Origin of the sequence: Rhodopseudomonas infernalis (assembly GCF_022271405.1) — a bacterium.
Taxonomy (GTDB): domain Bacteria; phylum Pseudomonadota; class Alphaproteobacteria; order Rhizobiales; family Xanthobacteraceae; genus Rhodopseudomonas; species Rhodopseudomonas infernalis.
In genome coordinates this window covers 112,498-153,773 of sequence record NZ_JAJNAL010000011.1, presented here as the reverse complement: position 1 = coordinate 153,773, position 41,276 = coordinate 112,498, and the positions used below count along the sequence as shown (strand labels likewise).

Sequence of the window (41,276 nt, the reverse complement as noted above, 5' to 3'; positions counted from 1 at the left end):
CCCCCCCCCCCCCCCCCCCCCCCCCCCCCCGCCTCCACACGACGCAACGTCCGCGCTCTGTCGAAACGCCCCCTCACCCGGATTGCTGCGCAATCCGACCTCTCCCCGCAAGCGGGGAGAGGTGACTACACGCCCTTCCCTCAGTTGCAGGCAGTCACTGTGCTCGAGCTGATCGTCATCTCCACCCTCAACGGCGTTCTGTACGGGATGCTGCTGTTTTTGATGGCGAGCGGGCTCACCGTCATCTTCAGCATGCTCGGCGTGCTGAACTTCGCCCATGCCAGCTTCTATATGCTGGGCGCCTTTTTCGGATTTCAAATCAGCCGCTGGTTCGGCTACTGGCCGGCGCTGCTGATCGCTCCCCTGCTGGCCGGCGCGATCGGCGCCGCGGTCGAGCGCTACGGCCTGCGCCGGGTCCACAAGAACGGCCACGTCGCCGAGCTGCTGTTCACCTTCGGCCTCGCTTTTGCAATCGAAGAAGTGGTGTCGATCATCTGGGGCAAGGTCCCGGTCGACTACCGCGTCCCGACGCTGCTGGATTTCCCGGCCTTCACGATCTTCTCGACCAACTACCCAGCCTACAAGATGTTCATGCTGGCGGTGTCGGTGGTGATCTTCGTCGGGCTGCTGGTGGTGCTGAAGAAGACCCGCGTCGGCCTGATCGTGCAGGCGGCGCTGACCCACCCGCACATGGTTGCGCATCTCGGCCACAACGTCGAACGCATCTTCATGCTGGTGTTCGGCGTCGGAACGGCACTCGCCGCCGTCGCCGGCGTGATCGCCGGCCCGTCGCTGGTGACACAGTCGAACATGGCGGCGCTGCTCGGGCCGATCCTGTTCGTGGTCGTGGTGGTCGGCGGGCTCGGCTCGCTGCCCGGCGCGTTCATCGCCTCGCTGCTGATCGGCCTGGTGCAGACCTTCGCGGTCTCGGTCAACGGCTCGCTCGCCTCGGTGTTCGGACCGCTCGGTCCCGACCTGGCGCAATCCTGGCTCAGCGACATCTGGAACGTGACGGTCGCGCAGATCGCCCCGATCATTCCGTATCTGCTGCTGGTGCTGATCCTGATCTTCCGGCCGATGGGCCTGTTGGGAACTCGCGAAACATGACCGACCTCGCTGCTCGCGTGGCGCCGCCACGGCCGGCCGTGTCCGACCGGCTGAAATTCTACGGGACCTGGATCGCCACCGCGCTGATCCTGCTGCTGCTGCCGAAGGTGTTTTCCTCCGGGGGCTCGCTGACGACCTTCAGCCTGGTTGGCATCTCGATCATCTTCGCGCTGTCCTACAACATCCTGCTCGGCCAGACCGGCATGCTGTCGTTCGGCCACGCGGTGTATTACGGCCTCGGCGGTTTCCTCGCGATCCACACCATCAACTTCCTCGGCTTCAACAAGTGGGCGATTCCGCTGCCGTTGGTGCCGCTGATCGGCGGCATGGCCGGGCTGTTTTTCGCCGCGCTGATCGGCTGGGTGATGACGCAGCGCTCCGGCACCGCATTTGCGATGATCTCGCTCGGCCTCGCCGAGCTGGTCGCCTCCTCGGCGCTGATCCTGCGCACCTTCTTCGGCGGCGAGGCCGGCATCTCGGCCAACCGCGCCAAGCTGTTCAAGGTGTTCGGGCTGTCATTCGGCCCGCAGATCCAGATCTATTATCTGATCGCGGCCTGGACGCTGATCGCCATGATCGCGATGTACGCGCTGACCCGGACGCCGCTCGGCCGGATGTGCAACGCCGTGCGCGACAATCCGGAGCGCGTGCAGTTCGTCGGCTACGATCCGCACGTCGTGCGCTACCTCGCCTTCTGCTTCTCCGGTTTCTTTGCCGGCATCGCCGGCGCGCTGGCGGCGATCAATTTCGAGATCGCCAACTCGGCCTATCTCGGCGCGGTGCAGTCCGGCACCGTCCTGTTCGCCGCCTATATCGGCGGCATCGGCTTCTTCATCGGCCCGATCGTCGGGGCGATCTTCGTCACCGTGCTGTCGCTGGTGCTGAGCGACATGACCCAGGTCTGGCAGTTGTATTTCGGCCTGTTCTTCATCTGCGTCGTGGTGTTCGCGCCCGGCGGCATCACCGGCCTGCTGATGATGCACCGGCCGCTGATCCGCGCCGGCATGCTGAGCCGGATGCTGCCGAGCTATCTGCTCGCCGCGCTGCCGACGCTGGCGCTGTGCACCGGGCTGATGCTGATGATCGAGACCATCGTGCACTACACCGTCAACCCCCACGAGGATCCGAACCGGATCGCGTTCGGCGTCCCCTTCAACGCCGCCAGCCCGCTGACCTGGGCCGCCTCCGCCGCTCTGATCATCATCGGCTTCATCCTCGCGCGGATGGCCTGGAAACGCGTCGCCGAGAGCTGGGACACCACGCTGACCGCCGCCCGCGCCAAGGTTTACGCCGCATGACCCCCGCGATCCAACTCACCAACGTCGAGAAGAGCTTCGGCATCACCAAGGTGATCCAGAACGTGACGTTGTCGGTCGCGCAGGGCGAGCGCCACGCGCTGATCGGCCCGAACGGCGCCGGCAAGTCGACCACCTTCAACCTGATCTCGGGCTACATGAAGCCGACCTCCGGCAGCATCCTGCTGCGCGGCGAGGAGATCTCCGGGCTGCGGCCGTTCCAGATCAACCGCCGCGGCCTGTCACGCTCGTTCCAGGTCACCAACGTGTTCGCCAACATGACGGTGTGGGAAAATCTGCGCTGCGCCGTGCTGTGGGCGACCGGGCATCGCTACGCGTTCTGGAAGAACGTCGACAATCTGCCGGAGGTACGCGAGCGTACCGCGCAGATCCTCGAGGACATCCACCTGACCTCGCGCCGCGACATCCCGGCCGGCCTGCTGACTTACGCCGAGCAGCGCGCGCTGGAGATCGGCATCACCATCGCGGGCGGCGCCAACGTGATCCTGCTCGATGAGCCGACCGCCGGCATGAGCAATGCCGAGACGGAACGCGCGGTGGCGCTGATCCGCCGGCTCACCGAAGGCCGCACGCTGCTGATCGTCGAACACGACATGAGCGTGGTGTTCGGCCTCGCCGACCGCATCTCGGTGCTGGTCTACGGTCAGGTGATCGCCTCCGGCACACCGGACGAGATCCGCGGCAATCCCAAGGTCAAGGAAGCCTATCTCGGCGAGGAGGCAGCCTGATGCTCGAGATCAAGGATCTGCACGCCTATTACGGCAAGAGCCACATCCTGCAGGGCGTCGACATGCAGATCGGCTCCGGCGAAGTGGTCAGCCTGCTCGGCCGCAACGGCGTCGGCCGCTCCACCACCGTCAAGGCGGTGATGGGCGAAGTGGCGCCGCACGGCACCATCCTGTTCAAGGGCAAGAACATCGCCGGGCTGCCGAGCTACAAGATCGCGCATCTCGGTCTCGGCTACGTGCCGGAGCACCGCGACATTTTCCCGGGCCTCACCGTCCGGCAGAACCTGATGCTCGGCGTCAAGAACCCGCGCAATCCCGGCAAGTGGCGGCTGGACGACATGCTCGACATGTTCTCCAACCTCAAGGCCCGCGCCGACACTCCGGCCGGCGTGCTGTCCGGCGGCGAGAAGCAGATGCTGACGATCTGCCGGACGCTGATGGGCGATCCCGAACTGGTGATGATCGACGAGCCGACCGAAGGCCTCGCGCCGTTGATCGTGCAGCAGGTCGGCGACCTGATCGCCGAGATCGCCCGGCGCGGCGTCGCCATCCTGCTGGTCGAGCAGAAGCTGTCGATCGCGATGCGGATCTCGCACCGGCTCTACGTCATGGGCCACGGCAAGATCGTGTTCGAAGGCACCCCGGACGATCTCAAAGGCAACGCCGCCGTCCGCAAGGAATGGCTTGAGGTGTGAGCCGCCGGCCGCCGCCGATCCCATCCGCTGCTGCAACTTCACGCCTGCGCGGATTCGCGCTTGACTTGGAGCGCGCTCTAACCTGTAGCAACAGGGCGTCGTGACGGACAGGGCAGCCCATGAAGATCGGAGACCTCGCCAGGCGAACCGGGCTGACGGCGCACACGCTGCGCTACTACGAGCGGATCGGGCTGTTGCCCCGCGCCCCGCGCGATGCGTCGGGCCAGCGTGACTACGACGTGTCGATCCTGGTCTGGATCGAATTTCTCGGTCGCCTCAAGACCACCGGGATGCCGATACGGGACATGCTGCGCTATGCGAAGCTGCGCGCGCGTGGTGCCGCGACAGAGGACGCCCGTCGCGTCCTGTTGCAGCAGCACCGCAACAAGGTGCAGGCGCATGTCGCCGAACTGCTGGCCTGCCTGACCGTCCTCGACACCAAGATCGCCGGCTATGCCGCCGGCGCCAGCAAGGTGGAGACGGACAATGACGCAACACCAATCCGACCAGCACGAAAGGTTCGAGCGCGGCCTGCGCGCGCTCTCGGCGATTGACGGCGACGCCGGCCACAAGGTGATCGATTCGCTGGCCGATATCGCGCCGGATTTCGCCCGCTATGTGATCGAGTTTCCGTTCGGCGATATCTACAACCGCCCCGGCCTCGACCTGCGCGCGCGCGAGATCGCGACCATCGCGGCCCTGACCGCGATGGGCAACGCCGCGCCGCAGCTCAAGGTCCATATCGAGGCCGGGCTCAATGTCGGGCTGAGCCGCGACGAGGTCACCGAGATCATCATGCAGATGGCGGTCTATGCCGGCTTCCCGGCGGCGCTGAACGGCCTGTTCGCCGCCAAAGAGACGTTCGCCGCCCGCACAGCGGCGGATCAGGAGCACGCGGCATGAGCAACCTTACTCGCGTCCTGACTATCGGCGGATTGGCACTGGCCGCGGCCGTCATCACCGGCTCAATCAAAGCAATCGCTGCCGAGCAGGCAGCGGTATCGACGCCCGTCAAACAATGGGACGGCTTCAACGCGCCGGTCGGCATGGCCTACGATGCCGCCGGCAACCTTTACGTCGCCGAATGGAGCGCCGGGCGGGTTTCCCGCATCGATCGCGATGGCCATCGCGCGACCTTCGCCGAGGGCCTCTCCGGCCCATCCGGACTCGCCATCGGCCGTGACGGCTCGATCTACGTCGCGTCGTATTCACGCGATGAAATCTATCGCTTCACGCCAGAGGGCGAACGCCGTGTCCACGTGACCGGTCTGGCGACACCGGCCGGCATCGGTTTCGATCGGGCCGGACGGCTGCTGATCGCCAACCGCCGCACCAACCACATTCTGACCGTGACCGACGACGGCAAGCTCCGGCCGGTCATCGACGGCCTCCGCACGCCGGTCGCTGCAGTCCAGACGGGCGATGGCGGCTATGTCGTCGCCAACATCGCCGGCGGCGTGACCATCGTTCGACCGGACGGCAGCCGGATCGAAGCCGGCGAGGCGTTCGCGGCGCCCGGCCCCGGAATCGCGCAGACCGGCGACGGCCGCGTCTTCGTCGTCGATTATGGCGGCACCACCATTCAGGAGATCCTTGCAACCGGAACACCCCGCGTCATCGCGGACGGATTGCGAAGTCCGGTTGGTTTGGTGCTCGCGCCCGATGGCGCGACCCTGTTGACGGCGACCTGGGGAGACGGAGCGATCTACCGCGTGGCGATTCCGAGACCGCAGGCCTCGGTCGAATAGCGACCATTCCGGGAGTTGCGGCGGGCGATTGGACGAGCGACGCGGCGCGTGGGGTGATCTCCGCGCAGCGTCGCCATCCTGCTGGTCGACCAGACACGAACGATCGCGATGCGCGCTTCCGCATCGGCTGCATCCGGACTACGATCGCCGGACGAGCCCGCGTCGCCCCCGAATCATGAGCCTTGATGCTGCCTGCGCTGAACCGAACGAGAACCTGGCTCGCTGATTTTGCCGCCAACGACGACCCGCTCGCCGCCACAGGCAACCTGGTGGCGCTGGTGCTGGCCGGCAATGCGCCGTTCTATCCGCTGTATGTCGCCTTCGTCGCAGGCGCCGGCGGGATGCCCTGGCTGCTGCTGACGCTGTTGTCGTTTCCGTTTTTCCTCGCGGTCCCCGCGCTCTCCCGCATTCAATCGCGACTCGGGCGCGTTGCGCTGGCGCTGATGACGACCGGGAACACGGTGTTCTGCACCTGGGTGATCGGGGAGCCGTCCGGGATCGAACTGTTCCTGCTGCCCTGCGCGATGCTGGCGAGCGTGCTGTTTCGGCCGAGCGAACGGCTGCTGATGCTGCCGCTGGCCGGCTTGCCGGTCGTCGCCTACCTGTTCCTGCACGGCAGCTACAGCCCGCCGCCGCACGTCTATCAGGACGTCGAGTACGCCGGACTGCTGTCGATGAACGCGTTCAGCGCGGCGATGATCTCGATCTTCATCGGAATGGTGTTCGCCCGCTTGTACGCCGAGCCCGCAAGGCCGTGAGCCAGCGCGCCACGGCGCGATCGGCCTTATCGCCGCCAATGCCGGCGTGCTATCCGGACCGGGACATTGGCGGGATTCGCTTCGGATGACCGCATGCCGCCGGGGACGATGATGGTCAATGCCGAACGACAGGTCGACCAGACGGCTGATCGCAGCAAATGGATCGACACGGCCGCATTCCTGATCGTGCTGGCGGTGGCGATCGCCATCGCCGCTGCGATGTGGATCTCCTATGAACGTGCGCCGGACCAGCTGTGGCGAGGCTTCTATCACGATCGCAATTCGCACTACAGCTTTGGCCTCGACCTCGCGCTGGCGGCGCGCAATCTCGATCCGGCCTGGTTTTTCGGCGAACTCGAGAAGGCCAAGGTGTGGCCGCCGTTCCACGGGCTGGTGCTCAGCGCGGTGCTGCTGGTCGGTGGCATCGATTACCGCCTCGCCATCGTCCCGAGCCTGATCGGCTGGGTGATGACGCTGGCCTTCGTCTGGCTGATCGCGCGCCGGATGGTGACGAACCGCATCGAAGGCCTGTTCGCCGCAGCGATCGCAACCGTGCTCACCGCCTCCAGCCCGGCGTTTCGGCTGATCAGCGCCGACGTGATGTTGGAGGGGCTCGGCGCGGGACTATCCGCCGCCGCGCTGTGGACTTATCTGCGCGCATCGGAGGAACCCGGCCGAGCCTCGCATTGGCGGCTGCTCGCCGTGCTGCTGACCGTGTTGTTCTTCCATAAGGGCAATTACTGGGGGCTGCTGCTGATCCCGATCGGGATCGCGTTCGCGTCGGAGCGATCCCACGGCACGATGCAACTCGCGCGGGAGATCGGGCGCATCAAGATCGGACCACTGGTCGGCGCCGTCCTCCGCCAACCGCTGCTGATCCTTGCGGCGCTGATCGCCGCGCTGATCGCCGCGATCTACGCGCGCGGGCCGACCGCGCTGGAGCTGTTCGGAAAATCGGTCTCGCTGTATCCGCCGGAGAACTTGACCACCCTCGCCTACGCGCTGGTGTTTCTGTGGTGGTCACTGTTCTGGTGGCGCAACAAGGCTGCGATCGATGCGGCGCTCGGGGTGCCGGGCCGGGCTTTGCTGTACTGGCACCTGACGCCGATTGCGATCTCGTTCCTGTTGCCGCACCGGCTGTCGCGCTTTCTGTGGTTCGTCGGCCCGGCGAACAGTCCGCAGGGCAACACCGGTGTCTGGGAGGGCGCGCAATTTTACTGGCGCGTGTTCAACGAGAGCTATCACGTAACACCCTGGATGGCTGTGCCGGTGGCGGCGCTGGCGCTGATCGGCGCGCTCGGGCTTCCGCGCCTTGCGCCCGGCGCCCGCGTGGTTTTCCTGTTCGCCGCGATCGCCTGGCTCGGCGTGGTGATCCACCCGCAGCACCAGGGCCGTTTCATGTCGACCTGGGTATTTGCCGTGTGGATCTGCTCCGGCGTCGGCTGCGCCATGCTGCTGCACCGGCTGCGCCGAACGCTGTCGCTCTGGGTTCGCGGCCTCGTTGCAGCGGCCGCAGTGGCGTCGCTGCTTGCCGTCGTGATCGGCCGGCCCCTGCCCGCTGTGGCCTACACGGCGGCGATCCGCGCCACGGAGGGACCGACTGATCTCGACCTGATCCGGCCCTATCTGCCGGAACTCGACGGCAGCCGCGAAGTCGCCGTGTTCACGACCTTCGGCACCAGCAAGCTGTTCGCCTGGGTGACCCGCGAGCACTGCCGCTGCAATCGTGTCGTCGACGATCCATTTATCGATCGGCAGCCGTCGCGCGAGGACGTCCGGGAATTGATGCGTGATCGAATTGCACGATCGACGGCCGACGTCGTCGTCATCATCGATGCGCCGGACAGCCGCTATTCCTTACCGCTCCTGGGTTGGGACTATGCGCGCATGGCCGGCATCGTCGATGCCATGGCCGACCAGACCCGCTACAAACGAACGGCGACCTACGACCTCCCCGACCAACAGGGCCGCGCGACGATCTGGCGAAGGTCTTGATACCTCGGACGCGCTTGCTGCATTGCAATACATGACCTGATGGTGCGGCAAGACGTCGCCGCGCCGCGCGCGCAAACGCGCGTGCGAGCCGGCGCGCGGCATCGCTTGCGTCCAGGATCTTTCCCCAGCACAAAAATAGTCGAATATCGTCATTCGATCGGCTGCTATAAGGTTTGCAAGGCGGATCAACCGCCGGACAAGGCGCGCAAAGCGCTGTGAGCAACACCGACCGCATGACGGCGGTTGCTCGGGGAGGAGCAGGCTTGGAACACGCGTTAGAAGTGCGCAATGTGTCCCTTCGTTTCGGCGGCGTCCGCGCGCTGAGCGAGGTCAGCTTCGCCGTGAATGACGGCGAGCTGTTTTCCATCATCGGCCCGAACGGCGCCGGCAAGACCTCGATCGTCAACTGCATCTCGGGCCGCTACCGGCCGACCGAAGGCCAGCTGTTCTATCATGGCCGCGATATCACCGCGCTGAAGCCCAACGCGCGCGCCCCGCTCGGCATCGGCCGCACCTTCCAGAACCTCGCGCTCTTCCACCATATGAGTGTGCTCGACAACATCATGGTGGGCCGCCACCATCTGCTGAAGAACAACTTCTTCACCGGCGCTCTCTACTGGCTCGGCGCAAGGCGCGAAGAGCTCGAGCATCGCCACAAGGTCGAGGAAATCATCGACTTTCTCGACCTGCAGCCGGTGCGCAAAGCCACCGCCGGCACCCTCTCCTATGGCCTGCGCAAGCGCGTCGAGCTGGCGCGCGCGATGGCGCTGGAGCCGAAGCTGATCCTGCTCGACGAGCCGATGGCCGGCATGAACTTCGAAGAGAAGGAGGACATGGCCCGCTACATCGTCGACCTCAACGAAGAGTTCGGCATGACGGTGGTGATGATCGAACACGACATGGGCGTGGTGATGGATATCTCCAACCGCGTCGTGGTGCTGGATTTCGGCCGCAAGATCGCCGAGGGCGAACCCGCCGAAGTGCTGGCCGATCCGCACGTCAAGCGCGCTTATCTCGGCGAAGAGGACGAGGTGCTGGTCGATCCGGACGACATGCCCAGCCATCCGAGCGCTGCGGAGCATGTCGCATGATGGACTATTTCGGCCGCGTCGCGGCAGCCGACACGTTTCCGAAACTGCTCCGCCTCAACGCCCGCGAATTTGCAGGCGCCATCGCGCTGCGCGAGAAGGACCTCGGGCTGTGGCGCGAATTCACCTGGGCTGATTACCAGGCGCGCGTGCATGATTTCGCGCTCGGCATGGTCGAGCTCGGGCTCGGCCGCGGCGACGTGATCGGCATCATCGGCGACAATCGGCCGGACTGGGTCTCGGCCGAGATCGCCACCCATGCGATCGGCGCGATGAGCCTCGGTCTGTATCGCGACGTGCTCGACGAGGAAGCCGAGTATCTGCTCAGCTACGGCGAGGCCAGGCTGGTGTTCGCCGAGGACGAGGAGCAAGTCGACAAGCTGCTGATGCTCGCCGAGCGCGTGCCGAATCTCAAGCACATCGTCTATTCCGATCCGCGCGGCATGCGCAAATACGACGACCCGCGGCTACTGCCGGCCGATACGTTGGCCGCGATGGGCCGCGCCCGCGCCGCGCGCGAGCCGAGCCTGTACGATCGCCTCGTCGACGCCACCGGCGGTGAGGACGTCGCGATCCTGTGCACCACCTCGGGCACCACCGCGCATCCCAAGCTGGCGATGCTGGCGGCCGGGCGCGTGCTGAAACATTGCGCCACCTATTTGACGTTCGACCCCAAGGGGCCGGACGACGAATACGTCTCGGTGCTGCCGCTGCCGTGGATCATGGAGCAGGTCTACGCGCTCGGCAAAGGGCTGCTCTGCCGGATGAAGGTCAACTTCGTCGAAGAGCCCGACACGATGATGAACGACTTCCGCGAGATCGCGCCGACCTTCGTGCTGTTCGCGCCGCGGGTCTGGGAAGGCATCGCGGCGGATGTGCGGGCGCGGGTGATGGACGCGTCGCCGTTGAAGCAGCGGCTATACGACACCGGCATGAAAGCGGGGCTCGCGGCGCTCGAACACGGCCGGCATTCGGCCTTCGCCTACGCCGTGCTGTTCCGCGCGCTGCGCGACCGGCTCGGCTTTACGCGGCTGCGTTCAGCCGCGACCGGCGGCGCGGCGCTCGGGCCCGACACCTTCCGGTTCTTCCGTGCCATGGGCGTGCCGCTGCGTACGCTGTACGGCCAGACCGAACTGCTCGGCGCCTACACGCTGCACCAGCCGAACGCGGTCGATCCCGACACCACGGGCGTGCCGATGGGCGCTGAGATCGAGATCAAGGTCCTCAATCCCGACGTGCAGGGCATCGGCGAGATCGTGGTGCGCCATCCCAACATGTATCTGGGCTACTACAAGAACGAAGAAGCCTCCGCCGCCGACATGAAGGACGGCTGGATGCACTCCGGCGACGCCGGCTATTTTAACGCCAACGGCCAGCTCGTCGTCATCGACCGCATCAAGGACCTCGCCGAGACCTCGCACGGCGAAAAATTCTCGCCGCAGTACATCGAGAACAAGCTGAAATTCTCGCCCTACGTCGCCGAAGCCGTGGTGCTCGGCGCCGGGCGCGATCATCTCGCCGCGATGATCTGCATCCGCTACTCGATCATCTCGAAATGGGCGGAGAAGAAGCGGATCGCCTTCACCACCTATTCGGACCTCGCCTCGCGCTCCGAAGTCTACGAGCTGCTGCGCGGCGAAGTCGAAACCGTCAACGCGACGCTTCCGACCGCGCAGCGCATCAGCCGCTTCCTGCTGCTGTACAAGGAGCTCGATGCCGACGACGGCGAACTCACCCGCACCCGCAAGGTCCGCCGCAGCGTCATCAACGAGAAATACGCCGACATCATAGACGGCCTCTACGGCGGCCGAAGTGAGATCCCGGTCGACACCGTGATCCAGTTCCAGGACGGCACCACGCAACGCATCCGGACCTCGCTGAAGGTTGTGGATCTGGGCAGCGGCCACGCGCATGCGGAGGCCGCGGAATGATTTCGTCTCGTCTGCCCCCCGATCCTGCATGTACTCTCGGCTGCTCTGAAACGCTCCCTCACCCGGATCATCGCTTCGCGACGATCCGACCTCTCCCCGCGCGCGGGGAGAGGTGCGCAGTGCGCGCCGAGATGTCGAAGCAGACGAGCAGGCGGCAGCCTCACCTCTCCCCGCTTGCGGGGAGAGGTCGGATCGCGTCAGCGATCCGGGTGAGGGGGCGCCTCCGCGAGCACAGCGGCGAGGCTTTAAAGAACACCCTCGATATTCCCGAGCACGTCGTTGTTCCAGAACCGGACGACACGGTAATTATGCGAACGCAGCCATTCGTCGCGAACCAAGTCTTGCGCGTTACCGGCGTGCTGCCCGCCGTCTACCTCGACGATCAAACGGCGCTCGCGGCTCAAAAAGTCCACCGTGTAAGGACCAATCGGCTCCTGCCGAACGAACTTGAAGCCAAGCAGCGATCGGGATCGCAGCCGCTGCCACAGCTTATTTTCCGCATCGGTCGCGTTTCGCCGCAACCGACGCGCTCGCTCGGTCTGAAGATCTCTCGCCTGGCGCATGTTGAGACGCCCCCTCACCCGGCGCTTCGCGCCGACCTCTCCCCGCACGCGGGGAGAGGTTATCACGTCGTGGCCGCCGCATGAACTCGCACCTCCTGATCCAGCTTCTCGTCAACGGCCTCGTGGTCGGCACGCTGTACGGCGTCGTGGCGATGAGCTTCGTGCTGATCTACAAGGCGACGCAGGTCGTCAATTTCGCGCAGGGCGAGCTGCTGCTGATCGGCGCCTGGGTGTGCTGGACGCTGCTGACGAAATACCAGGTACCGTTCTATCTCGGCATGCCGATCACGCTGGTGTTCATGTTCCTGTTCGGCATCGCGATCCAGATCGTGGTGTTACGACCGATGATCGGTGAGCCGATCATCTCGGTGATCATGGTGACGATCGCGCTGTCGACCGTTTTCCAGGCGGCGCTGAAATGGATCTACGGCGTCAACCCGCAGCCGTTTCCACAGATCTTCTCCAGCCAGTCGGTGACGATCGCGGGCTTCCAGCTGCAGACCGTCTACGTGATGAGCCTCGTGGTCTCGATCGCCATGATGATCGGCATGGCGTGGTTCTTCAAAGTCTCGAAATACGGCCTTGCGATGCGGGCCACTGCGTTCAACCAGCAGGTCGCGCAATCGCTGGGCATCTCGGTGAAGAGCGTGTTCGCGATGGCCTGGGCGATCTCGGCCACCGTCTCCGCGGTCGCTGGCGTGGTGGTCGCCGTCGTCAACGGCGTGTCGTCGGGCCTGTCGGCCTACGGCATCAAGGTGTTTCCGGCTGCGATCCTCGGGGGGCTCGATTCGATCGGCGGCGCTGTGCTCGGCGGCATCATCATCGGACTCCTCGAAAACATCGCCCAGTATGTCGACAGCGAATATCTGCACTGGGGCAATCTCTACGAAATCGCGCCGTTCTACGTGCTGATCATCATCCTGATGATCAAGCCCTACGGCCTGTTCGGCACCAAGGACATCGAGCGTATCTGACCCATGGCCAACACCTCTTTGATCCCCGCCGGCGATTTCCGCAGCACCTACGCCGCCGACACCACGATCTTCCCGACCCGGACCAGCCGCAACATGGCGATCCTCGGGGCCGTGCTGATCGCATTCGCGCCGCTGGTGCTGTCGGGCTACTGGCTCAGCATCCTGATCCAGATCGGCATTTTCGGCATCGCGGCGCTGGGCCTCAACATCCTGGTCGGCTTCACTGGCCAGATCTCGATCGGCCACGCTGCGTTCTTCCTGCTTGGGGCCTACACCTCGGCCTATCTCAACAACAATTTGCCGATCCCGGTGTTCTTCACCATTCCGCTCGCGGGCATCGTCACCGCGCTGGTCGGGCTGGTGTTCGGCCTGCCGGCGGCGCGGCTGAAGGGCCTGTATCTGGTCATCGCCACGCTGGCGGCGCAGTATATCCTGCTCGACTTCTTCTCGCGCGCCGAATGGTTCTCCGGCGGCTCGGTGCCGGCCTCGGCCAATCCGTTCTCGCTGTTCGGCTGGGTGCTGCGCGGCGACAAGCAGTATTTCTACGTGGTGCTGGCCTATCTGCTGGTCAGCTACATTCTCGTCACCAATTTGATGCGCACGCGCGACGGCCGGGCGCTGGTGGCGGTGCGCGACCATTATCTCTCGGCCGAGATCATGGGCATCAACCTCACCAAATATCGCACGCTGTCGTTCGGCCTCGCCGCGTTCTTCGCTGGCATCGCCGGCGCGCTGTATGCGCATTATCAGCTCGTGGTTTCCAACGAGGGCTTCGGCATCGAGCGCTCGATCCTGTTCCTGGCGATGATCATCATCGGCGGCATCGGCTCGATCTCCGGCACCCTGATGGGCACCGCCTTCGTGGTGCTGCTGCCGGAAGCGATGGAATGGATCAGCATGGAATTGAAAGGCAGTGCGATCGACCGCGCGCTGCTGCTGAACAACAACCTCACCTTCCTGCGCGAGATCGCGATCGGCCTGATCATCATCGCCTTCCTGGTGTTCGAGCCGGACGGACTCGCGCATCGCTGGCGGCAGATCAAGGCCTATTGGAAACTCTATCCGTTCTCGCACTGAGCGAGACGACGGGAGACGCACGACGACACTTCGATTTCAATAAGAAAGACACTGGAGGAGAACACCGATGACGATGAAATCTCTTTTGAGCACCGCCGCGATGGCGCTGGCGATCGCCGCAACGTCGGCGACCGCGCAGGCGCAGATCGCGATCGGCCATCTCGCCGATTACTCCGGCGGCACGTCCGACGTCGGCACGCCCTACGGCCAAGCCGTCGCCGACACCTTCGCTTACGTCAACAAGAACGGCGGCGTCGGCGGCAAGCAGCTCAATGTCGACACCAACGACTACGGCTATCAGGTGCCGCGCGCGATCGCGCTGTACAAAAAGTGGTCGGGCGGCGACAAGGTCGCGGCGATCATGGGCTGGGGCACCGCCGACACCGAGGCGCTGACCGGCTTCCTCGCCAACGACAAGATCCCCGACCTGTCGGGCTCCTACGCGGCGGCACTGACCGATCCGGAAGGCACCAGCGGCAAGGCCAAGCCTGCGCCCTACAACTTCTTCTACGGCCCATCCTATTCGGACGCGCTGCGCGCCGAACTGATGTGGGCGGCGGAAGACTGGAAGGCCAAGGGCAAGTCCGGCGCGCCGAAATTCGTCCACATGGGCGCCAACCATCCCTACCCCAACGCGCCGAAGGCTGCCGGCGAAGCGATGGCCAAGGAACTCGGCTTCGAGGTGCTGCCGCCGCTGGTGTTCGCGCTGGCGCCGGGCGATTACAGCGCGCAGTGCCTGTCGCTGAAGAGCTCGGGCGCCAACTACGCGTATCTGGGCAACACCGCAGCCTCCAACATCTCGGTGATGAAGGCCTGCAAGGCAGCCGGCGTCGACGTGCAGTTCATGAGCAACGTCTGGGGCATGGACGAGAACGCCGCCAAGACCGCCGGCGACGCCGCTGACGGCGTGATCTTTCCGCTGCGCACCGCAGTGGCCTGGGGCGGCAGCGCGCCCGGCATGAAGATGGTCGAGGCGATCTCCAAGGTGTCCGATCCGTCCGGCACGGCCTATCGCCCGGTGCACTACGTCGCCGGCGTCTGCTCGGCGCTGTACATGAAGGAGGCGCTCGACTGGGCCGCCGCCAACGGCGGCGCCACCGGCGAGAACGTCCGCAAGGGCTTCTATCAGAAGAAGGACTGGGTGCCGGCCGGCATGGACGGCGTCTGCAACCCGTCGACCTGGACCGACAAGGACCACCGCGGCACGCTGAAGGTCGACCTGTACCGCGCCAAGGTGTCCGGCCCAACCGACGGCGACCTCAAGGACCTGATCGCCAAGGGCACCATCAAGCTCGAAAAGGTCAAGACCGTCGACCTGCCGCGCAAGCCGGAATTGCTGGGCTGGTGAGCTGACGGCGCGGCTGCCTGCAGCCGCGGCCGCTCCCGACTTGCAGCGCGGCGGCCGCTATGACCCACCGCGCTGCAACTCGATCAAACGTCATCCCCCGCGAAAGCGGGGGACCCAGTACGCCGCAGCGTCGCGTTGAATGATTGGCGCTCTGGAATACTGGGTCGCCCGCTTTCGCGGGCGATGACGGGAGAGGGTGGGGCACCGGCAGCGGCCGGCATCGACGCTGGTCCCCCCTTTCCATCCGTGCTGCCGACCATCGACTTCAGGCGCCGATCATCATCAGGACCCACACCATGACCGAAGCCGCCGAACTGCATCGCCCGCCGCCCGGCTCGTCGTCGGCCCCCGCCCCGCTGCTCAGCGTCCGCAACATCGAAGTCGTCTATGACGACGTCATTCTGGTGCTGCGCGGGCTCAGCCTCGAGGTGCCGCAGGGCGCGATCGTGGCGCTGCTCGGGGCCAATGGCGCCGGCAAATCGACGACGCTGAAGGCGATCTCCGGGCTGCTGAAAACCGAGGACGGCGAGGTCACGCGCGGCGAGATCGTGTTCGACGGCGACCGGATCGACGGCACCGATCCGGACAAGATCGTTCGCCGTGGCATCTTCCAGGTGATGGAGGGCCGCCGCATCGTCTCCGACATGACCTCGCTGGAGAACCTGCGGCTCGGCGCCTTCACCCGCAGCGACCGCAACGTCGCGGCCGACATCGAGATGGTCTACAACTACTTCCCGCGACTGAAGGAGCGCACCGGCCTCGCCGGCTATCTCTCGGGCGGCGAACAGCAGATGCTGGCGATCGGCCGCGCGCTGATGGCCCGGCCCAAGATGATCCTGATGGACGAGCCCTCGATGGGGCTTTCGCCCCTTCTGGTGAAAGAGGTGTTCTCGATCATCAAGCAGATCAATCGCGACCTCGGCGTCACCATCCTGCTGGTCGAGCAAAATGCTCGCGCTGCCCTTTCCGTCGCCAGCCACGGCTACATCATGGAGCAAGGCAAGGTCGTCCTCGACGGCACCGCCGACGAACTGCGCGACAACGAAGACGTCAAGGAGTTCTACCTCGGTGGCGCAGGCGATCAGCGCAAGAGCTTCAAGAACCTGAAGAGCTTCAAACGCCGCAAGCGCTGGTTGTGAGCATCGCACTCTGGAGCGCGATAATTAGAACGCTTCATCGATTGATTGAAGCGACGCCGTCGCCTCAAGTGCGGAACCGTCATCTTGAGTGCGCGCTTAGCGCCGCGCCAAAGCGCGGCCCAGCGGGCACCTCCGGGTGTCGGGGGCAATCAGAAGCAGGACTGCTCAAGCCAGAGGCTGCCGCATCGACCTAGACGGTTGAACCTTCGGCGGCGATCGGAGACTCATCATATAGGGCGCTGACCTATGATGCGGACGTCACCTCGTTTGATTTGAGAGCCCCGGCCCCACATCCACACCAGGGGCTTTCCGCCGCGTCTAGCCTTCAACCATAGTGAGCCCGTGCCCGACCTGGCTTTAGTGCCTGCATCACTCCGGCGCCTTCAGATTTCTGTTGGGCTGAAAGCCTCGATCCATCGCGAGGTCGGCAACACCGATGTTCAGAACCGGTAGGATTCGATTGATCATTCCAGCATTCCGAGACAATCATGGTCCGCACGATCGGCTCGCTCATCGGCATTCGCTCGCATGATCAGACAATTCAAACACAACTTGCGCGCGATGATCATTCGTCGCCTCGGACTTCACGAGGAAGTCGCCGAACTCCGAGACCGTGTCGAACGCCTCGAGATCACGCTTGCCGACCGGCTCGGCCCTGGTCTGGACGAGCGCATCGCCACCGCGTCGCGCGAACGAGTTCTGATGGCGGAAGGCGTCGAATTGCGCTTGTTCGCCCTCGAGCAGCTCGTGACGGCCCTGCCAAGCGCACGACCGCCGGGCGCCCGCGCCGCTGTTGCAGAACTCTCCAGCCCCGCTGTGTCGGTCATTCTTCCAACCTACAACCGAGCACAATTTATCGGTGAGGCGATCGGAAGTGTCCAAGCGCAAAGCTTTTCGGCGTGGGAGCTTGTCGTCATCGACGACGGCAGCCTGGACGAGACTGAAGCAGTCGTCGCTCCATTCCTGAACGATCCCCGGATCCGCTACATTCGCCAGAAGAACGCCGGCAGCTCCGCTGCTCGCAACCGGGGCCTCGAGGAGACATCGGCCGCGCTCGTCGCCTATATCGACTCCGACAATACCTGGTACCCCGATTTCCTGACGCTCGCTGTCGATCAACTGGTCGTTCATCCCGAGATCGATTTTGTCTATGGAGCCCTCGTTACCTACCTCCATAATCTTCAATCCACCTGCATCTTGTGGGAACCCTTCGACCGCGACCGGCTGACGAGGGGAAATTTCATCGACACGAATGTCATTGTCCATCGGCGCGAGCTCGTGGACCGCTACGGCGGCTGGGATCCGCGTCTGAGCCGATTGAACGATTGGGATTTTGCGCTTCGCTGCACGGCCGACAAACCGGCACGCCCGTTGAAAGCGCTTGCGGCGTTCTATCGGCAGGTCGACACCATAAGGATCAGCGAGACGATCAACGCCGACGGGGAACAACAGCTCATTCGCACCAAGCTATCGCACGTGAACAACTCGGGCTGAACCGCGGGCGCTTCCTAGATCAGGTCGATTTGTCGAAGCGGAAGCCGACCGCCACAGCCAGCGCCACGCTGTTCCTGCCAGCAAGGCAGCGCAACGATCAGGCAAAGATTCATGCCCCTCCCGCACGTGTGTAAGCCCGCGGCAGCAGCGGATCCATCCCACTGCGAGCGACGCTGGCACAAACGTTAAGCCGAACTCCAGTCGATAGCATGAAGAGCCGCCCGACTTCGGATACAGAACGCTTCTGCAGTTGCGACACGGTGGCGGCGCTGTCTCGATCGCTGTCTCGGTAATTGTCAGAAAGACGGTCTGACTCCCTTCGTATGGTTATTGCTTCGCCGAGCTGCGCAGGCCGGCCAGCCCCCCAGCAAGACCACGCAGCGGTCGCGTCAGTTTCCATGAGCGGCTTTGAAGCAGCGCCTGAACCTGTTGATCCGCAAGTTCGCGCGCCCGCTCGCTGGCCCGCAATGCATCACTGATACCTTTGAGCTCGTCCTCTAACGCCCGCTTTCTGGCCGACAACTGTTCTGCCGCCTGATCGAGCTCGGCTATCCTTGCCCATGACGACGCCAAATCGCACGACAGCGACGCGTTCTCTTGATCACGGCGGTCGAGGGCTTGAGAGATCCGAGCCATCTCGCTGAACTGCACCGCGAACCGTGCGATCTCGTCGCGCTGATCGCCGACCAGCTTGTTCAGGGTGGCGAGCTCCGTCTCGATTTTCTCCAGATGAGCGCGCGAGGCGGATTCCGCAGCAGCTTTCGAAGATCGTCCGCCCACGGGTGCACGAACTTTACTGAAATCGGAGATCAATCCCGGAGCGACTGTTGCATCATACGCCGATCGCAGGTCTTCGACGGTGACGTCCGGAAACACCGGATGGATCATTTCCACGAAATAGTTCACATCATTCGCGAAGCGCGGAAAGTGCAGGAACGTCATCGGAATGGCGTTCGCCGAGAGCGTGAAAAGCAGCCGATGAAACATCTCAGCGAGATAGGCCTCCTGATCGGCGGGATCCGTCACGCCCCACAGTCCACCCGCGACGTGCGCATCGGTGTTCTGTTCGCGCTGCACCCGTCGCCGACTTTCCGCTGCGTCACTCAGGCTTCTCATGCAAATGATGGCATGATCGATCTTGATCTCGGCGTCCCGAACCACCTCATCGATATAGGTAGCGATCCACGGCGACTTCACCAATTTGCAATCAGGCTTGGTTCGCAGATCCAGCTCGAGTCCGGCATGGGCAACCGGATCGACCGCGGTGTCAGACTCGAAGCCTGCGTCGATTCCCGCCTTCATCAGGATGCGAACCAACAGTGTCGTCCCGGCGCGGCCGGTGCCCGATATGATCGTGTAGTTCTTCATCGTCGTCTCATCCCGAATGCGCCTCGACTTGCTGTCGATTGGCCTTAGAAGACGCTACGCCGCCGATAGGCCCCGTGACCACTGAGCGAACTACTGAATATCCGTGTCGAAGAACGGGAAATATCGAGTCTTGTAGCGCAGATCTCGTGAGCGATCGGCGATATGCCGTGCCGGATTGCCGCCGCAGATTGTATATGGCGGCACGTCCTTCGTCACCACCGCGCCAGCCGCAACCACGGCCCCCTCACCCACCGTCACCCCCGGCATCACAATTGCCCGCGTGCCGATCCACACATAGTCCAAGATCGCCACAGGCCTCTCGATGCAAACAAAATCCGGATTCTGAGGATCGTGACTCAGCGTCTGAATCAACGCACCGTGCGATACATTGACGTTGTTGCCGATATATAATGGAACGCGACCATCGAGATAAGCGCCACGATTGATCACGCTGTTATTGCCGATCGTGATAAACGTACCGGTAATGAAACACCCCATCGCAATGCTGGAGTCCGCCCCGATCCGCAAGTTGCAAAACCGGCGCAGATAAGCGTGACGGACACGATACGGCATCCAATTCATGAACAGGTGATTACCCAGATAAAATTTCAGCGCCGACCAGAATCGTCGCAGCCAGTTATCGATACTCATCGCTTTATAACGCCCTTCAGTACATCTACGTATTGACCGACAATCTTTTCAAATCTGTACTTTTCGAAAATCTTTGCTCTCCCGCGGCGACCGGCTTCGGCCCAATGCTCGCGATTGTCGGCAAATTCCAACATCGCCCGCGCCAATTTAGGCGCCGTTTCATATTTTCGTCGCGAGTAAGCGAGCTCATTCAGTCGCGGACTGTTCAGATTTGTTACTTCCCCATACTCGTTCGCCACGATGAGGCCGATATCATTCTCCTCGATGACGTCCCGGGAGCCGCCAGTATCGCTCAGAATCATCGGCTTGCCATGGAACATCGCCTCATTCATCGCGATGCTCCACCCCTCGAGGAAGGACGGCAGCAGGAAGGCGTCCGCCATCTGAAGCAGCGGCGTCACGTCCTCAAAGTATCCAGGCATGATGATGTGCCTGGACAGTCCCGCATCGTCGAGAAATCGGGTCAGCTGTTCGATGTGCGGCGGATAGATCACATTGCCGATGCAGAGGATCTTGACATCCGAGCGCAGATTCAAAATCAGGTTCATTGCATCGGCCATCAAGTAGTGGCCCTTGTGGAGATTATAGGAGGCAACATTGAGGAAGACGTAGTCGTCGTCGCTGAGGCCGAACCGCTCGCGCTGCACCGGCACCGCTTGGGCTTCCCGCCGCAAATGCTCCTCGATAATCAGGCCGTTCGGGATGGTCTCGATTTTTGCCGGCTTGATTCCGAGCGGCCCCACCGCGTATTCGGTCGCCTTGCGCGACACCGAGATGTACCGATCCACATAGGCGTCATCGGCCTTGAACGCCGCGACGCCCGCGACGTCGAGCATGGCATAGACGTTATGGATGAACGTCACATTGGGGATGCCTCGCTCCCGAAAAATCGGATAGCCCAGCCTGGAAAAATGCGACATGGAGATGTCGATGCGACGGCCGGCGACCAGAGAACGGTAGGCCTCGAGCGTATTCGTCTCAGGCAAGCTGACGACTTCCACCTCTGCGGCCTTCGCCACCTCGGCGAGATGGCCTGCCGCCCGGCACGACACGATCAGCGGCTTCACCCCGAGTTCCTTCAACAGGATCGCGGAATCGAGAACGACTTTTTCCAACCCGCCCTTGTCGAAAGACGACACCTCGATCAGCGCATTGATGTCCAGGCTACCCTCCGCCGAGAGCTTGCTGGTGGCTGCGAAGGTTTTGGCCGCCAGCGCCCAGGACTGGCTTTTCAACAGTTGCGTCGCACTCCCAGGCGCGGCCAGATGGTGCAAGGTCTCGAGCCCCTGCTGCGAGGTGATGGTTTCGAAGAATGTCATTTTGGCAGTGGCGCTACGCAGCGGCAATAACGTGCAGATGAGATCGGAGAGTCCTTTCCCCGACAAGGCCTGGAACAGCGCGATGATTCGACTACGGTTGAACTCAGCAGCGAATCCTGGAGAATTCTCGAACAGTGCGTTGGCCAAGACGCCAGCGATTTCTACCCTTACGTTGTCGATCCGTTGTTTGATGGTATTGGTCGGATGCACCCGGTACTTGGTATGAATCCGATCCTGATCAAACAACACCTTGCCACGTCCAAGGGCCGATAGAATGAACTCTAAGTCGTGGCAGTATCGCAGCGGCATGAAACCGCCGTTGGCCGTCCAGGTTTCCTTCCGGAACATCATGTTCGAGGTCGTGGTGGCGAAGTTCTCGCTGATCAACCCGATGTCGGTCCCAGCTCCCCGGGCAAAAGCAATCGAACGCGCCAGCCAGTCGACCGTTGGACCAGCCGTAACCGTCGCATCATTCTCGTCGATGATGGTCAGCCGTCCGAATACTAGGCTTAGATCCGGCTGCTGAGCGAACATTCCGACGCAACGCTCAAGCTTATCGAGTTCGAAGATGTCGTCCGAGTTCAGCACTGCGACGAGCTCGCTCGTGGTCGCCTCGATAGCTCGATTGAGCGCGTGATGCGCGCCGGCGTTCGGCTGCGTCAGCACGCGCGCCCCATCGACGCCATCGAGCTTTGCTCGGCAGATCGACACACCATGATCCGACGATCCGTCGTCGACCACCACAATCTGGGTGGGGCGACACGTCTGATTCAACACGCTGTCCAACGCCGAACCAATGTAGCGGGCATGGTTGTAGAGCGGTATGACGACCGCGACGCTACGATCACACATTCTGCCGACCTGCTACCGCGCTGCCCAGATTTCCCGGCAGGCGAACACCGAGCTGGCGTAAGCTCGACTTCACAATTTCCCGGCCTGCTTCCAACGAGTACTTTTCACGAATGAAGGCCATGCCGGCCTGCGATAGGCGCTGCCAACACGCTCTATCGTTGTGAAGGCTCAACACTTGTTCGGCAAATATCTGGTCGGAGCTGGCCACCAGGATGGTGTCGTCATGGATCAAGCCCATCCCCTCGGCACCAATGACGGTGGTTACACAGGGCACCCCTAAGCCGATACTCGACACAATCTTGCCCTTAGCGCCAGCGCCGTAGCGCAGCGGTGCAACCGAGACCCTGACGGCCCTCAGCCATGTCGACAAATCCTCCACGAAGCCGACCGCAACGACCCCGGGAACATCGAGATCGCGCAGCCGCGGCGGCATATTCGACCCAACGATGTAGAACTGCATGTCTGGCTGCCGCTCCAGCACGAGCGGCCAGATCGATTTTATAAAGTAGTCGACCGCGTCGACATTCGGCTTGTGCGCGAACCCGCCAATAAAACAGACACCGCTTCGTCCATCGAAATCCGGCACGGCCTCGGTGGCCCATTCGCGGATCAATGGAATGGTTACGACGTTGGCCCCGGAGAGCTGCTGCGACAGAATTTCTGCCTCGCGCTCCGACACCACGATCGTTAGATCCGCGGACTCGATGAAGCCGATCTCCTTGGCACGCGTATCTAGTGCCCTACGGGCTAATTCGTGGTCGAGCCGCAAAGCGGCTTCCCGTTGCTCGCGCAGGTGGTGGATATCGACGGTGTTGAAGATGATGGGCGAATGTGGACAGAATTCGCGGAGACTCTCGTAGCAATTTTCCATCATTGTGACGCGGGATACGAAGAACGCCGATATCGAATTCCCGTGGAAGAACAAGAACTCATCCAGATTGCGGAATTCCGACGATGAGACGCATTCGACACCCAGCGCGCGTAGCTCTTGCTCTCGCTCCGGATTGCCACCGAACTCCCATTTCGCGCAAAAGAACACCCGGAAACCCAGCGAAATGAAGATGCGCATAAAGCCGATCTGATCCAGCGAGCCGGAATCTTGCTCGGGCCGCGGAAACAGCGCATCGATCATCAAGATACGGGGCGCGCCGCGGTCACGCGTCCTGGTCGCCGGCAACGACCGGGTCTGCGTGGTGGGCGACGCCGTACCCTTCGCGATGTACTCGAGCAGTGGATTGCGACGGTCCGATCCGTGCTTAAGCAACTGGCCGTACAATTCCGGATTGGGATCTCGGTTCTCTTTCCAACCGTAGGCCAGATAGTGCACCAGCGGGTTCATTCCCGCCGCCGCCACGTCGGCATTCACAGCGAGGTAATAATCACTGTGAAACAGCGGATGCGGCCGGCGCCCCTCACGACCACCGAACAGCGCGAAATGCACCAACGGGTTTAGGCCGGCTTCCATGACATCCGGATTCTGCCGGAGATAAAACGCGCTGTCGAACAACGGGTGTGGATTGCAGAGCGGGTTGCGGACGTAGTGCTCAAGCGGCGTGATGCCGCTGGAGCAAACGTCCGGATATCGCTCCAGATAGCTTTTCGAGTCGAACAACTGGTGCGGGTCGAACCCCTTCTGGGCACCGAAGTGGATGTAGTGCAGCGACGGCGACATCCCGAACGCCGTGACCTCAGGGTGGGTCGCGCGATAAAACTCGTGGTCGAGGAGCGGATGGATGGTGCGGTCCTCGGCGCGACCGCGTGTCACAAAATGCGAAAGTGGGCTCAGTCCGGATGCCGCCACATCGGGATATAGCGCGCTGTAGTCGACGGCAGAAAACAGCGGGAGTTCTTGAAGGTCGGAGCCGATCTCCATGCAGGTCTGCAAGATCCTCAGCCGGAGGGACTCGGCGCACCCTCTGAACTTGGTGTACTCCCTCACATATGCTTCGATCGCATCGACATCCCTGGAGATCGAATCAAGCATACTGGTGAGGCGCAAACGCATTTTCCGCCCCGCCCCAAACAACGGCGAGCTTCGATGAGCTACCGCCCAATCCAACAGCGGTAACAATCTACGGACGGCAAGCGCCGTGTCCCCCTTGGCTCCTTTCGCTGCGCGGCGCGCCTGCAGCAGTTCGCCGAACAGAACGTCCCTTTCATGGCTCACGCGCGCTAGTTCGCGCTGCGCAGCCGATAGCCGGGTCGCCGCATCATGAAGCCTGCGCGAGATCAATTCGTCCGTGTTGGGTCTCTGACTTGCCGGTGTCGGCGGCGCTTGCGCTGCGATCGGGGGGCGTGCGACCGGCAATCCGTCGCTGGGCCGCTGCGCATGGCCTCCGCCCCCGGGACGAATCTCAGAGTGCGACTTAACAACAATCAACTTATCCATATCGTCCGCCGACGCATCCCGAGAAATAATTTATTCTACATCGAACCGATCTGGGTTGGAACCGCAGATGGTAGATCATCAGGAGTACTAATACCAAAATCGTGAGCATGGATGCTTGCGCAAGATGGCGCCCAGCGATCGCCGGTAAAATGACAGATCGCAACTCTAAAGCAATGCAGCTTACCGTTCTGGCGATGCCCCGCAGATCCCCTCTCGATCATTGCCGCCTTTGAATACCGTCCGAGAGGGCTGAATTGAATCTGCGTAGCTCCCTGGTGCAATGAAGCATAGTCAGCGCTGCGTCGACCCTGGCCCGTTGCACTCCGAGCATGAGTGATAACCCGATACTAATTGCCAATGACACTTCACCAGGCGACGACTTTCGCTGCGCCGCCGACCATGCCATTCGACGGTCCGCATGCCTATCTGCGGACTTTGACAATCGGATTTGAGACTCAATATCGGCCTGCAGCAGACTTTGGCTCCCTCGAACAGTCGAGATCGGCTTTCAATCGTCAGCGCGGCCCTGCCAAAATCGTCGCCTACCCATCTGTCTTACGCCCGTTCGGCGAATTTTGTGATCAGCAGCTAACGACCGACTGAAGCGGTTCAGGACGATGCACAGCAGTATCTCTTCGACTTTTCCGATCACGAATGTGGGCGGAGGCGACGGCTGGCGCCGGATGCTGACGATCCTGTTGGCCCTTGCAATCGTCCATGCGCTGGTTGTCCTCTTCACCGGAATCACGAACCCGGTGGTCGATCTGCATGCGTTCCGACAGACCCAAACCGCCTTGACTGCCTACACCATTCTGAAAGGCGGTCCGTGGCTCGCCTACGAGACGCCGGTGCTGGGCTATCCGTGGTCGGTCCCGTTCGAATTCCCGATTTACCAACTACTTTGCGCGGCCTTGGCCTGGACCGGCGTTCCTCTCGACGTTGCGGGACGATTGGTCGGGTTCTTCTTCTTCCTCGCCGTATTGCTGCCGCTTGCCTTGCTGTACAAGACCGCCGGCTTTCGTCGAACGACCTATCTGGTCACGGCGATCCTCTATCTGACGTCGCCGCTCTATCTGTTCTGGAGCCGAACGTTCCTGGTGGAATCCTGCGCGCTGTTCTTCTCGGTGAGCTGGCTTGCACTCACCGCGCGCTATCTGGCAACGCCGAACCGCTATTGGCTCCTCTCGGCAATCTTCTGCGGAAGCATTGCAACGCTGGCGAAATCAACGACGTTTCCTGCGTTCCTCCTCATTGGAGGCATTCTGACCGTTATCCGCCTTTGGACTTGCTTGAGGACGGAGTCCCGCGCGCGGCTCCTCAGAATGGCCACTCTCACCACTGCCAACCTGCTGCTGCCGCTGGTCGTTGGGATCGTATGGGTGCGGTATTCCGACCACGTCAAGGCTGACAACCCATATGGGCAATTGCTAACTTCGGAGAGGCTGAAGGACTGGATCTACGGCAACACGGCCATGCTGAAGATCAGCTCGTTGCTCTGGATAGACACTGTGCGCAACCGGGTGCTTTCAGACGTTCTGGGGTATTCTGTTCCGGTTGGATTGGTGGCGCTCGGCGCTACGCTGACCGCCCGGCGTCAGCTGGCGGCAGCGGGCCTCGCGCTGATCGGATTTGTCGTCCCATTTCTGGTGTTCACCAATCCGCATATTGTTCACAATTACTACCAATACTGCAACGCGATCTTCCTGATTGCGGCGGTGGGGTTCGGTCTCGGGCAGATTTACGATTCTGCGCAGCGCGTGATCGCGCTAGGTCTGACGGCAGCCATCGTCGTTGGCCAGTTGCTGTTTTTCTACGAACGCTTTGCGCCGTACTCGACCTATGACTACAGCAAGGAGCCCCTGCTGCGCGTTTCGCAGTTCGCGCATGATCACACGGCAGAAGACGCCGCTCTCATTGTGATCGGAGACTCATGGTCGTCTGGCTTTCCGTACTACTCGCAACGACGGGCGCTGGTCATCCCCGGCTGGACCAAGACGCCGCTGCTCGAGAGCATTCTCAACGATCCGCAGCGGTTCCTTGGGGACGCCCCGCTGGGCGGCGTGGTCTATTGCACACAAGGGCTGAAAAACTACAATGCCCACGTGCCGATGATCACCGCATTCCTCGAAGGGCGCGAGCGCCTATTCGAATCCGGCGGATGCGAGTTTCTCTCACCAAGCCGGTTGTGATGCCAAGCTTGTCACGTAGCGGGCGTAGTCGCTTTTCCCCATGGCAACGCCGAGGCGCAACAGCTGCTCCCGGTCGATAAAGCCGGCGTTGAAAGCAACCTCCTCCGGGCAGGCGATGCGAACGCCCTGACGCTTTTCCAGCGTCGCGACGAACTCCGCCGCCTCGAGCAGACTGTCCGGGGTGCCGGTGTCCAGCCAGGTGAAGCCGCGCCCCATCCGTTCGACGGCCAGTTGCCCGCGCTGCAGATAGACCTGATTGAGGTCGGTGATTTCCAGCTCGCCGCGGGCGGAAGGCTTGATGTCGGCGGCGATGTTCACGACCTGCTCGTCGTAAAAATACAGTCCTGTCACGGCGAAGTTCGACTTCGGCTGCGTTGGTTTCTCTTCGATCGAGGTGGCCCGACCTTTGTCGTCGAACGCCACGACGCCATACCGCTCGGGATCGGAAACCCGGTAAGCAAAAACCGAGGCGCCGACGCTCCGTGCCGTGGCGTTCCCCAACAACTCCGGCAGGCCGTGGCCGAAGAAGATGTTGTCACCGAGGATCAGCGCCGACGGACCGCCTTCGACAAACTTCGCTCCGATGATGAAGGCCTGCGCCAACCCTTCGGGTTTCGGCTGCGCCGCATAGGACAACGACAGGCCCCATTGACTGCCGTCGCCGAGCAGCGATTGAAATAGCGGCAGATCGTGCGGCGTCGAGATCAACAGGATCTCGCGGATCCCCGCCAACATCAACGTGGTCAGCGGATAGTAGATCATCGGCTTGTCGTAGACCGGCAGCAGCTGTTTGGATGTCACCAGCGTCATCGGAAAGAGACGCGTGCCGCTTCCTCCCGCCAAAATTATACCCTTCACGACAGCCCCTCTCTATTGACGCAACAAACGGTCCAAACAATCAGCCAGCGAATGCGCCATCGGTGGAAGACGGACATCGAACATCGAATTCAATCGCGCGGTCGACAGCTGCGAATTGGCGGGCCGCGCCGCGGGCGTCGGATAATCCGCGGTGCCGATCGCATCGACCGGCACCGAGCGGGCGCCGCGCGCAGCCGACCCAGCCATGATCTCGCGGGCAAATCCGCACCACGTCAGCGCATCCGGACCGCTGAGATGGGTAACCCCCGCGAGTTGCGAACTCCAACCGGAATCGGCCCATCGCCGCGCCACTGCGACGATCGCATCGGCGATGTCCGGGGCGTAGGTCGGACATCCACGCTGGTCGTCGACGACGCGGAGCCGGTCGCGCTCGGCAGCGAGCCGAAGCATGGTGCGCACGAAATTGCCCCCGAATGGCGCATACACCCATGCGGTTCGCAGCACGATGTGCTTCGGGTTAGCCAAAGCGACTGCTTGTTCGCCCTCGAGCTTTGATCGCCCATAGACGCCCTGCGGCGCCACGGCGTCGCTTTCGACATAGGGTCCTTGCTTGGCTCCGTCGAAAACGTAGTCGGTCGACAGGTGAATGACCGGAAGCCCTCGCTGCGCGGTCATTTCCGCGGCGGCGCGGGCGCCATCGCGATTGAGCGCGAAGGCTTGCTCCGGCTCGGCTTCGGCCTTGTCGACGGCGGTGTATGCCGCCGGGTTGATTACGATATCGGGGCGGAACTCATCGATGGCATGGGCAAGCGTTTCCGGCCGCAGGAGGTCCACCGCCGGCCGGGCACCGTGACCGAAAACCACGTCGCGATGTCTCGCCGCTGACTCGCGCAGCGAACGGGCAACCTGCCCCTCAGCGCCAATGACGTAGATCCGCATCTGCCCTCACGCCTTCACAAGGCCGAGGCGCTCGCCGCCATAGACGCGGTCCCGAAGCGGCTTCCACCAATCCGACCGATCGAGATACCAACGCACGGTCTTTTCGATCCCTGTCTCGAAGGTTTCCTGCGCGCGCCACCCGAGTTCGTTTTCCAACTTGGTGGCGTCGATCGCATACCGATGATCATGGCCGGGACGATCGGTCACGAAGGTGATCAGATCGTGGTGCGAGGAGTCGGCCGGCCGCAGTCGATCCATCCAGGTGCAGATCTGTCGGACCACCTCGATATTCTGCCGCTCATTGCGCCCGCCGATATTATAGGTTTCGCCCGGTTGGCCCTTGGCCAGGATGACACCGAGCGCGCGAGCGTGATCCTCGACATAAAGCCAGTCGCGCACATTGGATCCGTCGCCATAGACGGGCAGCTGCTTGCGATCGAGCGCATTGAGGATCACGAGCGGAATCAGCTTTTCCGGGAAGTGATAGGGCCCGTAATTATTCGAGCAATTGGACACGATCACCGGCAGGCCGTAGGTACGGTGCCACGCTTTGGCCAGGTGATCGGACGATGCTTTGGTCGCCGAATAAGGCGAGCTCGGATCGTAGGCTGTCGTTTCGGTGAACAGCCCAGTTTCGCCCAGAGACCCGTAGACCTCGTCAGTGGAAACGTGGATGAAGCGAAACTCGGGCGCGCTCTTCTTTCTTTCGGAGTGCAGATAGCGACGTGCGGCCTCCAGCAAGGTGAAGGTCCCGAGCACATTGGTCTTCACGAACACGTCCGAACCGGAGATCGATCGGTCGACGTGGCTTTCAGCGGCAAGATGCACGACAGCATCAGGCTGATACTTGTCGAAGATCGACTTGACCGCCTCGGCATCGCAGATGTCGTGCTGCTCGAAGGCATAATGCTGGCTCGACTCCACCGGAGCCAGAGATGCCAGATTTCCTGCGTAGGTGATCTTGTCGACGACAACCACATCGTACTGCAGATCGTCGACAAAGTGCCGGCAGACTGCCGAGCCGATAAAGCCCGCGCCACCCGTGACAATCACCCGCATTACGAATCCTCGCTGGCAAAATGAAAGGCTGCGGCGACATCCTGCAGACGAGGCTGCTTCTTGTCCTTCTCCGACAGAATAACGTCGGAAGCTGGGACACGCCAATCAATCGCTATGGCCGGGTCGTCCCAGGCGATTCCCCGATCACATTCCGGCGCGTAATAATCGGTGACCTTGTAGATCACCTCGCAATTGTCTTCCAGGGTGACATAGCCATGTGCAAACCCCGGCGGAACCCAGAGCTGCTGCCAGTTGTCCGCCGACAGCTCGACTGCGACATGTTGCCCGTAGGTCGGCGAACCGACGCGGATGTCGACGCCGACGTCGAGGATTGCGCCGCGCGTGCAGCGGACAAGCTTGCCCTGCGCGTGAGGCGGGGTCTGAAAGTGCAGCCCCCGAACGACTCCTCGCTGGGTCGACAACACATGATTGTCCTGCACGAACTGCACGGCGCCCGCGGCCTCCGCAAAAGCGTCGGCGCGAAACGTTTCCGAAAAGAACCCGCGCTGGTCGCCGTGCTTCTTCGGGGTGACAAGGAGAAGGCCGGGTATATCGAGCTGTTGGATCCGCATCCTTGAACCAGATTGAGAGGATCTTGCGAGGCATCCGTCTTGACGCGTTCGCGCTTTTGGTTTCGGCGGATTATTTACAAACGATAGGCATCGCTCGTCAATTCGATAGTCGCAACCCGGGAGCAATTAAGCAGCGCGCAGGCTGGCGAGGTCGCAACGGCACGCCCTGCAATTGTGCCGAGATGTCGCCGTTATCTCGCTTTCCCTTTGGAATCCGATCGTCTAGATACGGCGCTTTCTGCCAATAACGTCGCCAATTTCAGTTCAGCATATTTTAATGTCGAAGGAAATTGCCTCGGCCCTATCGCGGACATTTCCAGCCGTTGTCATGATAATTACTTTGACGACGCCTTTGCTGTTTTTGCGTCGACCGGATCAATTCAAAGCTCCCCACATCTGGGTCGACGACGGAACAAAGATCCTCCCCGAATTCGTCGATGGACCATCGTTAAGATCTGTGCGCCGGTGGCTTCAGACGCCACGGCCGCGGTGACTGTTTCGCTGCGGATGTTTCTGAGAACGGCGCCGGGAACGAGGATGAGTGGTAGCAGCGTGATGACGATGGGGGAGCTTAGCCAACCGAGTCCGACGCACATGATCCGGATCCATTGACGTGCCGCATTCGGTGTCCAGTTCAGTGCGATAATTAGTGTAACGCCGGCCCACTAGAAAATGTAGTCGCCAACCCGAGAATTTCGGGATCTGTCGGCAACAGCAGCGTTGAAAGCGCGCAGAGCGCGCCTCCAGCGGAGATCGGTTGACGCCAATGCGATTAATGCCACAACGAATGACGTGCTCATGACGGTGAGTATAAGCGAGGCGGTCGGAAAATACAGAAAGAACGCTTCAGGGAGACGATAGTCAGAAGCCGAGTTACATCATGTTTAGCTGACTTCTAATATCGATTGGCCTATCGAGCAGGCAATTGGTGCTGAGAATTACTGCGAATGTGGCGTTTTGTAGTGCAGCACTGTGTGGCATAGCTCACCTTTCCCGCCATTACATACACTTCAATTTGGCAGAGCAAAGTCACTGCATGCACGAAGTCGGAAAGTTACAGCTTCCCGGTTTATTTTGAAGGATCCGAAAACTGTGGCTCGTTCAGCTCTCCGGCTACAGATTGTAGAGACTTGCTCAATGGCGGACATGTCGGGCATTTTTGATCACGTATCGCCAGTCGCGCCGGGTGAGCGCCTGTGTGGAAGGCGACTCGTTTCGCCGTCAAGTCCCATGCACGCCCCTAGCGCCGTCTTGTTCGCGACGCCACATCACGCCGATCATTCCCGCAGCAAATCCCAATGCGAGCCCGAAGCCGGCCACGACTTCGGCGTGCCTCAGCATCTCCACTTTCACCCAGTTCGTCGCTTCTCGGACTCTCCCTTTGAGCAAGGTTCGATCCAGCCGCGCGCGATCATCGACGTCGGCGGGACGAATCGCGTCGGGTAGTGCCTGACGAATTGTGGGGTCGGACAGCAGCGCGGCCAGCCGCTCCGGCACCGGATAAGGAATCGCCTGCACTGCCTTGCCCTGCAGTTCCGCCACATTCCCGGTTCGCAGATAGGCCAAAACGTTCTGCTGTTGCTCGCGTCCCTGCAGCCCCTTGTCGACTACCGCGGGAACTGCCGAAATAACCGTATTCCAGATCAAGCCGGAACACACGATCGAAAGCCAAGCGACCGCGGCCAAGGCCGCGGCTGCTCTCGCTGGCCTGCGCGCCGCGCGATTAGCGGCGTAGAGCAGGATCGCGAGATTCATTGGCAAACCGACGATAACAATGTCGAGATAGCGCGGTGAAGCCACCAGGGCGGCACGTCCGTAGGCCAAGGACACAGACTGCGCAAGCAACCAGACGATGATCCCGAACACCAACCAATGCGGAGAGCCGAGCGCCGGCCGTCGACCCAACACCACGCACGCATAGATTGCAACCGGCAGATTGACCCAGATCCCCGAATACGGACTGCCCCACGGAAACGACAGGCATTTCAAGAGGGCACGACCAAACTCGGAGAAGCTGTGTGCCTTGAAGACATCGTGAGGCGTCACGTTTCGAACGAAGGCCAGCATCACGGCCGTCATCACCACCAGCGCAGCAAGACCCATCAGCTCCTTACGGCCGTTCCGATGGCCTGAGACTAACTGAGCGCCGATCACCGCCACCGCAGCTGCGGCCGTCAGCGCACCCGACGCCATCGAGAAATACGCAGCCACCGCGCAAAGCAAACTGCCCCACCAGACGACGCCGAAGGCCGGCGATATCGCAAACCCCATCAAAGCCAGCAGCGAAAAGATCACGAGGAAGTAGAACTGACTCTGAAAGCCGGCTAACAGATTTTCCCACCCGATCGGCAGAACGAACAGCAGCGTCGAGAATACGATGAGAAAGCCGAACTGATCGGCCCGAATGATAGGTCGGAGCGCAAGCACCAGCATCACGATAGCAACGACGTGAAGTCCGGCATTCACCACCATCTGCAAGATCGGATCCCAGCCGCCATCGAGCTCATACAGGAGCAAAGCGAAGACGCGCGTGATGAATATTCGGTGCTCGTTGTGGGACGCAAACAAGCTTGTGAAAGACAGATTTGAATTCAAGTAGGGCTTGTAAATCAGATCGCCTTCCCCATCCCATTGATCCCAGTATGGCACCCCCGATCCGAATTGGCGGATGAATAGCAACTTGATGCCGAGTACGATCAGGACAAGCGCTGCCAGCCAAAACAACCGGTTCATCACCTCCGCTGAATATCGCCTACCGTGCCGTTCGTCGTCGACCACCATTGCGCGTCCGCCCCTCTTCGGCAACGACCACCTTCGCAGACCCAGTTCGGCACCTCGATGGCGCCAACGCTCGGCCTGCAGCGACTATTTGAACGTGAAGAGTTTATGCGCGTAGTAGCTTGTCAAGACCGGACTGCATACCGCGATCGTGTGGGCCACAAGTTCAGGATAAAGGATCCAGCCGATCATCGGGAACAGCCATTGGGCGAGCCCGACGCTGACCAGCCAAACCTGAACCAGCGCGACCAGATTGACGAGGAAGAAGCGTAAATATTGTCCCCATGCCGAGCTTCCGGCCCGCTCGAAAACCAGCCAGCGAGACATTACAAACGCAAATGTCAGGGCAATCGGAAACGCGAGCGCAACCGCATATTCAAACGCGACGAATTTCGAGATGACAACGCGGCTTCCGATGTTGATCGCCGCCGCCGCGCCGCCAACCAGAAGGAACCGGACAAACCGCGAGGTCGCGACCGCTTCGATACGACCATTCACAGATTATTCCACCGTCATTTGCGGGCAACAATGAAGAACTGCTTGCCGAGAAGCTTCCAAGCCAGCGGAACCCGGAGATAAACTCGGATCATCCAGTCGGCAGTCGGCGTCGCGTTATTCATTGTGTAGGGCAGAAATCGATCGATCACCAGTTCGGGCTGGTATCCGGCCAGCAGCAATCCCTCACTTAGCGATAGATGCGAGAGCGCCAGGTAGTGGTCGTAATAATCCCAATATTCCTTGTAAGCGTAGCGAATGTTCGGACCAAGGATCATGACTTTTCCGCCGGGCTTCAGGATTCGACGAACCTCCTTGAGGACTGTGTCGCAGGCTGCTTTATCCGGCAGATGCTCGAGAAAGTTCGATGTGAATACACGATCGACACTGTCGCTGGCGATGTGCGACAGATCGTAGGCTGGCGTCATCTTGAAATCGACGTCTGGCGATAACTGCGATTGAGCATCAGGATTCAGGTCGACGCCATACTTCTTCGATGCAGCGATGTGATTGATGAATTCACCGTAGCCGCATGCAAGGTCCAGCAAGACTGAGTTGCGGGGCACGTAATTTTGAAAGAATCGGGCACATAGTATCTTCCAAACGCGCGTCCGTTTTTCGAAACCTGTGCTCGAAAAGCGAGACTTGTAGATAATCGCCAAATCATTCATCGAAATCGCCCCACGCTGGACTTTCTGTACTAATCGCAATCATTCTAAAATGAGTCCGCCACGGCCGATTCAGCCATCCGCCGCCCGAGCCGAATGCTCTCCGCGACGCCGCGGTCTTCGGGGTAGTAATAGCACGTATCGGCGATCTGTAGACCGGCGATCGGCGTCTGGATCGGCGGCAGCTTGTCGGCAAAATTGGGCTCGCAGATCGGCTGGGCATAGCGCAGCCGTCCGACTCGGGCGTCGATCCGGTCGGCATCGGTAATGTTCGGATTGATGCGCTTGATATAGCCGAAGGCTTCATCGATGAACTGCTGATCGGTCCACGCCCATTTCGGCTGTGTCACCGGCATGTAGTACGGCACATAGACGATCGTGTCGCCGACCGGCCGCAGATTGGAAAATTCGATCAGGCCAGGGATCTCGATATCGTCGGCGACGATGTTGAGCCAGAAGTGCGGCGTGACGGACTTGCGGAGTTTGAACAGCAAGCAAACCACGCCGATATTGCGGATCGCCGCGTATTTCTCCTGCAGCGCCGGCGAGAGATCGGGCACCAGCTGATTGACCAGCGGGATCGGGACCGTCGCAATCACCGCATCGGCGGCAAACTCCCGGCCGCCGGCGCGCACCGCGCGGACCCGCCCGTCTTCGACCAGCACCCGCTCGGCCGGAGCGCCGAGGTGAATCCGTCCGCCGCCGTGGCGAATATCGTCGGCGATCGCCTCCACGAGCGTCTCGGAGCCACCTTCGATATAGCCGAGCTGTTCCTGGAAGATCGACTTGCGGGAATTGCCGATGCGCTTGATACGCGTGGCGATCCAAGACGCCGAGACATGATCGGCGAATTCGTAGAATTTGAGCTGCTGCAGCCGCTTCCACAGCTTGTCGTAGACCGACTTGCCGGACCCGCTTTCGATCCACTCGCGTGAGGTCAAATGCTCGATGCTGTCGAAGTTTCTGGCTTTGGTGGTCAGAAACATCTGCAGCCCGGTGCGAAACTTCTCGACCAGGCTGAGGTGCGGATAGCGCAACAGCGAAATTGGATCGCCCCAACGATGCACCTTGCCGTGGGTGTAGTACGCCATCGACGTATCGGCCCATCGCATCTTGTCGGCGATGCCGAGTTCGGCCATCAGGTCGAAGGTCGGCGCGTCGGACTTGCAGATGAAGTGATAGAATCGCTCGATCGAGACCCCTGAAAAGTCGAAATGTCCCGCCATGCCGCCGACTTTGTCGTCGGCTTCGATCAGGTCGACCTGATGCCCGAGCCGCACCGCTCGCTGCGCGGCCGCAAGTCCCATCGGTCCGGCTCCCAACACGACGATCCGGCTCATGAAGGCGGCTCCTAGAACGCCAGAACGATTTGAGAGTGTTCGCGATCGAGAAACGTCTCGGTCAGCGCCTGGCGCAGCGCGGTCGGCTTGACGCCGAATTCCGTGGGCCAGTCGATCACCGGAAAGGTTTCGGGCAGAACCAGGGCTTCGAGTTGCCCGGTGGTAAACGGCGGATTCTTGTCGAACCGCGCATAGAGCCACAGCAGTGCCCAGAACAGCGCATAAGGAATATGGACAATGCGCGCGCGCGGTTTGACGATGTCGTGAATCAACGCGATCAGGTCGCCGTAGCTGATCTGCTCGAGCCCGGAAATGTCGAACGTGCCGGCCTTGCGGCTCTCGATCGCGGCGACGATGATCGACACAAAGTCGCCGACATACAGCGGCTGTCGATCGAACCGGCCATCGCCCGGGATCGGAAACACCGGCGCGCGGTCCATGAAGCGACGCAACCAGCCGAGATGCTTGCGATCGAACCACCCGAACATCAAGGTCGGGCGCAACGTCACGTGAGGTACCGGGCTGGCGTCGAACAGCCGTTCCTGCGCGGTCTTCGAGCGGGTGTAGAAGTCGTCGGCGGCGGAGTTGACGACCGAGGACGAAATCCCGACGAAATACGGCACCGCGTGGCGTTCGATCGCGGCGAGGATGTGCCGGGTGGCGGTGACGTTGTTGGCCTCGAATTCGGCGCCGAAAAGTCCGCCGATCTGGGCCTGATTGATCACCACGGTGTCGGCGCCGCTGAAGCAGTCCGACCACGCGCCCGGTTCCGCGAGGTCCGCCTCGATGATCCTGACGTCGGGATGAACCTGGCGGAATAGCGCGACATTGGCGGCGTGCTTGTCGATGCCGACCAACTCGATGTCTGGGCGCGACTTTAGCCGCGCCACAAGATTCTGGCCAACCAGGCCGGCCGCGCCGGTGATGACGATCTTGCGCATACCCGGCTCTAGAAGTTCATCTTGTTGAAAATCGCGGCGGGAATGGCGCGTATGATGGCCATGATCAGTCTCCACCGCGCAGGCGCGTAGACCACTGGCCCGCCGCTGTCGGCAGCCTTGCGAACCACAGCTGCGACAGCCTCGGGCGTCGCCCACAGTGGGCCACCCTTGGCCATGCCCGCGGTCATCGCCGTGTCGGTCGGTCCAGGCTTAACGATGACCGCCCGCGGCCCGCGGCCGCGAAAGCGGTGGTCGATGCCCTGGACCAGCACAGCGAGCCCCGCCTTGGCTGCCCCATAGACGTAGTTCGATCGACGGCCGCGATCACCGGCCACCGATCCAAGCACCACCAGCGATCCGCGCCCCTGCGATTCCAAAACATTCGCCACCGCGAGCGACCAGCCCGCAGCCGAACGGAAATTCACGTCGAGGATCGACTGGGCTGCGGCAAGGTCTTTCTCTGCGAGAGCCTGATCGCCCAACACGCCGTAGGCCAGCACGACGTGGTCGGCACCACCGAGCTTTGCGATCATGCTGGCGAGCGCCGGCACCGGGTCCGCGGTCACAAGATCCATCTCGAAGATTTCGACCCGGCTGGCGCCGCGCGCGGTCAGATCATTGGCGATGCTGCCGAGGCGCTCCGAATTCCGTCCTGCCAGGCCGATGACGGCCCCCTCAGCAGCGTAGAGTCTCGCCGTCGCCTGGGCGATGCCTGAGGCCGCCCCCAGCATCAGCACACGAAGCGGTATTTGCGTTGTCATAGCTGCATCCGACGCCAGAATGTCGATGACAATCCTGGATCCATATGAGGTGTGAATTGATCGAGCGCCCGATAGCCAGCCCTGAACATCGCGGGCGGGAGCCGACCATCCTTTGCGGGGTACAGGCGCCCTCCGGCTTCTCGGACGATCGCATCGAGCTTGTCAAGAAGTGACAGGGTCGAACGCCCGCGGTTAGCGAAATCCAATGCCAGCGTGGTCCCCTGCATCGGGAACGACAGCAGGCCGGGGGATGGTACATCACCGAAGGTCTTCAGCACCGCCAGAAACGAGCCTTGGCCGGCTGCCGCGATCGTCTGCAGCATTGCTGTGGTGGCGACTTCAGCAACGGCGGCGGGGACGACGCTTTGATACTGATAGAAACCAAGCCGCCCGTATAGCCGGTTCCACCCGCCGATGGCATCCAGCGGATAGAAGAACGGATCGTAGCAGCTACTTGTCGCCCGGGGCCGCCCGGCGATCCGGTAATAGGCCTCGTTGAATGCCGCCAGCGAAAGCCGATTCAGCAGAAAGCCCGGCGCCTCGACTGGAATCGATGGGCCCTTTTTGTCACTGACGCGCAGTTCACCGTCTAGGCTGTGCCGGGCCCGCGTGAAGATGCCACGACCCAACTTGCTGCCCTGGGCCAAACAGTCGATCCAGGCGACGGTATAGTCGTGCGATGGCTCGCTTTCCGCCGCCAGCGAGAAGAATTCCGACAGCTTCCCAAACGGAACTGTTTGCAGATCGATCCGCGAACTCGCGATCGGCATCAGTTCGAGGGTCACCCGGGTGATCACGCCAGTCAGACCGAGGCCGCCGATGGTCGCAGCAAACAACCCGCTGGTGTCATCGCGACCGACGACTCTCTCCGATCCGTCGGTACGCGCCAATGTGAACTGCCTGACCCAACGGCCGAACGTGCCGGCGTGGTGGTGATTCTTGCCATGGACGTCGTTGGCGAGGGCACCACCGAGGGTGACGAACTTGGTACCGGGCGTGACCGGAAGAAAATACCCTGCAGGAATGGCCACGCGGAGAATCTCGTCCAGCGTCACTCCCGCCTCGGCCTTGATGACACCGGTCTGGCGATCAAAACTGATCAGGTGGTCGAGACCTGACATCTCGATCACGGAACCGTCGCCGTTGAGGCAGCTGTCGCCATACGACCGCATCATGCCGACGGCCAGGACACCGTGATCGTCAGCGGCGCCGGTCCGGATCAGCCCCCCGAGTTCGTCACGGAATGCCGGGCGCGCGGCTCGCATTGCCAAACGAGGCGTTCGGCCCCATGGCAGCAGGTCTGAACGCTCCACGAACTCCGTCACAGCGCCAACACGATGGCGATGGAGACGCACACGCCAAGCCCAAGGCAGACGCGATCACGCAATGCGAATGCCACCGGATCGTCCGTCATGCGCCCGCGATGGGACAGTCCCCAGATTCGGCAGATGAACAGGAAGATCGCGATCGGCGCCACCCACAGCCACCCGGGATTGCCGTAGAGCTGCCGTGCAAAAACTTCCTCGACCAGATAAATGACCACGATCACGATCGACGCCATCGCGGCGGACGTGCCGAAAGCCAGCGTAAGGCTCTCGTCGCCGGCCTGATAGCCCCTGCCCTCGAGCTTCTTCATGTCGTGTTCGGCGGCCCGCAGTATCTCGGTATGACGTTTCGCCATCGCCAAAGAAAAGAAGAAAAACATGGAGAACGTCAGCAGCCAGGCCGACGGCGTGAGCTCGGCCGCAGCAATCCCGATCAGAATCCGGGTCGTGAACAACAATGCGATGATGAAGGTGTCGAACAGCGGGATTCGTTTCCATCCGAACGAATATCCCAGCGTGACGGCGACGTAGAACAGTACGCAAACGCCGGCAAGCGGCGCGACGAGCAGCGTTGCCGCACAGGCAATCGGCAGAAGAATACCGACCGCCAGTAGCCCGTCGCGAACTGGAATCGCGCCGGAGGCGAACGGTCGTCGGCGCTTCGACCAGTGCCGGCGGTCTGATGTCAGGTCCGCCAAGTCATTCACCACATAGGTGAGCGACGCGACGACGCAGAGCAGCCCCATGATGACCAGCGTCGTCAATAATGACGCCAGCGTGACATCGCGCCAACCAAGCGCGAGAGGAACCAAGACGATGAGGTTTTTGGTCCACTGATGCGGCCGCAGCGCTCTCAGCCAAGCCGTTCGCGGCACCCGCTTGTCCTCAAAACTACTTTCCACGGGAATACAGGCATCCTGCATCGCAATCCGGACGGACCTCGCTGGCGCCACCAGGATCGCAGCGCTCGCAGCCTTCCACACCGGCAGATCGGCAGAACTATCGCCAGCGTACACGAATCCCCCGGGGAAACGCGCCGCGAGATACGCAGCTTTGTTGATGCCCTTCAAGTTGAGGCCAGGCTCAGTTCCAATGGCCGAATGGAAGAAAGGGAACCGTTCGGCGACTCGCGAAACGATGGTCTGGTCCGCCGCAGACACGAGGTGCAGTTCGCGGCCCGTTGCGGCCTGTTCTTCGAGGTAGCCGAAAAACTCCTCGCGAACCGGCAGATGTTCCACATCGATGTTGGCGAGGCCCGCCAGTCGTCGCTTGAACGCGGCCTTACCGCTGAACAGCGCCGAAAGGGCGCTGATCGCCGCCCATGGCCGGGTGAGCAGCCCTGATGCAAATTGCTCGTAAAGAGTATCGACCTTCAACAAAGTATCGTCGAGATCGACGACTAAAGGGAGAGGCCGAGTCGGGCAGCAAGAGTCCATCGTAGACTGCTCATTTTACTTCCACGATCATCGGGAGCGATCTGCAACTCACGAGACCATTAATAAAATTTGGTGTTCAGACAATAACTTTTATTGTGGCTTCGTCGACGAGTACTCCGTGGGAGATTTCTCTTCTACTGGGGCGTCGACTGACAGTCTTGCAATGCAATAAGCATATCAGAACGAAGTCAGTCAAATCCTTCGCTATCCGGGGGAACCAGGGAATCGAGCCATACGAAGTTCGGCAGCTGCCGCGCTCTTGACCGGTGCTAACCCGCACACTAGACCGCAGCACCCCGCAGAACTACGAGCCGTCCAACTCAACGCAATCCAGCCGGTGTAGCCGGTTGCCTCAGCTGCACGCAGAGGCTTAAAAGGCATGGAGCAATATGCTGCCGAGACATCGAATGGGAATAGAGCGATTTGATACACCATCCTCGACCGTCTGACTGGTCCATCAGCGCCGCGAATTCGCGATACCCAATTCGGAATTTTGCCAGACCGAATTAGTCAGCTGTGAGCCGCTCTATCAACACCAGCAGCCTTCAATGCTCGCGAGCCAAAGACCGAGATGGCCCGCGAGTCGGAGATGGAAATGTCTAACGCCGATCACGACGCGACCGAACTCTATCCCGATGGGGTACTCTCACGCTTCCAGCGGACTGAAGACTTCATCAAACGTCTCGGCAGAGATCTTCCGGCTCCGGCCAAGCTGTTCTTAAAATCCGCTATCGGGCCATGGTACCGATTAGCAAAGCTGCAGTTGCAGCGGCTGATCAGTTCTATGACGACACGGCGCGATATCGCGCGCGAGACGCTCTATGATCGATGGGTGCGCGAATTCGACACGTTGACCGACAAAGACCGCCAACTGATCCGCGCGCACATCAATCGGCTCGGCGACAAGCCGCTGATTTCCATTATCATGCCGGCCTACGAGACTCCGGCCTGGCTGCTGGAGCGCTCGATCGACAGCGTCCGCGCACAACTCTATCCAAATTGGGAGCTCTGCGTCGTCGACGACGCCTCGCCGTCACCGCACGTAGCCGAGATTCTAGCTTGCGCTTCCAAGAAAGATCCTCGGATCAAATGGACCCGGCGGGCGACCAATGGCCACATCTCGGCCGCATCGAACTCGGCGCTGGAGTTGGCATCCGGTGAGTTCGTCGCGTTGATGGATCATGACGACTTGCTGCCTGAGCACTCGCTTTACCAGGTCGCAGTCAGCCTCAACGAAAATCCTTCGCTGGATATCATTTATAGCGACGAGGATCAGATCGACCAAACTGAGCGTCGCATGATGCCCTACTTCAAGACCGACTGGAACCCGGAGCTGATCCTCGCCCACAACATGATCAGCCATTTAGGCATCTACCGCCGCACGCTGCTGGAACGAGCCGGCGGCTTCCGCGAA

The 41,276-nt window shown here is 61.7% G+C and carries 34 protein-coding genes and 1 pseudogene (1 of these 35 running past the window's edge); 18 read left to right on the top strand and 17 right to left on the bottom strand.

The genetic code is table 11. The features are described from left to right. The first annotated feature begins 159 nt into the window (after positions 1-159). The 11 genes from LPW26_RS10440 (at position 160) to LPW26_RS10390 (ending at position 11,366) form a co-directional block, all read left to right on the top strand. Positions 160-1,107 carry a branched-chain amino acid ABC transporter permease gene (locus tag LPW26_RS10440; RefSeq protein ID WP_238734935.1) on the top strand — a complete coding sequence of 316 codons (948 nt, stop codon included), beginning with the start codon at positions 160-162 and terminating at the stop codon, positions 1,105-1,107. After that, a complete protein-coding gene (locus LPW26_RS10435) occupies positions 1,104-2,405 on the top strand; it encodes a branched-chain amino acid ABC transporter permease (RefSeq protein ID WP_238734934.1) in 1,302 nt (433 codons plus the stop codon). The genes LPW26_RS10440 and LPW26_RS10435 overlap by 4 nt, the downstream gene beginning before the upstream one ends. Further along, positions 2,402-3,151, top strand: coding sequence for an ABC transporter ATP-binding protein (locus tag LPW26_RS10430; protein ID WP_238734933.1), 750 nt, complete (start codon positions 2,402-2,404; stop codon positions 3,149-3,151). The genes LPW26_RS10435 and LPW26_RS10430 overlap by 4 nt, the downstream gene beginning before the upstream one ends. Continuing rightward, complete coding sequence (locus tag LPW26_RS10425; RefSeq protein ID WP_238734930.1) at positions 3,151-3,846, top strand: ABC transporter ATP-binding protein; 696 nt, start codon at positions 3,151-3,153, stop codon at positions 3,844-3,846. Before LPW26_RS10430 ends, LPW26_RS10425 begins: the two co-directional genes overlap by 1 nt. Before the next feature lie 119 nt (positions 3,847-3,965). Further along, positions 3,966-4,400, top strand: coding sequence for a MerR family transcriptional regulator (locus LPW26_RS10420; protein ID WP_238734928.1), 435 nt, complete (start codon positions 3,966-3,968; stop codon positions 4,398-4,400). Further along, positions 4,333-4,749: a carboxymuconolactone decarboxylase family protein gene (locus LPW26_RS10415; RefSeq protein WP_238734926.1), complete on the top strand. Its 417-nt coding sequence runs from the start codon at positions 4,333-4,335 to the stop codon at positions 4,747-4,749. The genes LPW26_RS10420 and LPW26_RS10415 overlap by 68 nt, the downstream gene beginning before the upstream one ends. After that, on the top strand, positions 4,746-5,594 hold the full coding sequence (locus LPW26_RS10410) for an NHL repeat-containing protein (protein ID WP_238734924.1): 849 nt from the start codon (positions 4,746-4,748) through the stop codon (positions 5,592-5,594). Before LPW26_RS10415 ends, LPW26_RS10410 begins: the two co-directional genes overlap by 4 nt. 185 nt (positions 5,595-5,779) lie before the next feature. Next, positions 5,780-6,352: a hypothetical protein gene (locus LPW26_RS10405; protein ID WP_238734922.1), complete on the top strand. Its 573-nt coding sequence runs from the start codon at positions 5,780-5,782 to the stop codon at positions 6,350-6,352. Positions 6,353-6,445: 93 nt separating this feature from the next. Beyond that, positions 6,446-8,347: a glycosyltransferase family 39 protein gene (locus tag LPW26_RS10400; protein WP_238734920.1), complete on the top strand. Its 1,902-nt coding sequence runs from the start codon at positions 6,446-6,448 to the stop codon at positions 8,345-8,347. A gap of 263 nt (positions 8,348-8,610) precedes the next feature. Continuing rightward, the gene (locus LPW26_RS10395; RefSeq protein WP_238734918.1) at positions 8,611-9,438 is read left to right on the top strand and encodes an ABC transporter ATP-binding protein; all 828 of its coding nucleotides are present in this window, start codon (positions 8,611-8,613) and stop codon (positions 9,436-9,438) included. Further along, positions 9,435-11,366: a long-chain fatty acid--CoA ligase gene (locus LPW26_RS10390; RefSeq protein ID WP_238734916.1), complete on the top strand. Its 1,932-nt coding sequence runs from the start codon at positions 9,435-9,437 to the stop codon at positions 11,364-11,366. The genes LPW26_RS10395 and LPW26_RS10390 overlap by 4 nt, the downstream gene beginning before the upstream one ends. 245 nt (positions 11,367-11,611) lie before the next feature. Here LPW26_RS10390 and LPW26_RS10385 read toward each other — a convergent pair whose 3' ends face one another. Beyond that, positions 11,612-11,929, bottom strand: a complete 318-nt coding sequence (locus LPW26_RS10385) for an endonuclease domain-containing protein (protein WP_238734914.1) — start codon at positions 11,927-11,929, stop codon at positions 11,612-11,614. A gap of 80 nt (positions 11,930-12,009) precedes the next feature. Here LPW26_RS10385 and LPW26_RS10380 point away from each other — a divergent pair, with 80 nt between their 5' ends. From LPW26_RS10380 to LPW26_RS10360, 5 genes are all read left to right on the top strand, one after another. After that, positions 12,010-12,903 (top strand): branched-chain amino acid ABC transporter permease, encoded by an 894-nt coding sequence (locus LPW26_RS10380; RefSeq protein ID WP_238734912.1) that lies wholly within the window; start codon positions 12,010-12,012, stop codon positions 12,901-12,903. Positions 12,904-12,906: 3 nt separating this feature from the next. Next, positions 12,907-13,980, top strand: coding sequence for a branched-chain amino acid ABC transporter permease (locus tag LPW26_RS10375; protein WP_238734910.1), 1,074 nt, complete (start codon positions 12,907-12,909; stop codon positions 13,978-13,980). Positions 13,981-14,047: 67 nt separating this feature from the next. Further along, positions 14,048-15,328 (top strand): ABC transporter substrate-binding protein, encoded by a 1,281-nt coding sequence (locus LPW26_RS10370; RefSeq protein WP_238734909.1) that lies wholly within the window; start codon positions 14,048-14,050, stop codon positions 15,326-15,328. A 296-nt stretch (positions 15,329-15,624) separates the two neighbouring features. Beyond that, the gene (locus tag LPW26_RS10365) at positions 15,625-16,467 is read left to right on the top strand and encodes an ABC transporter ATP-binding protein (protein ID WP_238734907.1); all 843 of its coding nucleotides are present in this window, start codon (positions 15,625-15,627) and stop codon (positions 16,465-16,467) included. 528 nt (positions 16,468-16,995) lie between these two features. Continuing rightward, complete coding sequence (locus tag LPW26_RS10360; protein ID WP_238734905.1) at positions 16,996-17,961, top strand: glycosyltransferase family 2 protein; 966 nt, start codon at positions 16,996-16,998, stop codon at positions 17,959-17,961. A gap of 327 nt (positions 17,962-18,288) precedes the next feature. Here LPW26_RS10360 and LPW26_RS10355 read toward each other — a convergent pair whose 3' ends face one another. The 4 genes and pseudogenes from LPW26_RS10355 to LPW26_RS10340 form a co-directional block, all read right to left on the bottom strand. Continuing rightward, positions 18,289-19,329 carry a hypothetical protein gene (locus LPW26_RS10355; protein WP_238734903.1) on the bottom strand — a complete coding sequence of 347 codons (1,041 nt, stop codon included), beginning with the start codon at positions 19,327-19,329 and terminating at the stop codon, positions 18,289-18,291. Between the two features lie 141 nt (positions 19,330-19,470). Then, positions 19,471-19,623, bottom strand: a pseudogene (locus tag LPW26_RS25395) (DapH/DapD/GlmU-related protein); the annotation flags it as partial. A gap of 353 nt (positions 19,624-19,976) precedes the next feature. After that, entirely contained in the window at positions 19,977-22,151 is a 2,175-nt protein-coding gene (locus tag LPW26_RS10345; protein ID WP_238734900.1) for a glycosyltransferase, read from the bottom strand. Beyond that, positions 22,144-24,540 carry a glycosyltransferase gene (locus tag LPW26_RS10340; protein WP_238734899.1) on the bottom strand — a complete coding sequence of 799 codons (2,397 nt, stop codon included), beginning with the start codon at positions 24,538-24,540 and terminating at the stop codon, positions 22,144-22,146. Before LPW26_RS10340 ends, LPW26_RS10345 begins: the two co-directional genes overlap by 8 nt. Before the next feature lie 617 nt (positions 24,541-25,157). Here LPW26_RS10340 and LPW26_RS10335 point away from each other — a divergent pair. Further along, on the top strand, positions 25,158-26,729 hold the full coding sequence (locus LPW26_RS10335) for a hypothetical protein (protein WP_238734898.1): 1,572 nt from the start codon (positions 25,158-25,160) through the stop codon (positions 26,727-26,729). Here the strand turns inward: LPW26_RS10335 and rfbA are convergent. The 12 genes from rfbA to LPW26_RS10275 form a co-directional block, all read right to left on the bottom strand. Continuing rightward, positions 26,712-27,587, bottom strand: coding sequence for a glucose-1-phosphate thymidylyltransferase RfbA (rfbA, locus tag LPW26_RS10330; RefSeq protein ID WP_319942177.1), 876 nt, complete (start codon positions 27,585-27,587; stop codon positions 26,712-26,714). The two genes, LPW26_RS10335 and rfbA, sit on opposite strands and share 18 nt — an antisense overlap. Before the next feature lie 12 nt (positions 27,588-27,599). Beyond that, complete coding sequence (gene rfbD, locus LPW26_RS10325) at positions 27,600-28,487, bottom strand: dTDP-4-dehydrorhamnose reductase (RefSeq protein ID WP_238734896.1); 888 nt, start codon at positions 28,485-28,487, stop codon at positions 27,600-27,602. Between the two features lie 6 nt (positions 28,488-28,493). Next, positions 28,494-29,546, bottom strand: coding sequence for a dTDP-glucose 4,6-dehydratase (gene rfbB, locus LPW26_RS10320; protein WP_238734895.1), 1,053 nt, complete (start codon positions 29,544-29,546; stop codon positions 28,494-28,496). Further along, complete coding sequence (gene rfbC, locus LPW26_RS10315) at positions 29,546-30,118, bottom strand: dTDP-4-dehydrorhamnose 3,5-epimerase (protein ID WP_238734893.1); 573 nt, start codon at positions 30,116-30,118, stop codon at positions 29,546-29,548. The genes rfbB and rfbC overlap by 1 nt, the downstream gene beginning before the upstream one ends. 1,221 nt (positions 30,119-31,339) lie before the next feature. Beyond that, on the bottom strand, positions 31,340-32,899 hold the full coding sequence (locus tag LPW26_RS10310) for a hypothetical protein (RefSeq protein ID WP_238734891.1): 1,560 nt from the start codon (positions 32,897-32,899) through the stop codon (positions 31,340-31,342). Between the two features lie 84 nt (positions 32,900-32,983). Continuing rightward, complete coding sequence (locus LPW26_RS10305) at positions 32,984-33,394, bottom strand: GtrA family protein (protein ID WP_238734889.1); 411 nt, start codon at positions 33,392-33,394, stop codon at positions 32,984-32,986. 14 nt (positions 33,395-33,408) lie between these two features. Beyond that, positions 33,409-34,062, bottom strand: coding sequence for a class I SAM-dependent methyltransferase (locus LPW26_RS10300; protein ID WP_238734887.1), 654 nt, complete (start codon positions 34,060-34,062; stop codon positions 33,409-33,411). Positions 34,063-34,106: 44 nt separating this feature from the next. Continuing rightward, positions 34,107-35,399: an NAD(P)/FAD-dependent oxidoreductase gene (locus tag LPW26_RS10295; RefSeq protein WP_238734885.1), complete on the bottom strand. Its 1,293-nt coding sequence runs from the start codon at positions 35,397-35,399 to the stop codon at positions 34,107-34,109. Between the two features lie 11 nt (positions 35,400-35,410). Further along, on the bottom strand, positions 35,411-36,340 hold the full coding sequence (locus LPW26_RS10290; protein WP_238734883.1) for an NAD-dependent epimerase/dehydratase family protein: 930 nt from the start codon (positions 36,338-36,340) through the stop codon (positions 35,411-35,413). Positions 36,341-36,348: 8 nt separating this feature from the next. Beyond that, positions 36,349-37,071: an SDR family NAD(P)-dependent oxidoreductase gene (locus LPW26_RS10285; RefSeq protein ID WP_238734881.1), complete on the bottom strand. Its 723-nt coding sequence runs from the start codon at positions 37,069-37,071 to the stop codon at positions 36,349-36,351. A 26-nt stretch (positions 37,072-37,097) separates the two neighbouring features. After that, complete coding sequence (locus LPW26_RS10280) at positions 37,098-38,414, bottom strand: FAD-binding oxidoreductase (protein ID WP_238734879.1); 1,317 nt, start codon at positions 38,412-38,414, stop codon at positions 37,098-37,100. A gap of 8 nt (positions 38,415-38,422) precedes the next feature. Beyond that, entirely contained in the window at positions 38,423-39,802 is a 1,380-nt protein-coding gene (locus tag LPW26_RS10275) for a UbiA family prenyltransferase (protein ID WP_238734877.1), read from the bottom strand. A gap of 655 nt (positions 39,803-40,457) precedes the next feature. On the opposite strand from LPW26_RS10275, the gene LPW26_RS10270 reads away from it, so the two are divergent. Next, positions 40,458-41,276 carry the beginning of a glycosyltransferase family 2 protein gene (locus LPW26_RS10270; RefSeq protein WP_238734876.1) on the top strand. Its footprint extends 1,131 nt past the window's final position, so 819 of the gene's 1,950 nt are visible here — the first part of the coding sequence; its start codon is at positions 40,458-40,460; its stop codon lies off the right edge, out of view.

What these genes read in the sequence shown, in the direction of transcription:
- LPW26_RS10435 (WP_238734934.1), top strand. Translation starts at nt 1,104, where the DNA reads ATGACCGACCTCGCTGCTCGCGTGGCGCCGCCACGGCCGGCCGTGTCC.
- LPW26_RS10430 (WP_238734933.1), top strand. Translation starts at nt 2,402, where the DNA reads ATGACCCCCGCGATCCAACTCACCAACGTCGAGAAGAGCTTCGGCATC.
- LPW26_RS10425 (WP_238734930.1), top strand. Translation starts at nt 3,151, where the DNA reads ATGCTCGAGATCAAGGATCTGCACGCCTATTACGGCAAGAGCCACATC.
- LPW26_RS10420 (WP_238734928.1), top strand. Translation starts at nt 3,966, where the DNA reads ATGAAGATCGGAGACCTCGCCAGGCGAACCGGGCTGACGGCGCACACG.
- LPW26_RS10415 (WP_238734926.1), top strand. Translation starts at nt 4,333, where the DNA reads ATGACGCAACACCAATCCGACCAGCACGAAAGGTTCGAGCGCGGCCTG.
- LPW26_RS10410 (WP_238734924.1), top strand. Translation starts at nt 4,746, where the DNA reads ATGAGCAACCTTACTCGCGTCCTGACTATCGGCGGATTGGCACTGGCC.
- LPW26_RS10405 (WP_238734922.1), top strand. Translation starts at nt 5,780, where the DNA reads ATGCTGCCTGCGCTGAACCGAACGAGAACCTGGCTCGCTGATTTTGCC.
- LPW26_RS10400 (WP_238734920.1), top strand. Translation starts at nt 6,446, where the DNA reads ATGCCGCCGGGGACGATGATGGTCAATGCCGAACGACAGGTCGACCAG.
- LPW26_RS10390 (WP_238734916.1), top strand. Translation starts at nt 9,435, where the DNA reads ATGATGGACTATTTCGGCCGCGTCGCGGCAGCCGACACGTTTCCGAAA.
- LPW26_RS10385 (WP_238734914.1), bottom strand. Translation starts at nt 11,929, where the DNA reads ATGCGCCAGGCGAGAGATCTTCAGACCGAGCGAGCGCGTCGGTTGCGG.
- LPW26_RS10380 (WP_238734912.1), top strand. Translation starts at nt 12,010, where the DNA reads ATGAACTCGCACCTCCTGATCCAGCTTCTCGTCAACGGCCTCGTGGTC.
- LPW26_RS10375 (WP_238734910.1), top strand. Translation starts at nt 12,907, where the DNA reads ATGGCCAACACCTCTTTGATCCCCGCCGGCGATTTCCGCAGCACCTAC.
- LPW26_RS10370 (WP_238734909.1), top strand. Translation starts at nt 14,048, where the DNA reads ATGACGATGAAATCTCTTTTGAGCACCGCCGCGATGGCGCTGGCGATC.
- LPW26_RS10365 (WP_238734907.1), top strand. Translation starts at nt 15,625, where the DNA reads ATGACCGAAGCCGCCGAACTGCATCGCCCGCCGCCCGGCTCGTCGTCG.
- LPW26_RS10360 (WP_238734905.1), top strand. Translation starts at nt 16,996, where the DNA reads ATGATCAGACAATTCAAACACAACTTGCGCGCGATGATCATTCGTCGC.
- LPW26_RS10355 (WP_238734903.1), bottom strand. Translation starts at nt 19,329, where the DNA reads ATGAAGAACTACACGATCATATCGGGCACCGGCCGCGCCGGGACGACA.
- LPW26_RS10345 (WP_238734900.1), bottom strand. Translation starts at nt 22,151, where the DNA reads ATGTGTGATCGTAGCGTCGCGGTCGTCATACCGCTCTACAACCATGCC.
- LPW26_RS10340 (WP_238734899.1), bottom strand. Translation starts at nt 24,540, where the DNA reads ATGGATAAGTTGATTGTTGTTAAGTCGCACTCTGAGATTCGTCCCGGG.
- LPW26_RS10335 (WP_238734898.1), top strand. Translation starts at nt 25,158, where the DNA reads ATGCACAGCAGTATCTCTTCGACTTTTCCGATCACGAATGTGGGCGGA.
- rfbD (WP_238734896.1), bottom strand. Translation starts at nt 28,487, where the DNA reads ATGCGGATCTACGTCATTGGCGCTGAGGGGCAGGTTGCCCGTTCGCTG.
- rfbB (WP_238734895.1), bottom strand. Translation starts at nt 29,546, where the DNA reads ATGCGGGTGATTGTCACGGGTGGCGCGGGCTTTATCGGCTCGGCAGTC.
- rfbC (WP_238734893.1), bottom strand. Translation starts at nt 30,118, where the DNA reads ATGCGGATCCAACAGCTCGATATACCCGGCCTTCTCCTTGTCACCCCG.
- LPW26_RS10310 (WP_238734891.1), bottom strand. Translation starts at nt 32,899, where the DNA reads ATGGTGGTCGACGACGAACGGCACGGTAGGCGATATTCAGCGGAGGTG.
- LPW26_RS10300 (WP_238734887.1), bottom strand. Translation starts at nt 34,062, where the DNA reads ATGAATGATTTGGCGATTATCTACAAGTCTCGCTTTTCGAGCACAGGT.
- LPW26_RS10295 (WP_238734885.1), bottom strand. Translation starts at nt 35,399, where the DNA reads ATGAGCCGGATCGTCGTGTTGGGAGCCGGACCGATGGGACTTGCGGCC.
- LPW26_RS10290 (WP_238734883.1), bottom strand. Translation starts at nt 36,340, where the DNA reads ATGCGCAAGATCGTCATCACCGGCGCGGCCGGCCTGGTTGGCCAGAAT.
- LPW26_RS10285 (WP_238734881.1), bottom strand. Translation starts at nt 37,071, where the DNA reads ATGCTGGGGGCGGCCTCAGGCATCGCCCAGGCGACGGCGAGACTCTAC.